Annotated in this window: 47 protein-coding genes and 1 pseudogene; 29 read left to right on the top strand and 19 right to left on the bottom strand. The window is 52.6% G+C overall.

The window, feature by feature from the left end; translation table 11 throughout:
* Positions 1-84 precede the first annotated feature (84 nt).
* The 12 genes from ACFE8Q_RS09765 (at position 85) to ACFE8Q_RS09710 (ending at position 11,418) form a co-directional block, all read left to right on the top strand.
* Positions 85-1,611 (top strand): sensor histidine kinase, encoded by a 1,527-nt coding sequence (locus tag ACFE8Q_RS09765; RefSeq protein ID WP_375445202.1) that lies wholly within the window; start codon positions 85-87, stop codon positions 1,609-1,611.
* Positions 1,601-2,263, top strand: coding sequence for a response regulator (locus tag ACFE8Q_RS09760; protein WP_375445950.1), 663 nt, complete (start codon positions 1,601-1,603; stop codon positions 2,261-2,263). The genes ACFE8Q_RS09765 and ACFE8Q_RS09760 overlap by 11 nt, the downstream gene beginning before the upstream one ends.
* A gap of 101 nt (positions 2,264-2,364) precedes the next feature.
* Positions 2,365-2,919, top strand: coding sequence for a hypothetical protein (locus ACFE8Q_RS09755; protein ID WP_375445201.1), 555 nt, complete (start codon positions 2,365-2,367; stop codon positions 2,917-2,919).
* Between the two features lie 124 nt (positions 2,920-3,043).
* On the top strand, positions 3,044-3,619 hold the full coding sequence (locus tag ACFE8Q_RS09750; RefSeq protein ID WP_375445200.1) for a hypothetical protein: 576 nt from the start codon (positions 3,044-3,046) through the stop codon (positions 3,617-3,619).
* A 141-nt stretch (positions 3,620-3,760) separates the two neighbouring features.
* Entirely contained in the window at positions 3,761-4,396 is a 636-nt protein-coding gene (locus tag ACFE8Q_RS09745; protein ID WP_375445199.1) for a peroxiredoxin, read from the top strand.
* Between the two features lie 121 nt (positions 4,397-4,517).
* The gene (locus ACFE8Q_RS09740) at positions 4,518-4,757 is read left to right on the top strand and encodes a hypothetical protein (protein WP_375445198.1); all 240 of its coding nucleotides are present in this window, start codon (positions 4,518-4,520) and stop codon (positions 4,755-4,757) included.
* A 128-nt stretch (positions 4,758-4,885) separates the two neighbouring features.
* Positions 4,886-5,668, top strand: a complete 783-nt coding sequence (locus ACFE8Q_RS09735; RefSeq protein ID WP_375445197.1) for a glycoside hydrolase family 25 protein — start codon at positions 4,886-4,888, stop codon at positions 5,666-5,668.
* Between the two features lie 12 nt (positions 5,669-5,680).
* A complete protein-coding gene (locus ACFE8Q_RS09730; RefSeq protein WP_375445196.1) occupies positions 5,681-6,529 on the top strand; it encodes an SMP-30/gluconolactonase/LRE family protein in 849 nt (282 codons plus the stop codon).
* Between the two features lie 43 nt (positions 6,530-6,572).
* Entirely contained in the window at positions 6,573-8,222 is a 1,650-nt protein-coding gene (pgi, locus tag ACFE8Q_RS09725; protein ID WP_375445195.1) for a glucose-6-phosphate isomerase, read from the top strand.
* Between the two features lie 87 nt (positions 8,223-8,309).
* On the top strand, positions 8,310-9,521 hold the full coding sequence (locus ACFE8Q_RS09720; protein WP_375445194.1) for a PorT family protein: 1,212 nt from the start codon (positions 8,310-8,312) through the stop codon (positions 9,519-9,521).
* 167 nt (positions 9,522-9,688) lie between these two features.
* Positions 9,689-10,714: a hypothetical protein gene (locus tag ACFE8Q_RS09715; protein WP_375445193.1), complete on the top strand. Its 1,026-nt coding sequence runs from the start codon at positions 9,689-9,691 to the stop codon at positions 10,712-10,714.
* A 137-nt stretch (positions 10,715-10,851) separates the two neighbouring features.
* Complete coding sequence (locus ACFE8Q_RS09710; protein WP_375445192.1) at positions 10,852-11,418, top strand: bifunctional precorrin-2 dehydrogenase/sirohydrochlorin ferrochelatase; 567 nt, start codon at positions 10,852-10,854, stop codon at positions 11,416-11,418.
* Positions 11,419-11,493: 75 nt separating this feature from the next.
* Here the strand turns inward: ACFE8Q_RS09710 and ACFE8Q_RS09705 are convergent, their stop codons facing one another.
* Positions 11,494-11,892 carry a LytR/AlgR family response regulator transcription factor gene (locus ACFE8Q_RS09705; protein ID WP_375445191.1) on the bottom strand — a complete coding sequence of 133 codons (399 nt, stop codon included), beginning with the start codon at positions 11,890-11,892 and terminating at the stop codon, positions 11,494-11,496.
* Positions 11,893-12,039: 147 nt separating this feature from the next.
* Positions 12,040-12,384 carry a hypothetical protein gene (locus ACFE8Q_RS09700; RefSeq protein ID WP_375445190.1) on the bottom strand — a complete coding sequence of 115 codons (345 nt, stop codon included), beginning with the start codon at positions 12,382-12,384 and terminating at the stop codon, positions 12,040-12,042.
* Between the two features lie 63 nt (positions 12,385-12,447).
* On the opposite strand from ACFE8Q_RS09700, the gene ACFE8Q_RS09695 reads away from it, so the two are divergent.
* The 6 genes from ACFE8Q_RS09695 to ACFE8Q_RS09670 all read left to right on the top strand — a co-directional run bounded on the left by ACFE8Q_RS09695 (position 12,448) and on the right by ACFE8Q_RS09670 (position 19,007).
* Complete coding sequence (locus ACFE8Q_RS09695; protein ID WP_375445189.1) at positions 12,448-12,909, top strand: OsmC family protein; 462 nt, start codon at positions 12,448-12,450, stop codon at positions 12,907-12,909.
* Between the two features lie 155 nt (positions 12,910-13,064).
* Complete coding sequence (locus tag ACFE8Q_RS09690) at positions 13,065-13,238, top strand: hypothetical protein (protein ID WP_375445188.1); 174 nt, start codon at positions 13,065-13,067, stop codon at positions 13,236-13,238.
* A 137-nt stretch (positions 13,239-13,375) separates the two neighbouring features.
* On the top strand, positions 13,376-15,364 hold the full coding sequence (glgB, locus tag ACFE8Q_RS09685; protein WP_375445187.1) for a 1,4-alpha-glucan branching protein GlgB: 1,989 nt from the start codon (positions 13,376-13,378) through the stop codon (positions 15,362-15,364).
* A 180-nt stretch (positions 15,365-15,544) separates the two neighbouring features.
* Positions 15,545-16,516, top strand: a complete 972-nt coding sequence (locus tag ACFE8Q_RS09680; protein WP_375445186.1) for an aldose 1-epimerase — start codon at positions 15,545-15,547, stop codon at positions 16,514-16,516.
* Between the two features lie 164 nt (positions 16,517-16,680).
* Complete coding sequence (locus tag ACFE8Q_RS09675; RefSeq protein WP_375445185.1) at positions 16,681-17,805, top strand: AI-2E family transporter; 1,125 nt, start codon at positions 16,681-16,683, stop codon at positions 17,803-17,805.
* Positions 17,806-17,864: 59 nt separating this feature from the next.
* The gene (locus tag ACFE8Q_RS09670; protein WP_375445184.1) at positions 17,865-19,007 is read left to right on the top strand and encodes an acyltransferase family protein; all 1,143 of its coding nucleotides are present in this window, start codon (positions 17,865-17,867) and stop codon (positions 19,005-19,007) included.
* A 181-nt stretch (positions 19,008-19,188) separates the two neighbouring features.
* Here ACFE8Q_RS09670 and ACFE8Q_RS09665 read toward each other — a convergent pair whose 3' ends face one another.
* The 5 genes from ACFE8Q_RS09665 to ACFE8Q_RS09645 form a co-directional block, all read right to left on the bottom strand.
* The gene (locus ACFE8Q_RS09665) at positions 19,189-21,510 is read right to left on the bottom strand and encodes a glycoside hydrolase family 65 protein (protein WP_375445183.1); all 2,322 of its coding nucleotides are present in this window, start codon (positions 21,508-21,510) and stop codon (positions 19,189-19,191) included.
* A gap of 50 nt (positions 21,511-21,560) precedes the next feature.
* Complete coding sequence (locus ACFE8Q_RS09660) at positions 21,561-22,169, bottom strand: hypothetical protein (protein WP_375445182.1); 609 nt, start codon at positions 22,167-22,169, stop codon at positions 21,561-21,563.
* Positions 22,170-22,222: 53 nt separating this feature from the next.
* Entirely contained in the window at positions 22,223-22,909 is a 687-nt protein-coding gene (gene pgmB, locus ACFE8Q_RS09655) for a beta-phosphoglucomutase (RefSeq protein ID WP_375445181.1), read from the bottom strand.
* A gap of 93 nt (positions 22,910-23,002) precedes the next feature.
* Entirely contained in the window at positions 23,003-23,878 is an 876-nt protein-coding gene (locus ACFE8Q_RS09650) for a PIG-L family deacetylase (RefSeq protein ID WP_375445180.1), read from the bottom strand.
* Positions 23,879-24,096: 218 nt separating this feature from the next.
* Positions 24,097-25,965, bottom strand: coding sequence for a glycoside hydrolase family 13 protein (locus ACFE8Q_RS09645; RefSeq protein ID WP_375445179.1), 1,869 nt, complete (start codon positions 25,963-25,965; stop codon positions 24,097-24,099).
* A 101-nt stretch (positions 25,966-26,066) separates the two neighbouring features.
* Between ACFE8Q_RS09645 and ACFE8Q_RS09640 the strand changes: the two genes are divergently transcribed.
* Positions 26,067-26,615 (top strand): YceI family protein, encoded by a 549-nt coding sequence (locus tag ACFE8Q_RS09640; protein ID WP_375445178.1) that lies wholly within the window; start codon positions 26,067-26,069, stop codon positions 26,613-26,615.
* A 120-nt stretch (positions 26,616-26,735) separates the two neighbouring features.
* On the opposite strand, the gene ACFE8Q_RS09635 is transcribed toward ACFE8Q_RS09640, so the two are convergent.
* From ACFE8Q_RS09635 to ACFE8Q_RS09620, 4 genes are all read right to left on the bottom strand, one after another.
* On the bottom strand, positions 26,736-27,128 hold the full coding sequence (locus ACFE8Q_RS09635; RefSeq protein WP_375445177.1) for a RidA family protein: 393 nt from the start codon (positions 27,126-27,128) through the stop codon (positions 26,736-26,738).
* A 79-nt stretch (positions 27,129-27,207) separates the two neighbouring features.
* Complete coding sequence (locus tag ACFE8Q_RS09630) at positions 27,208-28,188, bottom strand: helix-turn-helix transcriptional regulator (protein ID WP_375445176.1); 981 nt, start codon at positions 28,186-28,188, stop codon at positions 27,208-27,210.
* A gap of 108 nt (positions 28,189-28,296) precedes the next feature.
* Positions 28,297-30,435 carry a M3 family metallopeptidase gene (locus ACFE8Q_RS09625; protein ID WP_375445175.1) on the bottom strand — a complete coding sequence of 713 codons (2,139 nt, stop codon included), beginning with the start codon at positions 30,433-30,435 and terminating at the stop codon, positions 28,297-28,299.
* Between the two features lie 179 nt (positions 30,436-30,614).
* A complete protein-coding gene (locus ACFE8Q_RS09620) occupies positions 30,615-31,964 on the bottom strand; it encodes a GH1 family beta-glucosidase (RefSeq protein ID WP_375445174.1) in 1,350 nt (449 codons plus the stop codon).
* A 198-nt stretch (positions 31,965-32,162) separates the two neighbouring features.
* Here ACFE8Q_RS09620 and ACFE8Q_RS09615 point away from each other — a divergent pair, with 198 nt between their 5' ends.
* Entirely contained in the window at positions 32,163-32,888 is a 726-nt protein-coding gene (locus tag ACFE8Q_RS09615; RefSeq protein ID WP_375445173.1) for a carbon-nitrogen hydrolase family protein, read from the top strand.
* Between the two features lie 87 nt (positions 32,889-32,975).
* Positions 32,976-34,277, top strand: a complete 1,302-nt coding sequence (locus ACFE8Q_RS09610) for an alpha/beta hydrolase family protein (RefSeq protein ID WP_375445172.1) — start codon at positions 32,976-32,978, stop codon at positions 34,275-34,277.
* Between the two features lie 157 nt (positions 34,278-34,434).
* Here ACFE8Q_RS09610 and katG read toward each other — a convergent pair whose 3' ends face one another.
* From katG to nirB, 5 genes are all read right to left on the bottom strand, one after another.
* Positions 34,435-36,702, bottom strand: a complete 2,268-nt coding sequence (gene katG / locus ACFE8Q_RS09605; protein WP_375445171.1) for a catalase/peroxidase HPI — start codon at positions 36,700-36,702, stop codon at positions 34,435-34,437.
* Between the two features lie 92 nt (positions 36,703-36,794).
* The gene (locus ACFE8Q_RS09600) at positions 36,795-37,466 is read right to left on the bottom strand and encodes a response regulator (RefSeq protein ID WP_375445170.1); all 672 of its coding nucleotides are present in this window, start codon (positions 37,464-37,466) and stop codon (positions 36,795-36,797) included.
* Positions 37,467-37,468: 2 nt separating this feature from the next.
* Complete coding sequence (locus tag ACFE8Q_RS09595) at positions 37,469-38,947, bottom strand: ATP-binding protein (protein ID WP_375445169.1); 1,479 nt, start codon at positions 38,945-38,947, stop codon at positions 37,469-37,471.
* A gap of 83 nt (positions 38,948-39,030) precedes the next feature.
* A complete protein-coding gene (nirD, locus tag ACFE8Q_RS09590) occupies positions 39,031-39,384 on the bottom strand; it encodes a nitrite reductase small subunit NirD (RefSeq protein ID WP_375445168.1) in 354 nt (117 codons plus the stop codon).
* Between the two features lie 33 nt (positions 39,385-39,417).
* Positions 39,418-41,970, bottom strand: a complete 2,553-nt coding sequence (gene nirB / locus ACFE8Q_RS09585) for a nitrite reductase large subunit NirB (protein WP_375445167.1) — start codon at positions 41,968-41,970, stop codon at positions 39,418-39,420.
* Between the two features lie 280 nt (positions 41,971-42,250).
* On the opposite strand from nirB, the gene cobA reads away from it, so the two are divergent.
* The 8 genes from cobA (at position 42,251) to ACFE8Q_RS09545 (ending at position 54,209) form a co-directional block, all read left to right on the top strand.
* On the top strand, positions 42,251-43,009 hold the full coding sequence (gene cobA / locus ACFE8Q_RS09580) for a uroporphyrinogen-III C-methyltransferase (RefSeq protein WP_375445166.1): 759 nt from the start codon (positions 42,251-42,253) through the stop codon (positions 43,007-43,009).
* Positions 43,010-43,346: 337 nt separating this feature from the next.
* Positions 43,347-44,897, top strand: coding sequence for an alginate export family protein (locus tag ACFE8Q_RS09575; protein ID WP_375445165.1), 1,551 nt, complete (start codon positions 43,347-43,349; stop codon positions 44,895-44,897).
* Between the two features lie 14 nt (positions 44,898-44,911).
* Positions 44,912-46,114: a CmpA/NrtA family ABC transporter substrate-binding protein gene (locus ACFE8Q_RS09570; RefSeq protein WP_375445164.1), complete on the top strand. Its 1,203-nt coding sequence runs from the start codon at positions 44,912-44,914 to the stop codon at positions 46,112-46,114.
* A gap of 28 nt (positions 46,115-46,142) precedes the next feature.
* A complete protein-coding gene (ntrB, locus tag ACFE8Q_RS09565; protein WP_375445163.1) occupies positions 46,143-46,922 on the top strand; it encodes a nitrate ABC transporter permease in 780 nt (259 codons plus the stop codon).
* A gap of 89 nt (positions 46,923-47,011) precedes the next feature.
* Positions 47,012-47,863, top strand: coding sequence for an ABC transporter ATP-binding protein (locus ACFE8Q_RS09560; RefSeq protein WP_375445162.1), 852 nt, complete (start codon positions 47,012-47,014; stop codon positions 47,861-47,863).
* Between the two features lie 19 nt (positions 47,864-47,882).
* A complete protein-coding gene (locus ACFE8Q_RS09555) occupies positions 47,883-49,181 on the top strand; it encodes a NarK family nitrate/nitrite MFS transporter (RefSeq protein ID WP_375445161.1) in 1,299 nt (432 codons plus the stop codon).
* A 5-nt stretch (positions 49,182-49,186) separates the two neighbouring features.
* A complete protein-coding gene (locus tag ACFE8Q_RS09550; protein ID WP_375445160.1) occupies positions 49,187-52,753 on the top strand; it encodes a molybdopterin-dependent oxidoreductase in 3,567 nt (1,188 codons plus the stop codon).
* A 1-nt stretch (position 52,754) separates the two neighbouring features.
* Positions 52,755-54,209 (top strand): rubredoxin, encoded by a 1,455-nt coding sequence (locus ACFE8Q_RS09545; RefSeq protein ID WP_375445159.1) that lies wholly within the window; start codon positions 52,755-52,757, stop codon positions 54,207-54,209.
* A 499-nt stretch (positions 54,210-54,708) separates the two neighbouring features.
* Here the strand turns inward: ACFE8Q_RS09545 and ACFE8Q_RS09540 are convergent, their stop codons facing one another.
* The 3 genes and pseudogenes from ACFE8Q_RS09540 to ACFE8Q_RS09530 all read right to left on the bottom strand — a co-directional run bounded on the left by ACFE8Q_RS09540 (position 54,709) and on the right by ACFE8Q_RS09530 (position 56,629).
* The gene (locus ACFE8Q_RS09540) at positions 54,709-54,981 is read right to left on the bottom strand and encodes an integrase core domain-containing protein (protein ID WP_375445158.1); all 273 of its coding nucleotides are present in this window, start codon (positions 54,979-54,981) and stop codon (positions 54,709-54,711) included.
* Positions 54,982-54,993: 12 nt separating this feature from the next.
* Positions 54,994-55,299, bottom strand: coding sequence for a transposase (locus tag ACFE8Q_RS09535; protein WP_375445157.1), 306 nt, complete (start codon positions 55,297-55,299; stop codon positions 54,994-54,996).
* A 95-nt stretch (positions 55,300-55,394) separates the two neighbouring features.
* Positions 55,395-56,629 (bottom strand): annotated as a pseudogene (locus ACFE8Q_RS09530) (IS3 family transposase).
* Between the last annotated feature and the right edge of the window lie 1,042 nt (positions 56,630-57,671).

Genomic DNA, 57,671 nt, shown 5'->3' with positions numbered 1-57,671 from the left:
AAATGTGTAAAGTTTATTAGTTTTACTTGTATCAACGCGTCCAGCTATAAGCCAGTGCCCGTTCTACTCAACGACCATTCCGATTTGTCGCCTTCAAGCCCTTCGCAAGCGGAGCCTATTCGGCTTACCCGCCTGTATACCGCCACATTGCTTGGTTTGGCCCTGCTATTAACCATAGCTGAAGTCATTACACAGTGGCAAATTGATAAGTTCCAGGATGAATTGTGGTTGATTCGATACACGGCTACTCAACGGCATCAGAGCCAACAAATTGCGAAAAAAGCAATACAACTGGCCGATACCCGCGACTCGCTAACCTTTCGGTCTATTCAACATGACCTGGGTACGTTCTTCAGTGCCATTGAACAGTCGCACCTGGAAGGGCGGCGCGGTTTGGTCAGGGATTCAACGGGTCAACGGTCGACTCGGACCATAGAAAATAGTCGGGAAGTAAAGCAGCGATACGAAAATGTAAGACCTCATTTTGAAGCTCTTCAACGAAGTATTCGCCAACTACTTGCCCTGAGTGGCCCCAACGAGATGCGGACGCCCACCGCCCAGGCAAATCTCAATCTGCTGCTGGCCAACGAAACGCCTTTTCTGGAAAAAATAGATCTGGTGGTCCGGCAATACACGTCTGAGCTACGGCAAAAATTAACGCGCCTGCAACATGTTGAACTCTGGTTGCATTTACTGACCCTCTGCACGCTGGCCGCCATTGCCTTCTTCGTGTACCGCCCGGCAGCGCGTCGCCTGCGACAAACAATCGACCGACTGGTGGCCGCCGAGAAACGCACGACCGAGGTTAACAGAAAACTGACAAGCACCAACAAGTCGTTGAAAAAGGCACGCCAACAACTTTTCGATGCCACTAAGCTCCAGTTTCAGCAGCAGATTAACGAGCAAAAATCGCGCACCGCTTATCTGATGGCCGGTCAGGAGGAGGAACGCAAACGCCTGTCGAGAGAACTACACGATGGCTTGGGACAGATGCTGACGGCAATTAAACTTCAGGTTGAAGGGCTGGAAACCCGGTTAGCTAACGATGGTGTATCGAACGCAAACTTATCACCCTTAAAGACGTTAATTACTCATACTATTCAGGAAACCAGGTCCATTTCAAACAACCTGATGCCCAGTGTACTAAGTGATTTTGGGCTTATTCCCGGATTACGCATGCTGGTGGATAGTCATAACCGGCCAGATAATGAATCGGAAAACCTGCGGGTGACCCTACAGGCTGACGAGTGGTTATCTGATAGTGCCCATCGGCTGGATAAAAATATTGAAATTACCCTGTACCGGGTTTGCCAGGAAGCCGTAACGAACGCCATCCGGCATGGCAAAGCCACCAGGATTGACATTCAATTGTTTGAAAAAGATCAATACCTTCACTTAACCGTCACGGATAATGGTGTGGGTTTTAAAACCCAGCGGTTGGTAAAAGAGCCGCACGGGCAGGGGGTACACAATATCCATGAGCGTATTAAACTGCTTAATGGTATCTTTAAATTAACCTCAACGCCAGGAAAAGGCACTAAACTAAAGGTAAGTATTCCCTACCACTCTCAATTGATATCTCACGATTATGATCAAACTAATGCTGGTTGACGATCACGCCATTGTGCGTGACGGTGTTCGATTACTACTTGAACAAAACGATGGCCTCTCTATCATCGACGAGGCCAACGATGGCGAAGAAGCGCTGGAAAAGTTGAAAGCCCATCAGGCCAACAACACATTGCCCGATGTAGTCCTGCTCGATATTTCCCTGCCGGGTATGTCAGGCATTCAGGCGGCGCAACATATTACACGCCTGAACAAAAACATTCGGGTGCTGATGCTCTCGATGCATAACAACGAAGACTACATCCTGCGGGCGGTTGAAGCAGGCGCGATCGGCTATATCCTGAAAGATTCATCGAGCGATGAAATGATCAAGGCGATCAAGACGGTTGCAACGGGTGAAAAGTACTTCAGCTCGCCTGTAGCCACCATTATTCTAAACGGCTATATGCAGCAGATGCGCAAAGACCCGGCCAGTACGGCTGGTGGCGGCAAGGCGCGGCGCTCGAAATTGTCGAAGAAAGAAAAAGAAATTCTGAGCCACCTGATTGAGGGGCTGAGCAGCCGCCTGATTGCCGAAAAACTGCAACTCAGCGTTCGGACAGTCGACAACCACCGGGCCAATATGATGCGCCGGTTACAGGTCCGTAACGCCGCTGAACTGGTTCGGATGGCCGTTGAGGAGAAGCTAGTATAGCCTTTCTTCTAGTGTGCATTAACCAATAGTATACATACAAATGTTTATATTATAAAAAGCAGAGTGTAGATTTGTTGCTGTTAAACTACACTCTGCTTTTTATGACACGTACTATTACGTTTTTTGCGCTACTCATCGTGGCGTTTGTGCTTTCAAATTGTAAATCAGGCGATTCCGTTACGCCTAACCAAAACGCAGCCCAATTGCTCGCCCGTAAGTGGGACTTTGGTGAACTAGTTATTCAGACAGATGCTAAGGCATATAGTGTAATACAGCCAGCCAGTGTTGAAAACCAGCTTACGTTCCTGACAAATGGCACCTACACCTATGTAGATAACAGCGTAGCTAAATCGGGGAAATGGGTTTTAAGCAACGGCGATAAAACACTAACTACCACGGATGCCAAAGGGGCACAAAACACCCGGCAAATTACCGCACTAACTACTACAGCTTGCGAATTCAGATCAACAACTGTTGATGTTACCAAGAGCGACGATCCACTAAGCCCGAAATACACGCCTGAAGAGCAGTCTGTTTATTATACTGGTTTGCTCATTTTGTTCAGTCTCGATAAGCAAAACGGTGGTACGCTTGATCTTAGCAAGGAGCCCAAGCCGAAGACGATACAACTGGTAGTAAAAGGGAAAGCAATCTGATTACCACCTTCCAGGTACGTTCAAACTTAATTACAGATTAAACCGAAGCCCTCGGGTTCGGAAATGTTGGTGTTTCAATCGAACATTTCCGAACTTTAGGGCTTCATCTGTATTGACCTTCGCCATGCGCATTTCCTTCTCTCCCGCAACGATTCTTGTTGCAACCTGTCTTCTCTTCATAACAACATGTAGCTTTGGCCAATACGGCGGGGGATACGGTGGAGGTGGCTACGGGGGTGGCGGTTATGGCGGTGGTGGTATGGGGCGCGGCATGGGTGGTAACATGAGTAATGGAGCCAACTTCAAGCCAACGATGCCCAATATTGCGGGTGAAATGGCCGCTAAGGAAACAAAGTGGATGAAGGAAAACCTGGATCTCACCAAAGATCAGGCTAAGGCCATTAAGACACTCAACAACGACTACGGAAAAATTGAGCAGGAGGCCATTAAAGAAATCATGGGCAGCGACGGCGGGCGGTCGAACCCGGAAGCGGGTAAACAGGTTCGCGACGCCATGATGATGTATAACGAGGAAAAAGAAGACAAGTTCAAGACTATCCTGACGCCTGAGCAATGGACGTTGTACCAGACCAAAAAACCGGATATGCAGCGCGCAATCGGCGGTATTCGCCCGCCAGCCCCTCGCGGCATGCAGGTAAACAAAGACTCCACAACAACCGCCGAAGCACCTAAACAGTAGCCCGCCCGTTGCCGGAGAGGAACCCTTTCCGTTCATCGCGTTGTTACCGATCACACAGACGAACCGGCCAGTATGCCGGTTTTTCAGTTTATTTATTACCCTATTAAATATATCGAATAACAACACTAATCCGTTTAAGCCATGTCACTCCGATTAGGCGATATCGCCCCCGATTTTACGGCCAATACCACCGAAGGTCCAATTCATTTCCATGAGTGGCTGGGCAACTCATGGGGTATGATTTTCTCGCACCCGGCTGATTTCACGCCGGTCTGCACCACCGAACTAGGCCGCACCGCCCAGCTAAGCGACGAGTTTGCCAAGCGGGGCGTGAAGGTGATTGCCGTTAGCGTTGATCCGCTCGATCAGCATCACGAATGGGTGAAAGACATTAACGAAGTGAACAACACGACGGTTAATTTCCCGCTCATCGCCGACGAGAACCGCGAGGTAGCCACGCTCTACGATATGATTCACCCCAACGCCAGCGAAAAAGCAACGGTTCGGTCGGTGTTTATTATCGGGCCAGACAAGAAAGTGAAGCTGACACTAACGTACCCAGCCTCGACCGGTCGTAATTTCTTCGAAATTCTGCGCGTCATCGATTCGCTTCAACTGACGGCCAACTATTCGGTGGCAACGCCCGCCGACTGGCAGGAAGGCGAAGACGTAATTGTTACGCCCGCCGTACCGAACGATCAACTGGAAGCTAAGTTTCCAAAAGGCGTGACGTTTGTGAAGCCCTATCTCCGCAAAACACCCCAGCCCAACAAGTAAATGCGGGCGATTGTCCTTAAAAGTAGGCAGCGGCTCGCGATAGATGACCGCTGCCTACTTTTTTTCCAAACCTTTGGCGACCTGATTCGTTAGAAATACGTATCACAAAAAACTCAACGTCATGCCAAAGAATTTGAATCCGCAACACGATGAAGGGCCAGTAGCAGAGGCCATCGAGCAACAAACCGCCAAATTACCTTCCGACCTTTTCCTTTGGGGAGGTATTGGATCACTGGCAACAGCAGCGGCTTGCTTCGCCACCGGTAAGCGGCACGAAGCCCTGTTGATCGGTCAATGGGCCGCGCCGATCCTGATCCTCGGTTTGTATAACAAACTGGTGAAACTGGAAGGGTCTGACTAAGACAGTTTCAACTTTCAGGAGGACCGCCTGAAACCATAGTACTGCGTTTCAGAAAATGGCAGCGGTGACGTCTTCGGGCGTCACCGCTGCCATTTTTGTATGTTTGCACTTCAACTCGCTCACCGCCTATGAAGTCACTGGTTCTGCTCCGGTTCATCTATCAGAAATACAACCGATTGATCTGGCTGGGAGTGGTCACGCTAGTGCTGGGTTTTGTAATCTGGCGATTGACCCGGCCGACCGATGTGATGCAATGGCGTTTTGTAGACGGCTACGGCATAAAATTCCCTACCCGATTCACAGTACACGGATTCGATGTGTCGCGGCATAACAACCGCATCAACTGGGACCGGGTGGCGGCCATGAACGACGGCGGTGTCCGTATGCAGTTTGTCTTTATGAAAGCAACGGAAGGAGCTACCCTGGCCGACCCGACTTTTGCCAAAAACTGGAAAGAGGCCAAACGGGTGGGCCTGCGACGCGGCGCTTACCATTTTTATCACCCCACCCGCGACCCACTGAAACAGGCCGCTAACTTCAGCAAACGGGTAACACTCGCCTCCGGTGACTTACATCCGGTACTCGATTTTGAGGTCACCAACGGCGTGGCAGACGATAAAATTATTGCCGATCTTCACCTGTTTCTCGACGCGCTGGAGGCTACGTATAACGTCCGTCCCATCATTTATACGAACCCAAGCCTCTATAAACGGTTCATCAAAGATAATTTCGATGTATATCCCCTCTGGATCGCCGATTATTCCAAAACAAATCTGAACCGCTACGACCCGGATAAACTCTATATCTGGCAGCATAACAAGAGCGGTTGGGTAAACGGAATTCGGGGCTTCGTAGACCTGAACACCTTTGTCATGGACCCCGACCGGATGGTGGAACTCTGCATCGATTAACCTACAATGAGCATGCAGATCAACTCTTTTTTCGCAGGAAATCTGCAACTGGGTGAAGGTATATTTTTCGACCAGCACCACGACCACGTCTGGTGGGTCGACATTCTGGAGCAGCGCGTTTACCGGTCGAGTACCGATGGAAGTGCGTTGCAGGTTTGGCAAACGCCAGAGCTTGTGGGCTTTGTGTTGCCTCATCCAGATGGCGAGCGCTACTGGCTTGGCTTAAAATCAGGGCCACACACCGCCTACCTACGCGATCTTGAACCGCCTGACATTCAACGCATTGGAACTGTAGATAGCACATTGCCGCAGATTCGGGTGAATGATGGCAGTTTGTCGGCAGATGGTCAGTCGCTGTATGTTACCACGATGGATATGGACGTGAAGCATCCGCTGGGCCGGTTGCTCTGCTACGACCCGCAGGGCAGGGTTACCGAACTGTCGACCAACTTTGTAATCAGCAATGGCCCTGCGGTCGCCACTCACGAACCGGTTGTGTATGTAGCCGAGTCGGAAGGCCATGCTGGTCGGCCAAAGGGCGTGTATCGGGTATCCCTCCATGCAGCCACACCTACTGAATCGCTGCTGATCGAATGGCCATACGAGGGGTCGCCGGATGGCGTGTCGATGGATGCGTCAGGTACGTTATGGGTGGGTACGTATGGCGACCACTATATCCGGCAGTTTAGCCAGCAGGGACAGTTAATTCGTACCATTGAGCTACCGGCCATGAATGTGACGAAGGTGGCTTCTGTGGGCAATCAGCTCTACGTAACCTCGGCGGCAGAGGGTGTCTCCGACGAACTTCGGCGCCAGTTTCCCATGACCGGCCACGTGCTGGTCCTTGATAGCGTAGAATAAACCTCGATATTCGCACAGCTTTTTAATCGATTACAACCAAACCATGCTGACCAATCACTCTTTTCTGGCTCTTCCCGCCTACGCCCAGTTAAAAGCTCATTTCGATGCCACAGAGTCGACGCATATGCGCGACCTGTTTGCCGAAAACCCGGATCGCTTTACCCAGTTTTCGCTCCACTTCGAGGATATGCTGGTCGATTTTTCGAAGAACCGGGTTACCACCGAAACCATGAATCTGCTTCGGCAACTGGCCGACCAGGCGGGTATCACCGATGCGATTGGCAAGCTGTTCTCGGGCGACAAGATCAACGGAACAGAAGGCCGGGCGGTGTTGCACACGGCCCTGCGCAACCGGTCGAACACACCGATTCTGGTAGATGGAGAAGACGTGATGCCGGGCATCAACGCGGTGCTCGATCACATGCGCGACTTTTCGGATCAACTGGGCGCAGGTACGTGGAAAGGCCATACCGGCGAAGCCATTACCGACATCGTTAATATCGGCATCGGTGGGTCAGATCTAGGTCCGGTAATGGTTACCGAGGCACTGAAGCCCTACGCCCGGCCTACCCTGCGCGTCCATTTCGTGTCGAACGTAGATGGCGTTCATATCTACGAAACACTGCAACAGGTACGTCCCGAGACCACCCTGTTTATGATTGCCTCGAAGACGTTTACCACCCAGGAGACCATGACCAACGCCAACTCGGCCCGGCAGTGGTTCCTTGATAATGGCGGAACGACGGAGGGCATTGCCCGGCATTTTGTGGCGATCTCAACGAATGAGAAAGCGGTAACAGCCTTCGGCATTGATGCGGCCAATATGTTTGGTTTCTGGGATTGGGTTGGCGGACGTTACTCGCTCTGGTCGGCCATTGGCCTATCAATTGCCTGCTACATCGGTTTCGACAATTTTGCGGAACTGCTGGCGGGTGGTCATGCCATGGATGAGCACTTCCGCGATACGCCGCTGGAACAGAATATTCCGGTGACACTGGCTTTACTGGGCATTTGGTACAATAATTTCTTCGGTGCTCAGTCGCAGGCTATTTTGCCTTACGATCAATATATGCACCGGTTCGCGGCTTATTTTCAGCAGGGCGATATGGAAAGTAATGGCAAATCGGTTGATCGAAACGGTGAGCCTACAGAGTATCAGACGGGGCCAATTATCTGGGGCGAACCCGGCACAAATGGTCAACATGCCTTTTACCAGCTTATTCATCAGGGCACGAAGCTGATTCCCTGCGATTTCATTGCTCCCGCCATCAGTCACCGACCATTGGGTAACCATCACATGTTGCTGTTATCGAACTTTTTTGCGCAGACAGAAGCCCTGATGAACGGCAAAACGGAGGAAGAAGCAGACAACGAACTTAGAGACGCGGGTAAATCTGCGGAAGAAATTTCGCAGATCGCACCATTTAAGGCGTTTTCGGGTAACCGACCCACCAATTCGTTTCTCCTTAAATCAATCACGCCCAGATCATTAGGCAGCCTTATTGCCATGTATGAGCATAAGATTTTTACGCAGGGTATTATCTGGAATATCTTCAGTTTCGACCAGTGGGGCGTAGAGCTTGGGAAGCAGTTGGCTAGTAGGATTTTACCTGAGTTAGAGGACAATACACCCGTCACCAGCCACGACAGCTCGACAAATGGTTTGATCAACATGTACAAGCAACTGCGGTAGCAAAAAAACAATCTAACAAATCTATAGGTTAAGGAGGCGTGATTCACATCACGCCTTTTTTAGTGTCCAACAATAAACGTTATGAAAATGAACAAGGTACTTCTAGCTGTCGGCTTACTGTCGGCAGGCATGGCATTTGGCCAAAGCGGGACGACCAGACCATCGTCTACAACAATGAATACGTCGAACTACAATACGACGAACACGACCAACGAAAACAGCCGGAATGCTACGATGGGAACGAATAGCAGCACCAACCGGCCAACCTCAACAACGGGTAGCTCGTATAACAGTAGTGGGTCAACTACCGGCACAGGTAGCAGCATGGGCACCTCAGGTATGTCGACGGGTTCATACAGCAATTCATCGGCTACGGGTAGCAATGGCAGCATGAGCACGGGCACGTCTGGCTCGTACAACAACGGTTCGTCTACGTCGGGCAACTCGGGTTATGGTTCTTCTTCATCGACCCCATCAACCAATAGCGGCAGCTACAACAGCATGGGCACCTCAGGTACGTCGACAACGACGCCTTCGACCACTGGCAGCTACAACAGCAATGGCATGGGTACGTCGTCTACTACTGGCAGCTACAACACGAACAGCGTAGGAACTGGTACGTCAGCAACCACGCCGTCGACGACCGACTACAATACGAATTCGAACACAGGTACGTCGGTAACAACCAACAGCACGTATTCAACTGAAACAACGGCTCGCCCGGCCCGGACGAACGATTACAAGAATTTCGCCTACGGCATTTATGTTGGTGTGAATACGACCAAGTTTAAAGGCGAAGCACTGGATGCCAATGGCAGCGCGACGGCATTGACTGGCCGGTTGGGCTATCAGGCTGGTTTCTTCGTTCGTGGTGGTGGCCGTCTGTACGGACAGATTGGTGCTGAGTATTTTGCGTCAAGCTCAAACTACTTCACGGCTGGTCAGGGTCAGTCGGCGGCTAGCATTCGTGATCAGATCAACATCAAATACATTCAGGTTCCAGTGTACGTCGGTTATAAACTGACCGAATCTGATCGGGGTATTTCGGCGGTTCGCGTACAGCTTGGCGTTGAATATGCCAATCAGATTGGCTCGACGGCCAACCAGTTCGGTAACCTGAATGATTTTCAGGTGAAGTCAGGTACGTTCAACGGCCTGGGTCAGTTAGGCTTCGATGCGGGTCCGCTTTTCCTAGATCTGACGTATCATTATGGGTTCTCTAACGCCATTCAGCAGAATGCAGGATTCGCCGGTTCACAACGCCGCATTCTGAGTGCCAGCCTAGGCTTTAAATTCTAGAATGCAGTCTGGAGTAGTGTAACCGTTGATTAAGGTAACGGTTTATGAGGGTCACCCATGACAGGGTGACCCTTACTATTTCTATAGACTCAATAGATAAATCAACAAACAATCTGGTAAATGCCCGGTTGTAAAAGTGATTAAAGTTTACAAACTCAACTAACGTTATGAAAAAGCAAGTACGGGTCATTGCGCTGGCAGCCTTCTCTCTGGGGGTAAGCCTGCTCGGTGCCACAACGTCTATGGCACAACGCTACGACGACAACCGCGTCGATGATCGGCGGCGGATAGACGATCAGTATGACAACCGCGACAGTCGCCGGGATGACCGCCTCGACACACGGGAGCGTGAACTGCGCGATCGGGAACGGCAGCTAAGAGACCGTGAGCGGGACCTTCGCCGGGATGATAGCCGCCGGGGAAATGACGTAGACGAACGAATCGACAGCCGACGCGATTTCCGAAGCCGCCAACTTGCCGATCCTCGCTACGACAATGATTTTCGCGACCGGAATTCGGGGCGGCAATATGGTATTGAAGACCTAAGCAAAGCATATGACGAAGGATTCGACGACGGCCAGAAGTCATCGGAGAAACGGACAAAGCAAGAGCACCGGGAGAATTACAAAAACTTCACGCTCGGTCTCTACGGCGGAGCCAATTCAACTCGCTTCCAGGGTGAATCGCTTGATGCCAACGGGAACGCTACGGGCCTTGCGGGCCGGTTGGGTTACCAGCTTGGCTTTTTCGTGCGTGGTGGCGGTCGGTTCTACGGGCAGATCGGCGCTGAATACCTGACATCAAGCTCTGAATTTTATAGCACGGTTAGCACGCCCGGCAGCGGTACTACCGTTACCGTCAATGGTATTATTAGCAACGTGGATCAGCAATATCTGCACGTACCTGCTTATGTAGGCGTTAAACTAGCCCAGTCGGAGCGTGGCGTTTCGGGTATCCGCCTTCAGGTGGGGGCTGAGTTTGCTACGCCGCTGGGCGGCAGAAACGCTACATTGAACATCGACCGGTCGAGCTTCAACGACGCTACATTGAACGGCCTGGCCAACATTGGTTTCGACGCTGGCCCGCTGTTTATCGACTTTGTGTACCATCACGGTTTCCAGAACGTACTTCGCGACAACACGTCGAATTCGCAACGCCGCATTCTGGGTGTAAACGTAGGGGTTAAGTTCTAAAAGGAGTTTCAAGCAGGTCCAAAGTTCAGGGTCTATCGGTCAAAGTTGCTCTGCCCAGACGCACATAGTAAATCTGGCAGACTAACTTTGACCGGTAGACCCTGAACTTTGAACCTGCTTTTTTTATTCCTTTTACCATGAATACGCTCTTCCCCATTTTCGTTAAACTCGACCAGCTCCAGACCCTGATTGTTGGGGGTGGGTACGTTGGTTTGGAGAAACTCACGGCTGTGCTGGCTAACTCGCCCGATGCGCCCGTGACCCTGGTTGCTCCTGACATTCGGGCAGAGATCCACGAATTAGCGGCCCATCATCCGGCGGTTACACTTGTACGGGACAGCTACCAGCCTGCTTTTCTGACCGATAAAGACCTTGTCATTGTGGGCACCAATGATAAGCAGGTGAACAGGCAGGTGCAGGCCGATTGCAAGGCTCGTAAAATTCTGGTCAATGTGGCCGACACACCTGCCCTTTGCGACTTCTATCTAAGTTCGGTCGTAAAAAAAGGCGACCTGAAGATCGCCATTTCGACAAATGGAAAGTCGCCCACGTTCGCCAAACGATTGCGGGAGGTGCTGGAGGAGATGCTGCCCGACTCGCTACAGGAGACTCTTGATAACCTGACTGCTATTCGCAAACAACTTACCGGTGATTTTCAGGCAAAAATGGACCGCCTGAATGAAATCACGAAGGTGTTGAAGTAAGTTTCAGGTGTCAAGTGCTCCGCTGACCGACGAGATGGTTGGTCAGCGGAGCACTTGACACCTGAAACTTACTTCCTAATTCATCTGTGCGTAGGTGTCGACCATTTTTTTAATGGTTGTCCAGCGGCGACGGGAGATGGGGAGGCGTTCGCCGGTTGTCAGTTGCACGTAGGCACCTGTCTGATCGCGTTCGACGCCAACGATGTAACGGGCATTGACCAGGCAGTTGCGATGCAGCCGGAAGAAGAAATGAGTAGGGAGTTTGGGTTCGTAAAACTTAAGGGTACGTGGCATCAACATTCGTTTTCCGTCTTTCCAGTTCAACCAGGTGTAGTTCGTTTCAGACTGAAGGTAAACCAGATTGGCGACAGAGAAAGACTGTTGGCCACACTCGCGCTGATAGAGGCGAAGCGAAGGCCATTCGTCAAAACCGACACGATTAGCGGTAAGGGCAGATGGTACAGGAGAAGCCATATTAGTTATCGGTAACAGGAGTTGGTTAAATAGATGTATCAAATCTATAATTAACTATAACCGAAAGCTACTCGGGCGTCACTCGTTGTAGGCTATTGATAACGTGTGGTATGCAAACGTGCCTTTTTTGTATGCCAAAAGCAGGATCTAAAAAGGGAGCCAATTTGGAAGGGTAGGTGATTTATGGCCGAGCACCACAAAGTAGATCAACCCGGCCAGCAGGCAGTAGCCAATGGCCAGCCATTTTTTCTTTTGCGTGAATAGAACGAAGTTGTGGTGGTAATCATACACCATCGACGCCGTGAGGCCGGCAATCATCATAAAGAACGACAGGATGCCCAGATCGGCCCTATAGAAGCGTAGACCGGCCAGTACAGGGGCTCCCGCGGTGACATAAAGCAGCCAGCAACCAAAACCCGCCCGGTAGAGATACACACTCAAACGAGGGTCGTTTTTTAGGTCGAATAAGTCGTTGGAAACTTTTTCGGACATGCGCTTTGTCTGTTTAATAAATTGAAGATACGTTCTTTTTACGATTGTGTCAAAACCGTTACCATGAACTCTACCGACGCTACCCCTGTAGCCCCCCTTTATAACACCATGACGGTCGATCTTGTCCGCGTGGATGATGCCTTTCATTTTGCCGCTACCGGCGTCGCCAACGTCACCCTTGATATCGACGGTTCGACGGATATTGGTGGGCATAACGCTGGCGCACGGCCAATGGAGATGCTTCTGATGGGGTTGGCCGGTTGCAGCGCCATTGACGTCATCGTGATTCTGAATAAACAGAAACAGGTCATCGATGATTTCAACATCCAGGTACGTGGTCAGCGTGAAGCCGGTGCCACGCCTGCTCCGTTCAAAACAATCCACCTTGAATATCGACTTAAAGGTAGTCTCGACGAAGCCAAAGTGCGCCGGGCTATTGACCTGTCGATGGATAAATACTGCTCGGCGACGGCTCAGCTTCGCCCCACAGCCGATATTACCTGGTCGCTGGTGCTGGAGAATTGAGTTAGCGTCTAAAGTTCAAGGTCTAAGGGGTCAACGTTGCTTCGCAGATTGGCAGCGCAACGTTGACCCTTTAGACCTTGAACTTTAGACGCTAACTCAACAGATTTTGGTCTGAAATTTGTAGCTTACTGGCTGAAACAAACCTAGTTACTACCATGAAAAACCTACTGATGGGCCTGGCCCTGGTTGCTACACTTTCGTCGGCTGCTTTTGCGGGCGATACCGTTAAAGAAAAGAAAGCCAGGAAAGCCAAGACCGAAAACTGCGAGAAAAAATGTGAGAAAGGGGCCGGTGGACCATCCTGCTGCATGAAAAAAGCGCAGGTCTAGTTCGTTTCCAGGCTACTCTAAGGGGCCCACTATGTAGTTTGCTTTTAACGGCAAATTATGTAGTGGGCCTTTTGTGTTGGTTTTCATTAACTTTCAACGCCCGTACGAGTTCCTTTTCTAAGCACATTAATCTACCTATGGCCAAGCGCAAAACTACCGCAGCGGCGGAGAGTACCCCTACCCTTCCTGAATCGACACCAGTTGAACAGCCAATTCAAACCCCAACGGGTGCCTATTCCCGGTTTACCGACCTTGATGTTCACCTCTTTCGTGAAGGTACCCACTCCAGGCTCTACGAAAAATTTGGCTCGCACGTAGTCACGCATCAGGGTGTACAGGGCACCTATTTCGCCGTCTGGGCCCCTTCAGCCAAGTACGTATCGGTCATTGGCAACTTCAACGGCTGGGACCGGGGCAGCGCTTCGATGAATGTTCGTTGGGATTCTTCGGGAATCTGGGAAACATTTATTCCCAACATCGGCAGCGGCGAAACATACAAGTATTTCATCGTGCATGAAGGCGGTCGCGAGATGGAAAAAGGTGATCCGTATGCGCACCTCTGGGAAGTGCCCCCCCTCACGGCCTCGCGCGTGTGGGATACATACTATGAATGGGACGACCACGAGTGGATGTCGACCAGAGCCGAGAAAAATGCCCTCAACAAACCGGTTTCGACTTATGAGGTGCACATGGCCTCGTGGAAACGAGACCCCTCGAACCCCGAACGGGAATTGACCTACGGCGAAATTGCCGATGCACTGGTGCCTTACGTTCAGGATATGGGCTTCACCCATGTTGAGTTCATGCCCGTGATGCAGTACCCGTACGCCCCTTCATGGGGCTACCAGGTGACTGGCTACTTCGCCCCAAGCAGCCGGTTTGGCCACCCACAGGATTTCATGCGGATGGTAGAACGGCTGCATCAGGCGGGCATTGGTGTCATTCTCGACTGGGTACCGGCTCACTTTCCCGGAGACGCCCACGGCCTCTATGAATTCGATGGGTCACATCTGTATGAACACCCGGACCCACGCAAAGGGTATCACCCCGACTGGAAATCATACATTTTCAACTACGGGCGGCCTGAGGTACGTTCATTTCTGCTCAGCAACGCCATGTTCTGGCTCGATCGGTGCCATGCTGATGGCCTCCGGGTCGATGCGGTAGCGTCGATGCTCTACCTCGATTACTCGCGCAATGCGGGTGAATGGGAGCCCAACGTCTATGGCGGTCGCGAGAACCTGGATGCGGTTGCGCTGTTCAAGCAAATCAACGAAGCGGTTTACCGCGAATTCCCGGACATTCAGATGATTGCGGAAGAATCGACCGCTTTTCCGGGTGTGTCGCGGCCAATTTACACAGGTGGCTTGGGCTTTGGTATGAAGTGGATGATGGGCTGGATGAATGATACCCTCCGTTATTTCGAGCGGGAGCCGATCGTCCGCAAGTATCATCAAAATGAACTGACATTCAGTACGATATACGGATTTTCGGAGAATTACGTATTGCCTCTGTCGCATGATGAGGTCGTGTATGGCAAGAAATCGCTGGTGGGGAAAATGCCGGGCGACGAATGGCAGCGGTTTGCCAACCTGCGTCTGCTGTATACGTATATGTTTACCCATTTTGGCACAAAACTGCTATTTATGGGCGGCGAATTCGGGCAAACCTCGGAATGGAACTTTGAGCAGAGTCTTGACTGGCATCTGCTTGAATTTGAACCTCATAAAGGCATGGCTGCCTGCGTGAAGGCACTCAACCAGTTGTATCGCACCGAACCGGCCATGTATGAGCGTAGTTTCAGCCCCGACGGTTTTCAGTGGATCGACACGACCGATCATCAGAACAGCGTAGTCACGTACATGCGGCGCGGCGAAAAGCCGGAAGAAACGTTGATCGTTGCCCTGAACATGACGCCCGTTCCGCGCCCCGGTTACCGGATGGGCGTGCCCTCGAAAGGGTTCTACGGCGAAATTTTCAACTCCGACAAACCTGACTTTTACGGGAGCGGCCAACTGAATGCAGCGCCCATCCAGACGGAAGACACGCCCATGCACGGACAGCCCTATTCAATCCCCGTTACCCTGCCCCCACTGGCTGGCGTTGTGCTGAAATGGATTGAGTAACACCCGACTTCAGCTTGATTAAATCAACGTGGCGACCGGAAACCGGTCGCCACGTTGTCTTTTTGCCTGGTCAAAAAAGGCCACCGGATAACCGGTTGGTAGGGACATCCGTGGTAAGTTTTATAAACAACCGGCTTACTTTGGCGCTTTTGTAAGCAGCTATCGCTCAAAATTACCAGTATGTTCACCATTGAAACTCGCCCACTGGGGCCAATTGAAGGCACAAAACCGTTTACAGACTACATCCTCGCCAACAAGGATACAGGCGAATGGGCTACTATTCTCCCCGAGTTTGGCGGTATTCTTCGTCAACTGGTGTTACGGAAAGGCGAAACGCGCTATACCCTCATTAACAGCCCCGGATCGGCTCAGGCGCTGCTGGCCGACGAAACATACGCCAGTGCGCTGCTTTATCCGTTTCCCAGCCGGGTTTTTCAGGGAATATACCGTTTCGAGGGCCAGGCTTACGCCCTGCCGATGAACGAAACGATGCGGAATAATGCGCTCCACGGCTTTGTTCATCCGCGCCCGTTTCGGGTAACCCGGCAGGAAACAACACCCCGCCACGCCCTGCTGGCCATCGTGTATGAGTACGCGGGCGACGTACCTGGCTATCCATTCCCGTTTTCGCTCACGGTTACCTATGTGCTTTCGGCCAGCGGGTTGACCCTTGCTTTTGAGGCCCTCAACACGGGCACAACCCGCAGCCCGGCTGCGTTTGGCTGGCACCCTTATTTCACACTCAACAATGCCACTACCGACGACCTGACCCTTACGCTTCCCACGCAAACGGTTATTACGCTCGACGAACATATGATTGCCAACGGCACCCAACCAGCCCCCCCCGACCGCCTGGGTACGTTCAGCCTGAACAAGGTGGAACTAGACACACCCTGGGTAGCGACGTTCAGCGATGGAAACGGCAAAAAGCAGGCGAAAACGGTGCTGGCATGGCCTTCAGAAGCGGTTTCGCTCGAAATAACCCAAAGTGATTCCCTCGGTTATGTAGTGGTGTATACGCCCTCGCGCCGCGACAGCATCGCAGTTGAACCCCAAACGGCGAATGTCAATGCGTTTAACAGCGGGGAAGGGCTCACGATTCTGAACCCCGGCGATACGCTCAGCGGCAGCATTGGGGTGCAGTTGGTATAATTGATACAGTCAACGACAACGCTCTATTGATAGCCAACCCGTTAACACAAAGGAGCGATGCGAGACTGAACGGCTATTTTTAATGACTGGATCGACTCATTTGGACTCAATGTTGCGTGCGACCTACCCATAGCCGTACATTGCGTCTGAACAAGTCCTGACACATGCCTTCTGACTCCGCCCGCCCGCATTACCACCAGTTTTCGCATTCGTTGCTCTCGCTGGCCATCATAACACTGGCTATCTATCTGGGGCAGGATATCCTTGTTCCCCTGGCGATGGCGGGGTTACTGGCAGTTTTTTTGCAGCCCGTCGAGAGTTGGCTCATTCGGCGGGGTATTCACAAGGTCATTGCGATCACGCTGGCGTTGCTGCTGGCCATCATTATTCTGACCGGCGTGGGCGTATTACTCTCCATTCAGCTAGCCGACTTTGCCGACGACCTGCCAAAGCTCCGTGACCATCTGACCGAACTGTACGGGCGCGTTCGGCACTGGGTACGTTCAGAGTATCACGTTAGCTACCGGCAGCAGGACCAGTACATCAAGAAAGCGCAGGCCCAGACACTGGATGGTTTGCAGGGTTCCGACGCTGTCGGCATCATTACCGGACCGCTGGGTACGTTGATCCTTATCCCGATCTACGTATTTCTGCTGCTCTATTACCGGTCAATGCTGCTGCATTTTATCGTCGTACTCTTTCCCAAACGACATACCGACCGGGTTCGCGAGGTTTTGTCGGAAGTAAAGGCAGTCATTCAGAGCTACGTAGTTGGCCTGCTCATCGAGACGGCCTGTGTGGCGGCGCTCAACTCAATTGGACTGATGTTTTTGGGTGTACAGTACGCCATTTTGCTGGGTATTATGGCCGCTCTACTCAACCTGGTTCCTTACATTGGCGGACTTGTGGCCACGTTTCTTACCGTTCTGATCACGATGAGCTACCAGTCTGACATCTCGGTTCTGCTGGGTGTTGTGGGCATCTTTCTGCTGGTGCAATTCATTGATAATAACCTGCTGGTACCCTTCATCGTTGCCTCCAAGGTGCGTATCAATGCCCTTGTTTCTATCGTGGGCGTGTTGATTGGCGGTGCTTTAGCCGGCGTATCGGGCATGTTTTTATCCATTCCAGCCATTGCTATTCTGAAGATCATTTTCGACCGGGTAGATAGCCTACAGGCGTGGGGCGTATTGCTCGGCGACCAGACACCGGAGCAGGAAGGCAGTAAGCTATTTCGCCTGGCGAAACGCAAAAAACGGGTAGCACCTGCGGAAACGGACAGTATATAACGCGGATCTCAGTCCGCATTTTTGCTCTAAAATGCGGACTGAGATCCGCGTTACATTACGTGAATTCACTAGCATCACCGCATCAACAACTGCACGGACTTGATCATTTACGGTCGTTGGCTATCGTACTGGTCTTTTTCTTTCATTACCAGCTATCCTTTTTCGGCCACCCCGACTGGGTACCAACTGTATCAAAATTTGGCTGGACGGGCGTCGACCTTTTTTTCGTATTAAGCGGTTTTTTAATCTCGTCTCAACTGTTTGACCAGGCAAAAAGCGGGAAACGAATTTCGTGGGAATCATACGGCGTAAAGCGTTTTTTCCGGATCGTCCCTGTCTACCTGGTTGTGGTCGCTGCTTATTTCTTCTTTCCGGTTTTCCGCGAGAAAGAAGCACTACCGCCTCTTTGGAAATTTCTGACGTTCACCCAAAACCTTGGGCTTAATTTACGGGACACAGGTACGTTCTCACACGCCTGGTCGCTCTGCGTGGAAGCTCATTTTTATCTGCTAATTCCGCTCTTTATTGGCCTCATCACGTACGCAAAAAGTTTCAATAAAGCGTACTGGCTGATCGCATTACTTTTTGCTGGTGGTTTTATGATCAGAAGTTATAGCTGGACTACGTTTTACCTACCCGTCAAAGAGACATCAGCCTCGTTTATTACCTGGTATAAATATGTGTATTATCCAACCTATAATCGGCTGGATGGCCTCTTGGTAGGCGTCACGATTGCGGGCATATCACGCTTTCTACCAGCTAGTTGGATGAGGATATCCCACTCTGGCAATCGGCTAATTGGTGCTGGATTATTGCTTCTGGCAGGCGCGTATTTTTTATGTGAAGATGAACAGTCCTATGCGGCTTCAGTAGCCGGATTCCCGTTGATTGCTGTAGGCTACGGACTAGTAGTAGCAGGAGCGATTAGTCCATCCAGCATACTATTTCGCTGGCATTCGCGAGTGACCAGTATTATCGCGCGAATTTCCTATTCAATTTATCTGACTCACAAAGGCATGATTCATGTCACTCAATTTTTACTGGGCAAATTAACTATTGACACGAACACTAATTTCACGTTGGCCTGTTGTATAGTTGCCTGTGTGGCAGCAGCAACTATACTGACATTTTTTGTTGAGCAACCAATTATAAACATGGTTAAAAATCGGGCAAGTACGGGGCAAAAAATGCGTACTACTTAATTTAATATGGTAGATTAATTAGGCAAATCTGGATGTTTTTTTTCAAACAGATAAGTTAGTAGTGTTTATTGACTTGTTTGTTGCTGTAGGCTTCGCTAATCGTGCCCTGAGCCGGGGGCACCGAGCTTGTCGAAGGGCACGATTAGCGAAGCCTACAGCAACAAACAAGTCAATAAACAACCTACACTACGTCGACGGCGGCAACTTCCTGTTTGCCGTTGGCGGCGATCATTACGGCTTCACCACGTACCTGAATAGCGATTGATCGGTCCGAGAAATTTTCGACTGCGACTGTCTGCTGGGTTGTCGTTATCTGAAGTAACGCACCCCGGAACCGAATTTTGAACGCAAACGATGTCCAGCCGTCGGGACAATAGGGTGCGAGTACCAACTGATCGTTTTCTACGCGCATGCCGCCGAAGCCTTTCACCACGGCCAGCCACGTGCCGGCCATGCTCGTGATGTGGCAGCCGTCTTCGGTGTCGTTGTTGTAATCGTCGAGGTCGAGGCGGGCGGTGCGGAGATACATCTCGTATGCCTTTTCCTTCATGCCCAGTTTCGACGCCTGAATGCTATGCACGCAGGGCGACAACGACGATTCATGAACGGTCATCGGCTCATAAAAGTCGAAGTTGCGTTTCAACGTATCGGTATCGAACTCATCTTCAAAGAAGTAAAGCCCCTGCAACACGTCGGCCTGTTTGATGAAGCACGAACGCAGAATCCGGTCCCACGACCAGTTCTGGTTCAGAGGCCGTTGCCCTTTCGGAATGTCAGACACGGGCATGATCTCTTTGTCGAGGAAATCGCTTTGCTGCAAAAATACCTGCCGTGTTTCGTCGAACGGGTAGTGCATGTTATCGACGATATGCTTCGCTTTGGCGATCTCTTTTTCTTCGCGGAAATGGATGCGGTCGGCCAGTTCGGCGTACGCATCCGGGTTCAGGCGTTTCACCGTTTCTACGGCCTGCATGGTGTAGCGGAGCGTCCAGGCGGCGATGTAGTTGGTGTACCAGTTGTTGTTGACGTTGTTTTCGTATTCGTTCGGGCCCGTCACGCCCAGCATCACATACTGCCCTTTCGCCTCCGACCAGTTGACGCGCTGACTCCAGAACCGGCTGATCGCCACCAGTACTTCCAGTCCGTATTCGGCCAGGTACGTCTCGTCGCCGGTGTAGCGTACGTAATCGTAGATGGCGTAGGCGATGGCCCCGTTGCGGTGAATTTCCTCGAAGGTAATTTCCCACTCGTTATGGCACTCTTCACCGTTCATCGTCACCATCGGATACAGTGCAGCCCCCGCCCGGAATCCCAGTTTCTGCCCGTTTTCGATGGCTTTCTCAAGCTGTTTATACCGGTATATCAGCAGGTTGCGGGCTACTTTCTGATCGGCCGTGGCGAGGTAGAACGGCAGGCAGTACGCTTCGGTATCCCAGTAGGTCGACCCGCCGTATTTTTCGCCGGTAAAGCCTTTCGGGCCAATGTTAAGGCGCTCATCTTCACCCGTATAAGTCTGGTTCAACTGAAAAATATTGAACCGGATTCCCTGCTGTGCCGCAATATCTCCGTCGATGATGATGTCGTTCATCTTCCATTTATCGGCCCAGGCCTGCTGCTGTTCAAACAGCATTTTGTCGAAGCCTTTACGCGTTACGCGCTGCATATACTGATGCGCCTCCTTCAGCAAAACATCCGGGTCGTAATTGAGCGACGACAGGTTCACGGCGTATTTATAGATCACCGTTTCCTGCCCTTTCTGACAGTCGAGCGTAATGCGGTTGGCCACGTATTTTTCGTACTTGATCGGCTGCGACTGGTAATCATGCTTAACGCCATTCTGCTCTACTTCCACGCACATGCCCGTCACGACATGGAAGCCGGTCTTGCGGGTACGTAGTTCGATGTAGGCTTCACCGTAGGCTGTTTCTTTACGAACCTCATCCCAGAACGTCTCGTCGTAATTGGCGTCTTTATTGCGAATGGCCCCGTCGATATAGGGCGTGATAGTGATTTTGGCGTCGAAATTCAGCGGCGTAATGCTGTAGCGAATGGCGCCGGCCTCGTCGTCAACAATCGAACAGAACCGTTTTGCGCTTACTTTCAGCTCTTTGCCACTCTTCAGTTTAGCCACAAACTGACGGTCTAGGTAGCCTTCCTGCATGTTGAGCACACGGCGAAAATCACGTACCTCGCAGGTATTCAGATCGAGGGTTTCGTACTCAACATCAATGTCGATACCAATCCAGTTGGCGGCATTCAGCACCTTGGCGAAGTAGTCCGGGTAGCCGTTTTTCCACCAGCCCACACGGGTTTTGTCGGGGTAATAGACGCCCGCCACGTAGTTGCCGGGGAGGGTTTTGCCCGTAAATTTTTCTTCGAAATTCCCCCGTCCACCCAGTCGGCCATTACCCAGGCTCATCAGGCTTTCGGTTATTTCATTATGCTGGGCGTGAAAACCGTCTTCAACTACGCACCAGGGATCATTGGTAAGATACTGTTTCATAGGGATTTAGGATTGGGGATTGGCAAACCGATTCCCAATCCAACATTAGTTCATAGGTTATAAATGCGCTTGCAGGTTTCAAGCACGTAGGTTAGTGCGCTGAAGAGTTCGTCTAATTGATTACTATCATACCTATCGCGGTAGACCGTTAATGCTTTATCTTCCAAATAGCCGATCTCCCATAGATCACCGTTTGAAACAATACCAAACACCGGTTTTGTATCCTTGTTCAGTTGCTGAATGGTGTACATTTCCAATGCACATTGTGCCCATCCAAGTGTAAAATCATCCCTTTTTGCCTCCACAACGGCTACATAAGGGGTATCGAACACGACTTTGCCTAACTCTGATTTTCGGGCAAAGATGAAGTCCGGTATACCATTTAGCTCTTCATTCAATGAGATAGGCTTATGGCTCCAGATGGCAAACGTTTGCCTGAAAGGCTTCCAAACGGCGCGTAGTATTGGGAAAATAATTGCCTCACAAATAGCAGCTTCAGAAACGTCATATGCAATTTCAGCTTTCGTAAAGGTCAACTCTTCATGTAACGCCTGAGGTGCAGACACATGCGGTTTATCTATTGACAGATCAGCTTCCTGATATCGTATTTGATACGCTTTTAATACGTCGCCTAATGTAGAGAATGTTCTGAATCCCATAATCGTATCTGTGTTTCAGCAAAGATAGACTTTCCAAATACCACATTGCCTTGCTAATACCCTAATCCCTGCGCCTTGTCAACGGCGGCGAGCAGTTCGGCCACAGTGATATGCTCAAGCGACGGCACAACCAGGTCGGCCTCGGTCAATACGTCGGGCGAACCAATGCCGAGGGCGAACATCCCGCCCCGCCTGGCCGCTTCGATTCCGGCGACAGCATCTTCAAAAACGATACACTCTTCCGGCAAAATGTTCAGTTCAGCGGCACCCTTCAGGAACACTTCAGGGTCAGGTTTGCTATGCGTAATCTTCGACCCGTCGATGATGGCGTCGAAAATATGCGACAGGCCAACGCGTTCCAGAATAAGCGGGGCATTTTTAGAGACTGAGCCAAGGGCAATTTTGATTGGATGACCCTGTTCACCAGCCTGCTTTATCTGTGCCAGAAACGCGTTTACACCGGGCAGAATATCGTCAGATGTCATCTCATTGACGAGGTCGAGATACCATTGATTTTTCTCGGTAGCCAGTTCCTGTTTCCGCTCATCGGTGAGTGTAACACCACCCAGGGCTAGAATTCGGTCAAGCGAATCCATCCGGCTCACGCCTTTCAGGGTCTCGTTGAATTCATGGGTGAAATCAAATCCCAGCGAATTGGCCATGCGCCGCCAGGCCTGGTAATGAAACACGGCGGTGTCGACCAGCACGCCATCGAGGTCAAATAAAAAGGCTTTTATCATAGGAGAAATGTCATTAAGTGGTCATTAGGTGGTCATTGATTGTCATTTGTTGTTTTTACGGAATGACAATCAATGACCACCTAATGACAGTCCTCAAAATCCACTCATTTTGAGCGCGGTGAACAGTTTTTTGATGGTTTCGAGGCCGTTGGGGCCATTTTGGGCAAAATAATAGAACACTTCCACGTCGCCCCGATGCATGGCCACGTTCATATCGCCCGATTGCGATTTGTGTTCGGCTTTCACCCAGTCGGCTACGATCTGATAGCTGTGCTTACCGCCTTCACCGAACGTGTGCGACACATCCACTTCATAGACGGGCGCACTCGCCAGCACTTTTGTTTCGGGGTAACCGGGCAGTTCAGAGAAGGAGAAAGTAGTGGCCCGGCTAATGGTTCGACCACCCAGCACAATCGGCTTTTTACCGGCCAACCGCGCTACTGCTCTCAGTGCGAGCACAGTAGTTGCTTTGTGGTGGGCGTGTTGCTCCACGGATGGCACCAGACAGATGACCAGATCGTATCGGCCCTTTGCCAGCACTTCATCGAGTTGTCGCTCAACCAGGTCTTTATTCCAGCGTCGGCCACTCAGGTAGGGCGATGGATCGGTGGAATACAAATCATCGACCTGATCAAAGAAGTAGAAGTTGGTGATACCCATGACCTCCCCCGCTTTCATCAGTTCTTTCTTTCGAATAGCCGGCAAAACCCGCCGACCGACGGCCGAATCGAGCAGGTTCATGCCGTAATATTTCGACGCCACCATGCCATTATACCCGCCAGAGGCGTCGGTGACAAGGGCCAGGTCGGCCGAACCACCCAGTTCGCGCACGAGCTTGAACACCGTGACGGGAAACATGGTCTCATCGTCGGGATGGGCCGTAACGATCAGTGTTTTAAGCGATTGAGCACGTACCTGAACACACGCCAGCATCAGAAAAATCAATACTATTCCTCGAATCGACCGCATTATTCACCTATTGATTAGGCCACAAAGGTACGCACCGAAACCAACTGCTCAGTGGCCGTCACCTAACAGTATCACGTAAAGGCGGTCTGTTTACGCAGGGTAGTCGTATCCGGTAGTGGGTCTGGTGAGCAGGAAACGCAGCTACGATTCCTGCTCACCAGACCCACCACCGGGCTGAAGGCAGAGAACTTAAGCCCGGTTCTGAAACCCCTAAAAGTTTATCGTTGCAGTTCCAGCACCAGCGCCGTTTTGGCGGGCAGTTGAACCAACTTCAGGTCGGTGATTACCTCGCCGGTCAGTACGTTTCTGGCTTTGGTGAAACCCTGGGTACGTTCGCTGAAACGAGCCATATCCAGCCCAACCGGCTTGTCGGTCTGGTTGGTGGCCACCATCACGGCTGCCTTGTCGGTGTAGCGGAAATACACGTAGGTGCCATTCTGAGGCAGGTACTGCATGAGTTTACCGGAATGCAGGGCAGGTGTGTTTTTGCGGTAATTGGCCAGCGTTTTCACGAACTCGAAGGCGTCGTTTTCGGCTTTGCTGCGGCCCGCCGCCGTAAATTTGTTCTCCTTATCGCCCTCAAAGCCTCCCGGAAAATCGCGCCGTACTTCAGCATCCGACGGGTTCTTGAAGTTCTTCATCAGAATCTCCGTGCCATAGTACAGATGCGGAATGCCGCGCGTGGTGAGCAGCCAGGTCAGGCCCATTTTGTAGTTGTTGAGATCCTCTTTCACCACCGACAGAAAACGGTCGGTATCGTGGTTGTCGAGGAAGGTGACCAGCTTCATGGGGTCTTCGTAGACGGCATCCTGCGCCAGCGCCTGCTGCACGCGATTGGCACCGCTGTCCCAGCCTTCGCCTTCATTCAGCGCGGCGTTGATGGCCGAATACAGCACAAAATCCAGCCCGCCCGTCTGGTTCGATTTGAAGGGGAAGTTTATCCTGTTCCGGGTGTAGTACGCCTGATCTACGCTGTTGTTCACCCACGACTCGCCAAAGGTGTACATCTTCGGGTATTCGGCTTGCAGGGCGGCATTACAGCGGTTCATAAACGGCTGATCGTTATACATGTAGGTATCGATCCGCCAGGCATCTACGGCAAACTCTTCGGTATTCCAAATAGCACTCTGAATCAGGTAGTTGGCTACGTAAGGGTTGCTCTGATTCAGGTCGGGCAGGAAGGGAACAAACCAGCCGTCGAGCGTTACTTTCCGGTCAATGGCCGACGAATGGGGATCGGTGACAGGCTGATATTTATACGACGTATTGGTGTAGTTGGGCCACTGATGCAGCCAGTCTTTACTGGGCATATCTTTCAGCAACCAATGGTTGATACCCACATGGTTATACACCGCGTCCTGCACCACCCGCATGCCTGTCGCGTGTACTTTCCGGTTCAACTCTTTATAGGCTTCGTTACCGCCCAGCCGCTTATCGACCGTGTAATGATCGGTAAAGCCGTAGCCATGATAGGCCGACCGCATCACGCCGCCTTCGTTGGTTTGCGGCTGATTGTTTTCGATAACGGGCGTCATCCAGAGTGCAGTAACGCCCAGTTCTTTCAGGTAATCGAGGTGATTGCCAACGCCTTTCAAGTCGCCGCCATGCCGTAGAAACGGGCTATTGCGGTCGGCTTCTTTATCGGCCAGATCGGCAAATTTATCATTGGCAGGATCGGCATTGCTGAAGCGATCGGGCATGAGCAGGTAAATAAAATCGGCAGAGGTGAGCCCCTGCCCTTTCGGCTGATTATCACGGGCTTTCAACTGGTAGGCGCGGGTGATGGTTTGGCTCCCGCTTTTACCCACAATCTGCAACGTACCTGCTTTGGCCGTTGGCGCAATAGTCAGGTCCAGAAAGGCGTAGTTTTTGTTTTCGACTTTCGACGACTTCACCAGTTTCACACCGGGATAGTTGATCGAGTACGTTAATGAACCGGCATTGGGGCCGTAGACAAGCAGTTGCAGGTTGGGGCTTTTCATGCCTACCCACCAGTTAGTAGGGTCAACTCGCTGAATCTGTGGCGTCTGTGCGGCGGCTATTCGCCAGCAGAATAGAACTATTAGAAGGAAAAATGGCTTTTTCATGGCCAAAAGTAAACAATGACATTAAAAACTTGAGCCATCCGAACGTTTAATATTAATTGTATGTATGGACATTAAATACACATACAAACAATACCTTAACTATGGAAGCGCAAGCAACTACCGCCACCACCTGGGTGATCGACCCAATGCACTCAGAAGTTCAGTTCAAAGTGAAGCACCTCATGGTATCTACCGTGACGGGTTCATTCAGCAAATTTGATGGTCAACTGGTTATGGCCGGTGACGATTTTCAGGATGCCGATATTACCTTCTCGGCCGATATCGACAGCATCAGCACGGGCAATGAGCAACGCGATGGCCATTTGAAATCAGGCGAATTCTTCGATGCAGAGCAGTTTCCCCAACTGACGTTCAAGTCGACGGGTATGACGAAGACTGGCGATGACACGTACAACCTCACCGGCGATCTGACGCTACACGGCGTTACCAAACCAGTGACCCTGAAAGCGGAATATGGTGGTCAGATGCAGGATTTTTACGGCCAAACCAAAGCTGGTTTCGAAGTAACGGGCATCATCAAGCGGAAAGAATTCGGCCTTACCTGGGATGGCGTTACCGAAGCGGGTGGCGTGGTTGTGAGCGACGACGTCCGGCTGGTGATGAACATTCAGGTGACAAAGCAGGCGTAAATCGCATACGGGCGTTACGAATAATACCGCCCCTCGCTTACCGTCACCCATATAGCTTACAAACACAAACGAGCCGGACTAGTCCGGCTCGTTTGTGTTTGTAAGTCAACTCCTTACTACCTACTTCACTACGGTGGCTTCCAGCTCAACAGTTGCAGTCTGGAACAGACCTTTCACCTCGATCATGGTGGTAGCCTGCTTGATACCATGCTTGGCCGTAAAGCCCTGGTAGACATCGATACAGGTCGTAAAAAACTCGGCGGTCGAGGTGGTAAACACGTTCAGGCGTACAATATTTTTGCATTCATAGCCAGCCTCGCTGATCAGGTGCTCCACATTCTGAATGGTCTTCAGCAACTGAGTCCGCATATCAGCCTCACTAACCTGCCCATTTTCGTCGATGGCTACCTGCCCGGAGCAGTAGAGTGTGCCTTCGGGCTGTTTAACGTCAACGGCCTGCGCTGAATTGGTGTACTCACCCCATTTCCAGGGATCAACTGTTCGCTTTTCCATTTTCTTTCTGTGTTTGAATTAACAAGTATGTTTGTCGGTTGACGCTACAAAAATTGAGGTCGCCACTGACAGCCTTATGTCATACCCTGTTCGGTAACACAAAAAAAGTATACGCCCGTTGGGCCAGATTGCTCAGTTGCTGCTGTAGTTCGGGTGGTTCGAGAATGGTAATAGCACCTGCGTAGGGCAAAAGCCAGGCGGCCAGATACGGAAAGGAGCCAATAAAGAACGTCATCTCCAGTTCGCCGGTTGGTAATGCCTTTTCATAGGCCCAGCCATACTGGTGTTTGGTATCGTGCAGGCGTTGCGCCTGTTCGGTCCACACGCTGGCTGGCTGCAAGCGAACAACGACCTTCTCTTTTCCCCGCCGGGCGGCCTCATCAACCCAGTACTGCTGAAGCGTTTCCGACCGGGCAGTAAAAACCTCCCCGCTGATTGACAACTGCGTGATACGATCCAGCCGGAAATTCCGAAACGCCTGACGTAGGCGGCAGAAGCCTATAACGTGCCATTGCTGACTCAGATACAGACCAATCGGCTCCACATCGCGTATGGTGACCTCATTGGCGTTGGCAGCCCAGTAACTTATCTGAACAACCCGTTGCAGCGTCATGGCGGTAACGAGTTGCTGGTATACGTTGGGGTGATTCGGTTGGTCTCCATGCCCTAACACCTGAATGTGAGGCGACAGGATTTCGAGCTGATCCCGGTCCGTCCGTCGTAGAGCGGCCCGCAACTTGTCCATCGCCGAGCTGGTGAATTGGGCCGTAGACGTGTCAGTTAAGCCCGTTGCCAGCTTCTCGGCGGTGAGTAGCGCCATTGCTTCCTCGCGCGTAAACAGAATCGGAGGTAACCGATAGCCCTCCACCAGCGTGTACCCTTTCCCTTCCACGGTCACTACCGGAACGCCCGCCTGTTCGAGGGTGCGGATGTCTCGGTAAATGGTACGGGTGCTGACCGAAAAACGACGGGCTAATTCAGTACCCGACAGGAGACGTTTCGATTGCAGAATGGTCAGCAGGGTTACCAGCCGGGAAAGGCGGTTTGTTTCGTGCTCCATTAGCGACGGGGCGTCTTGGTCTTATCCGGCATACGATTTTTCAGAACAGTCTCTATTAAATAGCCCGGCCAGGCAATCCGGCGGGGCTATTCAGTGGTAGCAACGTACCTAGAGTGTTAAGCCACTACGGCGTAGCATGGCTTGCGGTGATGGTTCGCGACCCCGGAATTTCTTATACAATTCCATCGGTTTTTCGCTTCCCCCCTTCTCCAGCACGTTCTGCCGGAATTTCCGGGCTACTTCTTTAGCACCCAATCCGCCATTTTGCTGGAAATACTCGAACGCATCGGCGTCCAGCACTTCGCTCCATTTGTAGCTGTAATAACCAGCCGAATACCCACCGGCAAAAATGTGGGAGAACGCCGTACTGAACGAGGTTCCTTTCACACGCGGGAACAGGTTCACCAGCGAATCGGCATGGCTTTCTACATCGGTTACCGATTCGCCGGTGGGCTTCCGGTCGTGGAAGTACATATCGGTGAGGCCAAAGCGAAGCTGGCGCAGGTTGGCAATACCCGCCATGAAATTCTGGCTGGCGCGAATTTTTTCCACCAGCGTTTGCGGAATCACCTCGCCGGTTTTGTAATGTTTCGCGAACAGATTGAGTGCTTCGGACGTGTAGCACCAGTTTTCCATCACCTGCGAAGGCAATTCCACAAAGTCGCGGGGTACGCTGGTGCCGCTCAGGCTTTCGTACTTTCCGTTGGCCAGCATACCGTGCAGGGCGTGGCCAAACTCGTGGAAGAGCGTTGTTACCTCATAAAACGTCAGCAGCGATGGCCGGGTATCAGTAGGGCGGGTGAAGTTGCAGACGTTTACGATATGGGGCCGCAGGTTAACGCCGTTAACGATCTTCTGGCCCTGTACATCGTTCATCCAGGCACCACCGCGTTTGCCTGCTCTGGGGAAGTAATCGCCGTAGAACACCGCCAGGAATTTACCCGTCTGGTCGAACACTTCGTAGGCTTTCACTTCCGGGTTATACACCTGAATGGTGCTGTTCTCTTTGAAAGTGATGCCGTACAGCTTATTGGCCACGGTAAAGACGCCTTCCAGCACGTTCTCCAGTTTGAAATAAGGCCGCAGCATTTCATCGTCGAGGTCTAGCTGTTGCTTCTTCAACTTTTCGGCGTAGTAGCTATAATCCCACTGTTCGATCCGGTCGCCGTTGAAGCCGTTGGCCTGGGCAAACGCCGTTAGTTCATTTAATTGCCGCTCGGCAGCAGGGCGGGCATATTGCACCAGTTCATCCAGAAACGACTGCACCTTCTGGCTCGACCCGGCCATACTTTCTTCGAGCACAAAATCGGCGTGGGTCTTGTAGCCCAGCAGGTTAGCCCGATCGTAGCGCAGTTGGACCATGCGCTTGATGTTTTCCTGATTGTCGTTTTTATCACCGTGAAAACCCCGACCATTATAGGCCCGGTAAAGCTTTTCGCGCAGGCTACGGTTGTCGGCGTACTGCATAAACGGGCCGTAGCTTGGTGCCTGCAACGTGAAGGCCCAGCCAGTCAGCTTTTTCTCCTGCGCCACTTTTTTGGCCGATTCTTTGGCAAAATCGGGCAGGCCGCTCAGGTCGCGTTCATCGGCAACGTCCATCACGTACTCGTTGGTTTCGTTGAGTACGTTCTCGCCAAACTGAATAGAAAGCTGAGACAGTTCTTTGTCGATCGCCCGCAGTTTAGTCTTATCGGCGTCGTTCAGGTTGGCTCCGTTCCGGGCAAAGCGCTTGTATGTTTTCTCCAATAGCATCTTGCTTTCGGTGTCCAGTTTCAGGCCCGCCCGCTTCTCATACACGCTTTTTATCCGCGCAAACAGCTTGTTGTTCAGGGTAATATCGTTGCCGTACTCCGTCAGCATGGGCGACACTTCCTTTACGATCTTCTGCAATTCGGGGGTGGTCTCGGCCGCATTCAGGTTGAACAGCACCGAGGTAGCCCGGCTCAATTGATCACCGCTCCGTTCGAGGGCGACAATGGTATTGGCAAACGTGGGATTGGCTTTGCTGTTGGCAATGGCGTCGATCTCTTTTCGCCCCGCTTTAATGCCTTCAGCAATGGCGGGTAGGTAATGCTCATTTTTTATGAGCGGAAACGGGGCCGTTTCGTGCAGTGTCTGAAACGGCTTCAGCAATGGGTTATCTGTTATCATAGTGGTTGGTGTCGACCTGGCCGGAGCAGTCGATTGGGCTACTGCCGCGCCTGCCCACATCGAAGCAATGGCAAGGCCAATGAGTTGTACTGTCATATACATAACGCAGGTGAAAAGTAAACTCAAAAGTAATAACGTACCACGGACGGGTATAGGACACGTTTATTTTTTTGACAGGATTTACAGGATTTGTTTTTGCTTCTGAGAAACTAGAGCAAAAACAAATCCTGTAAATCCTGTCAAAAAAATAAACGTGTTCTACACTCCCGCAGACGTTAGTCTGTCAGAAAATGGCGGAACCAGTGGCCGGATTGTTTGATGATACGTTGCTGCGTTCGGTGGTCTACATGGACGAGGCCAAATCGGGGGCGGTAGCCTTCGGCCCATTCGAAATTATCGAGCAGCGTCCAGACGAAATAGCCGGCTATGTCGACGCCATCGGTCTGCGCCTGACGTACCTGTTGCAGGCATTGCAGGTGATACGCCGTGCGGGCAGTGTCGATCACCTGCCCGTGCTCCACCTGGTCGAAGAAGGCCGCGCCACTTTCGGCCACAATCCATTTATGCGCGCCATCGTACAGGCTAAACTGACGCAGGATATGCAACATGCTGTTTGGGTGAACCTCCCAGCCCATTTCCGTAATCGCCTCGACACCACGGCGGTTGGGCGATACATCGCGCCCCCACAGGTAAGGCACCAGCATCGACTGTTCAACCACGACGCGGAAGTAATGCTGTAGGCCAATCAGGTCGAAATCAAAAGCCAGCCGTTCGCGGTCGCCGGGTTTGGCGAAGCGTTTGTCAATTGTTTTCAGAAAGGGCAGTTCCTGAACCGGGTAGCCCAGGCCAAGGGTCGGCTCGATAAACAGCCGGTTGAGCAGGGCATTGGCGCGTTGTGCCGCCTGTACGTCCCGCTTCATCGGGCTGATCGGTTCAACGGGCGAACAGGAAAATGTAGTGCCGATCACCGCGCCAGGTACGTTGTCACGGATGATCCGGCCCCCATCAGCCTGGGCTAATGCCGCATGGTGAATCACCGCCGGAATGCTCGTAAAACTCCGGCGACCGGGCGCATGCATCCCCACCAGATAACCGAGAATGGTAAAGGCCGACGGTTCATTAAGCACGAACCAGTGTTTCACTTTATGGCCAAACGTTCTGACAATCAGTGTAACATAATCGGCAAACCAGGTTAGCACGTCGCGGTTTGCCCAGCCGCCCCTGTCTTCCAGGGCCTGCGGTAGGTCCCAGTGAAATAGCGTTACCCAGGGCGTTTGTCCCTGCCGGATGCATTCGTCGATAACCCGGTCGTAGAAAGCCAGCCCCGCTTCATTGACACGGCCCGTACCCAGCGGCAGGACCCGCGACCAGGAGATAGAGAAGCGGAACGCATCGAACCCCATTTCTTTGTTCAGGGCAATGTCGGTGGCGTAACGATTGTAAAAATCGCAGGCCATCAGGGCATTTTCGCCGGTCTTGATGGCGCCGCGTTTTTGCGAAAACGTGTCCCATACAGAGGCACCCCGACCATCAGAAATTGTAGCTCCTTCGATTTGAAACGCCGCCGTGGCCGTTCCCCAGATAAAATCGGCCCCAAAATCGGCGCGGTGCAGGAATGAAGTCAATGGAAAATCAGATCAATATTTGGCAAGTTCGTTACGTAATGCCAACTAATATCGACTCTGGTAATTAAGAAACTGTTAAGCCGAGGACGCGGCATTCCCAAACTAGCGGGCCAATAAGCCAGCGTGGTATTTTGCGACTTCATAAGCCACATCTGTAATTTTTCCAATTACGCACACCATACTATAACAACTGCCCTTATGACGATTTGTGTAGCGCAGACCGAAGCCCTTGCAGGTGATATTTCCGCCAATATCCAGCGACATACTTTTTATATAAACCAGGCCGTTGCCGAAGGAGCCAACCTGATTATTTTCCCTGAACTGTCGATAACAGGCTATGAACCGACATTGGCGGCCGACCTCGCCACCGAACTCGATGACGCCCGGTTCAACGTTTTCCAGCAACTCAGCGACGCCAGCCAGATCGTGATCGGTGTGGGTGCGCCCATAAAACAGGGAACAGGCATCTGGATTGGGCTGATCCTGTTCCAACCTCAGCAGGAAAGACGCCTGTATGCCAAACACTACCTACATCCCGACGAAGAACCTTTCTTTGTCAGCGGCGAAAGCTTTGCCTCGTTATCCGTTGCTAACCAGCAGGTTGCCTTCGCCATTTGTTATGAGCTATTCGTTCCTGAACATACAACAGCGGCCTGTTCCTGCGGTGCAGGTGTTTACATCGCCAGCGTAGCCAAATCGGTTGGTGGGATCGATAAAGCACTCGACACGTTAGCTACAAAGGCCCGCGACCAGTCTATGACCGTACTGATGGCCAACTGCATAGGCATGGCCGACGGGCAGGAATGCGCGGGTCGGTCTTCGATTTGGAACGATAAAGGCGCATTGCTTGGCCAGCTTGACACCAGCAGTGAGGGCGTGTTACTGATCGACACGAATACACAGCAGGTAGTTACCAGACAGTGAAATAATGCCCTACTTTGCAACGCGAAGGTCATACTGCCCGACTCCATGAGTCTGCTCTGTAAACTCCCTATAACCCCCTACCTATTTATGCAATTCCGTTACCGATTCATTCCCCTGCTTTTCATGGGAATCTTACTTTTTTCGTCTGGCACCCAGGCACAATCTACTAAGGATCAGTTCGTCGTTGGCGATTTACTGCCCGATGCGCCCGACCTGGCAGCACGCGGCACTTACAGCGTGGGGGTACGTTCACTGACGTTAACTCACCCCAATCAACTGGATGTACTGCATGTTAAAGATGGCCAAACACCCCGTTATGATCGTCCGCTGGCCGTAGAGGTGTGGTATCCGGCCCAGATTCCGGCGGGGAAAGCCGAGTTGGTTACCTACGATCAGGTCATGGGCAGTTCCAACGATCCCAAGCGCCCCTTGATTCCGTTCACCTTTACCGGACGCGCCCTGCGCGACGCCAAACCGGAGGCTGGTTCGGGAGCTTACCCCCTCGTGATTGTCTCGCACGGCTACCTTGGCTCCCGTTTTTTATTGACGTACCTGACCGAAAACCTGGCGTCGAAAGGGTACGTTGTCGTGGCCATCGATCATACCGAATCTACGTTTCGCGATGCGGGTGGTTTTGCCAGCACCTTACTCAATCGGGCGCTCGATGACCTGTTTGTGCTGAATGAAATGGCTCGTCTGGGCGAAAAAGGCGGCAAAACATTTCTGGCGGGTCTGCTCGACGCCAACAACACCGGGTTGATCGGCTACTCGATGGGCGGTTATGGGGCACTCAACGCCATTGGGGCGGGCTACAGTGCTCAGGCGTCGAAAATATTCACGCAGTTATCTGGTGGCAGTACGGCGCTGGATACCCGGCTCACAGCCGCACCTGAATACAAAGCTTCGCAGGACCCGCGCATCAAAGTGGTGGTGGCGTTTGCGCCCTGGGGCATGGAACGCGGTTTTTGGGACGCCGAGGGCCTGGCTGGCTTAACCAGACCAACGCTGTTTGTGGCGGGCAGTAAAGACGACGTTTCGGGTTACGAAAAAGGAATAAAAGCGATTTACGAAGGTGCCGTCAACGCAAATCGCTACCTGCTGACCTACGTAAATGCCCGGCATAACGTAGCCCCTAACCCACCGCCTGCCGAATCGATGAAGCCCGGCCTGCATTTCGATGAATATATGCGCTATGCCGAACCAGCCTGGAACGAACGTCGGATCAATAACATCAACCAGCATTTCGTAACGGCCTTTCTAGGCATTTACCTCAAAGGAATGGACTACGCGAAGTACCTCGACTTACCTGAAAATGCCAATGACAGTCCGTGGACAGGCTTCAAACCCCGCTCATCGGTAGGTTTGGAAATGCGCCACGCCAAGCCATAACCGATTTAAGAGTTGGCTATTAGGCATAGAGTGACTGATACCCACTGTCGAGTCCGCATAGAGGAAAATAGTAAAAGGTGGCCCGTTACCAGACCACCTTTTACCACTAAATACTCCTTTATCAGTTATGCCTGGCATTTTCCAGACAATGCTCTACTCAGGCCAGATCGAAGCGGCCGAGATTCATTACTTTAGTCCAGGCGGCGATGAAGTCCCGCACAAATTTTTCCTGCGAATCGCTGCACCCGTACACTTCGGCGATAGCGCGGAGTTCTGAGTTAGAGCCGAATATCAGATCGACACGGGTGCCGGTCCACTTGGGCTCGCCCGTTTTGCGGTCACTGCCCATAAACACGCTTTGCGCATCTGAGGTAGCCCGCCAGGTAGTGCCCAAATCAAGCAGGTTAACGAAATAGTCGGTGGTCAGTGCTTCTGGACGAGTAGTGAACACGCCATGTTTCGAGTGGTCGAAATTTGTGTTCAACACCCGCATACCGCCCACCAGCACCGTCAACTGAGGAATCGTCAGCGTGAGCAGTTGAGCTTTGTCGATCAGCATGTTCTCGGCAGCCGACTTGTGCTTAGGGTTCAGGTAATTACGGAATCCGTCGGCACCTGGCTCCATAGCATCGAATGATTTCACATCCGTTTGCTCCTGCGACGCGTCGGCACGACCCGGCGTGAAGGGCACCGTTACCTCATGGCCGGCATTTTTAGCCGCCTGCTCCACACCCGCGCAACCACCCAACACGATCAGGTCAGCGAGTGAAATCTTTGTACCATCGGTCTGAGCACTGTTGAACTCGGCTTGAATGGTTTCAAGTGTCTTCAGTACAGTAGCCAGTTGGGTTGGGTTGTTGACCTCCCAATCCTTCTGCGGGGCCAGCCGAACACGCCCCCCGTTGGCACCACCCCGTTTGTCGGAGTTGCGGTAGGTCGACGCCGAAGCCCAGGCGGTAGATACCAGTTGAGATACCGACAGGCCAGCGGCCAGAATCGTGGCTTTCAGCGAAGCAACAGCCTGGTCGTCAACCAATTTGTGGGTAACAGCAGGAATAGGATCTTGCCAGATCAGTTCTTCGGTGGGCACTTCAGGGCCAAGATAACGCTCAATTGGCCCCATATCGCGGTGCGTTAGCTTGAACCAGGCCCGGGCAAACGCATCGGCGAACTGATCGGGATTTTCGTGGAAACGCTTTGAAATCACCTCGTAGGCCGGGTCAACTTTCAACGCCAGATCGGTCGTCAGCATAAACGGTGCGTGACGTTTCGCTGGATCGTGTGCATCGGGTACCGTGCCTGCGCCTGCTCCATCTTTGGGCTGCCACTGATGCGCACCACCCGGCCCCTTCGTTACTTCCCAATCGAAGCCGAAGAGGTTGTCGAAGTACTCATTACCCCATTTGGTTGGCGTGGTAGTCCAGGCACCTTCCAGGCCGCTGGTAATTGTATGAGCGCCATGTCCGGGGCCATATGAGTTTTTCCAGCCCAGGCTTTGCTCTTCAATGCTCGAGCCAGCGGGTTCAGAACCAACGTATTGGCCTGGATCGGCGGCTCCGTGGGTTTTTCCGAAGGTATGGCCACCCGCAATCAGGGCAACCGTTTCTTCGTCATTCATGGCCATGCGACCAAATGTCTCACGAATGTCATAAGCGGCACCCAGCGGATCAGGAATGCCTTTCGGCCCTTCCGGATTCACATAGATAAGACCCATGTGCGAGGCACCCAGCGGTTGCTCAAGGATGCGCTTGCCATTACTGCCGGCATAGCGCACATCGTCGCCCAGCCACTTGGTCTCAGACCCCCAATACACATCTTCTTCCGGCTCCCAGACGTCTTCACGCCCGCCCCCAAAACCAAATGTTTTCAGGCCCATCGATTCAAGGGCGCAGTTGCCGGTAAGCACCATCAGGTCGGCCCACGATAACTTCCGACCGTACTTTTGTTTAATCGGCCATAGCAGCAAACGCGCTTTGTCGAGGTTGGCATTGTCGGGCCAGCTATTGAGCGGGGCAAAACGGAGCGTACCTGCGCCCGCACCACCCCGACCATCGCCGATGCGGTACGTACCTGCGCTATGCCAGGCCATCCGAATAAAGAACGGGCCGTAGTGACCGTAGTCGGCAGGCCACCACTCCTGCGAAGTCGTCATCAAGTCGACGATATCCTGCTTTACGGCGGCCAGATCGAGTGTCTTGAATTCCTCAGCATAATTGAAAGTCTCGTCCATCGGATCAGACAGCGACGAATGCTGACGGAGGATGTTCAGTTTCAACTGGTTGGGCCACCAATCCTGGTTTCTTGTGCCGCCGCCAGCGCTCTTGTTTAGCGCCCCGCTCGTAAACGGGCACTTGCCTACGGTGTTGACTTTACTCTCGTCATTAACGTCCCATACGGTAGTATCCGGGCTTACGTTATTTGCCATGTTTAGTAGTGATTTTTTGGTTGACGAACCAAAAATAGACTAATCCCAAGGATAGTTTTTATCTATTGTTTTTATATGGGTATAAGTAAAATCTATCTAACTTTTTCCTCAAAAGCCAGCCGAATCAAATCGGTCGTGTTTTTAACACCCGCCTTCCGAATAATACTGGCCCGCTGATTGGCAACAGTATTCGGGCTTATTCCGAACTGCTCAGCAATCCGGGAACTGCTCATTCCCTTCATTAAGCAGGTTAAGATCTGGGCTTCCCTGGCAGTGATTTTTTTCCAGAGCGAGGACGTACCTGACGCAGGTGATGTTGCTGTTGGTTCAGGTACGTTCGTACGTTTAACCAGGTGCTGGATAATGACCGACGAAGCACTCGGCGGGTAATACAAATCGCCCGTTACAACTGTCCGAACGGCCTTCAATATTTCCTCCTGACTGGTATCTTTCAGTAGATAACCAGCCGCGCCATATTCCACTGCTTTCAGAATATAGTCTGGATTATTATGCATACTGAACATCAGTGTTCGGACAGCGGGGTACTGGTGCGAAATGATTTTCAGGGCATCGATGCCCGACATACGAGGCATGGTTATGTCCAGTAACAACACATCCGGCTGAACCTGAGCCAGCGCATCTATCGCTTCATCGCCGTCGGCAGCCTCGCCCACGATCTGGATATCGGTCTCATCTTCCAACAACATCCGAATCCCTTTTCTTACCACTGAGTGGTCATCGGCAACAAGAATTCGTATCGGCATGGTTATTTCCTGGCTACGTGAATACTAACTTTTACCTGGGTTCCTTTTCCGGGAGCCGACTCAATACGCAGTTCCCCGTTGAGCAAACGTGCCCGCGTTTCCATATTAGCGATCCCGTTGTTGGTCCGCACGCGACCGGCTGATTGGGAAACGGTTTCTGCGTCGAACCCTTTTCCATTATCGGCCACCGTCAGAATGAGTTTCCGGCTGGTTTGCCTGAGCACAACCTTTATTTGCCGGGCACCAGCGTATTTTATGGCATTATGCAGGGCCTCCTGCGCAATTCGGTATAATCCGGTTTCTATGGATGGACTCAGCCGCATACCGTCCCGGTCTCCGTCAAAAACAACGTCGATACCCGACGACCGGGCCGTTTGATCGACCAGCAACCCTAAGGTAGCCCCTAAACCGAAATCGCTCAGGCTCGATGGCATCAGATTATAAGAAATCTGCCGGGTTGTCTGAATAACATCATAGATCAGATCGCATAACTCGGCAAACCGGAGCCGCTGTTTTTCATCCAGAACGGCGGTTGATTTGAGCTTTTCCGCGTGTAGTTTCAGGCCGGTTAACATTTGCCCGATGCCGTCGTGAAGCTCACGGGCAAAGCGTTTACGCTCCTCTTCCTGACCTTCGAGTAACGCCGCCGAACGAACCGTTTCCTCGGAAAGCTGCAACTGATATTTCTCTTCGGTGGCCCGTAGTAACTCTGCCTGTGTATCAATCAGTTTACGGTTCGACTCGGCTAACTCCTGATTTGTGGTTTCTAATTCCTGATTGGCAATTCCCAGTTGACTGTTCGCCAGTTGCAGGGCCTGCTCAGAACTGTAGAGCCGACGAATGATGAGCCGGGTGTAGTTGACCACCGGTCGGAAAATAAAAAAGCCTTCAACCACTAAGGTCAACAGGGTAGCAATAGCCAGCAGCCACTCGATGCGCTCCAGCGTTTGAACCTGTTGAAAGCTTTCCGTATCGAACTGGAAAACAATGTTGTTCATCTGCTGAAGAAACGGAAACTCATTCTTCAGAATAACCTCGAGCGCCCGCTGCTTCTCGCTACCCGTAGACCTGGGATTATTAATGAGGCCAAAGCTGCGATACGTCGATTGAAAGTAGGGTTCAATCCGGGTAAACATACTATCCAGCCGGGCACTTTTACGCACCGTATAGCCCTTTTCCATCCGCAGGGTGCCGTTACGGAGTTGAATATGCGTCTGCCCCCACGATTGGACCAGCGAATCGAAGGAGACGGTATCGGCCGCCCGTAGTCCCGTTGTTCGCAGTACAGCCAGTTTAGTTAATCGCTGACTTAGCATGCGCTGCCGACCAGCCACGTTGACAACCCGGCTATCATCATAATGCGTGCTGATCGTGCGCCGGATAAACAGGAGCCCACTGACAGACAGCACGGCAATGACCGTGAGGGCAATGAGGTAAAATCGGGTTAAGCGGCGAGCTACCTGCTGATCAAGTTCATTCATAGCGTAGACCAGACCGGGGGCCTGGACGTCAGTTCACTACCTGAGATTGACTGAAGTCCAGGCCGGGTCAGATGAGTCGGTGGTTAGATGCCGACGTACAGAATACCATCCGCCACCCGCACCGGGAACGTACCTATACGATACGCATCGTCGTTCAGGCACTGACCCGTTTTAAGCGAAAACGTTCGTTTATGAAACGGACAGGCCACTTTAGGCTCGTCGCCCTGGCTACCGATCATACCCCTTCCAAGGGCCATCTGCTGGCGATGGGGACATTCATTATCGGTTGCGTACCATTCGCCCCGACGAGAAAAATTAAACACCGCGATCTGCCGACCGTCGATCAACACGGTGGCTCCACCATCTTCGGGAACATCGTCTACGCGGCAGGCGGCATGCCACGTGTGTTTATCTGTAAGTACTGTTAGCGTTTCCATTGGCTTGAGAAGGTTGTTTTCAGTGATCATTGCTTAGGCCCACTCTTTGGCGCGAATCTGATCACGCATAGGCTCAAAGGCCACGTTGGGGTCTTTCAGGTCGGGCGCATTGACGAAGTGCGTAAAGCGCTTGCGGAGGTCGGGATTCTCGACCACTTCTTTCCACTCACAGGCATAGGTATCGACGATGAGCTGCATCTCACGTTCCAGGTCCTCGTTGATACCCAGCACGTCATCGAGCACTACGGCCTTCAGGTACGTTATGCCGCCTTCCATTTTGTTCAGCCAGGTGGCAGTCCGCGTGAGCGGGTCAGCGGTTTTGACGTAGAACATCAGGAACCGATCCAGCAGTTTGATACATGTTTCCCTGTCGACATCCGATGCCAGCAACTGGGCATGCTGGGGTTTGGTACCGCCATTGCCACACACATACACGTTCCAGCCTTTCTCGGTGGCGATGATCCCGAAATCTTTGCTCTGGGCCTCGGCACATTCGCGTGTGCAACCCGATACGCCCGACTTAAGCTTATGGGGCGATCGAAGTCCTTTGTAGCGGTTCTCCAGTTCAATGGCAAACGTGACGGAATCCTGAACACCAAACCGGCACCAGGTTGTGCCAACGCAGCTTTTCACCGTTCGGAGTGATTTGCCATACGCATGGCCACTTTCAAAACCGGCGGCAATCAGTTCCTCCCAGATGGCGGGTAGATCACCGACGTGTGCACCAAACAGGTCAATGCGTTGCCCGCCGGTGATCTTGGTGTAGAGGTTATATTTCTTCGCTACCTGCCCCAGCACAATCAGCCTGTCGGGGGTTATTTCGCCCCCGGCCACGCGGGGTACCACCGAATAGGTGCCTCCCCGCTGAATGTTGGCCAGGAACCGGTCGTTCGAGTCCTGGATGGGTGCCCGGTCTTTAGCCAGAATATTCTCGTTCCAGAGGCTGGCCAGAATAGACGCGGTAACGGGCTTGCATACTTCGCAGCCGTCGCCACGCCCCAGTTCATTCAGCACATCGGTATACGTTTTCAGCCCGTTGATCTTCACCAGGTCGAACAGCTCCTGCCGGGTGTGGTCGAAATGTTCGCAGATGATATTTCGGACATACACACCTTTCGCTTTCAGTACGCCCTGAATCAGGTCTTTTACCATGGGCGTACAACCGCCGCAACCGGTGCAGGCTTTGGTCGCTTTCTTCAGCGCCTCGACAGTATCGTGCCCATTTTCACCGATTTCGTGGCAGAGTTGCGCTTTCGTGATGGCCTCGCAGGAACAGATTAGCGCCTCGTCGGGCAGGCTCATGATGCCGGCCCCGGCTTCTTCGCCGCCGCGTGAGCCCAGGATAATGTCTTCGGGGTCGGGCGGCAGGATGGTTTTGTTCTTGCAGGTCTGCAACAGCATATTGTACTGGTCGGCGTCGCCCACCAGAATCCCGCCCAGCAGTTCTTTGCCATCCGCCGAAATGTTGATCCGCTTATACACGCCTTTGGCCTTGTTCTCATACACGATGGTACGGCAGGCAGGCGTGCGGCCGTCTGACTCACTGGCAAACGGATCGCCGAAACTGGCCACGTCCGTCCCGATCAGCTTCAGCTTGGTCGACATATCATAGGGCTTGAACTCCCTGATTTCGCCAATCAGTTGCGAGGCAACGACTTCAGCCATTTCATAGCCCGGTGCCACCAGCCCATATATCATATGATGGGCAACGGCACATTCGCCAATGGCGAAAATCGCCGGGTCTGACGTTTGCAACGAATTGTTGACCAGAATACCCCCGCGCGGATGCGTATCGAGCCCGGCCGATTTGGCCAGTTCATCGCGTGGCCGGATACCGGCCGAAATCACCAGCATATCGACGTCTACCGATGAGCCATCGGCAAACAGCATGCCGGTGATGCAGTCGTTGCCGGTAATTTCCTGGGTACTTTTTGACAGGTGAATCGTCAGGCCCAGCGATTCCAGTTGCCGTTGCAGGATACCAGAGCCAGCGTCGTCGATCTGCCGGGGCATCAGGCGGGGGGCAAACTCAATCACGTGGGCTTCGTCCATGCCCAGATCAAGCAGGGCTTTGGCCGCTTCGAGCCCCAGCAACCCGCCCCCCAGTATGGCTCCGCGCGACCGCCCCGGCCCGGAACGTACCTGGCGGGCATAGGACTGAATGAGGTCGAGATCTTCGATGGTGCGGTACACGAAGACCCCTTCTTTTTCAACACCCGCAACCGGCGGCACAAACGCCCCGGAGCCGGTAGCCATAATCAGGTAGTCATACGGCACTACGATTCCGTGGTGTGACCGAACCTCTTTTTGCTTCCGATCAATAGCAACGACGGGGTCGGTCAGGTACAGCTTTATGCCATTTTCCGCATACCAGTTTAGCGGGGCCAGGGCCAAGTCATCGGCCGTTTTACCCGAAAAATACGCGCTCAGATGAACGCGATCGTAGGCAGCACGCGGTTCTTCCCCAAAAACCGTCACGGTGAATCGTTGCCCCGACTTTTCTTTAGCTACCAGTTTTTCGCAGAACTTATAGCCAACCATTCCATTGCCAATCACGACAATGTGGGTACTCGTGTTTGTGTTCATAGTTAGTAGTAACTATATCGTTATGAAACCCCTGTTTTATTATTGTACTAATACAAGAAATTAGCCTTAACATCCCCCTTTAAGGCAGGTCAAATTTAGACTGTATTTTTTAGATTTATCTATGTTAAATTCTCTTTACAGATTAAAAATGAAGATATTATTTTGGAAACAGCTTGTTTTGTAAAATAGCTGCTATAGTTTTGACAAGAAATCCAGCATAGTTGATTTCTACTATAAATAGTACATTACCACTATTTGACCAGCAAGAACGAACGGTAAGATGCAGCCAAGACTAACACTCGTAGGGGCGGGTCCCGGAGACGGTGAACTAATCACATTGAAAGGGATCAGGGCGCTTCGACAAGCCGATGTGGTGTTGTACGACGACCTGGCCAATGCGTCGTTACTGGAGTTCGCCCCGGCGGGTGCGTTAACAACGTATGTGGGCAAACGGGCAGGCAAAGCGTCGTTGACGCAGCCAGAAATCAACGCCTTAATTGTCCGGCTGGCTATGGAAAGAGGGCATATCGTTCGCCTGAAAGGCGGTGACCCTTATGTGTTCGGGCGTGGTTTCGAGGAATATAATCATGCCCGTCAGTACGGTATTCACTGCGAGATCGTACCGGGCGTGTCAAGTAGCATTGCGGTGCCGGCTTCGCAGGGAATTCCGGTCACCTGCCGGGGCATCAGCGAAAGCTTCTGGGTCATTACGGGCACCACGCGTACCGGTGAGCTTTCCGGCGACCTGCGGCTGGCGGTTCAGTCAAAAGCAACGGTTGTGGTGCTGATGGGCCTCAATAAAGTAGAGGAGATATGTGCACTCTATTGCCAGGCCGGACGCGGTCATTTGCCAATGGCAGTTGTACAGAACGGAACGCGTGCCGATGAGCAGTGCGTGGTTGGTCAGGTATGGACTATTCCGCAGATGATCGCAGAACAGGGCGTGGGGGCGCCCGCTGTGCTGATCATTGGTGAGGTCGTTGCGTTGCATCCGGCCTACCTGGCAGAATGCCTGCGCAGCGTGTCTGTTGCCTGCTGACACCCCACCCCAACCCCTCCCTAACGGTGGTCCGGAATTCCGGGAGGGGTTGGGGTGGGGTAAAAAAAAGCCGATCCGGTGTGGGGGCACCTTTGGATCGGCTAAAACAAGGGTTATTTATGCGAAAAACACAAACATGTCAAAGAAAATGAAAAAATTCAGGTAAAGCAAATCAGCGTCTTCACGCTCCCGGCCGCGCACTAGCCAGCCGTTTCTCTTCGCTCTGCGTCAGAGCCATCGCTTTCGATCTGTTCGTCACGCACTTACCCAACTCTGGGTAGGGTTGCTCTCTAGTGCTTTCACCATTCGTTTTCTTCACCCACTACGACTCCATTCCATGACTTATACGTTTAAAGCGGCAGTGGTCGCCGGTGTTATCCTGCTGGCTACTCAATCAAACGCAATCGCTCAGTTCTCACTCCTTGGCCAGGTACGTACCCGGACCGAGTTTCGCGACGGCGTTGGCAACCTGGCCCCGAAAGACGCACCCGCGGCCTTCTTTACCTCGCAACGTACCCGGCTTACGTTCGGCTACAAATGGGATCGCGTGCAATTCCAAACGGCGATTCAGGATATCAGGGTGTGGGGCCAGGATGCGGCCACGATCAACAACGCAGATGGTAACCGGCTGATGGTCCACGAGGCATGGGCCGAAATTACCCTCGCCAACAGCGCCGACACAACCATAAACTTCAAACCCATCCAGAACCTGTCGCTGAAAATTGGCCGCCAGGAGATGATCTACGATGATTCGCGCCTGATCGGCAATCTGGACTGGCTGCAACAGGGGCGCCGGTTCGAGGCGGCCATTCTGAAGGGGCAGCACATGGGCTGGGCGTTCGATCTGGGCGCTGGGTTCAACCAGAACACCGATGCCTTCGGTACGGTAGGCGATAACTATACACCCGGCAATGCGCCCGCATTGGCCCTGTCGACTCAGAACGTAACGCTCGCCATACCCGCCGGTTTTCTGCCTACGGTTGGCAAGGGGGGCGCACCGGTACTGGCTACGCCGCTCAGCACGAACGGACAAAACCAGCAGTTCAAATCGTTTCAACTGGCGTACCTGACGCGCAAGTTCAACCAGACAAAGTTTTCGGCGCTGGTCTTTAAAGACGACTTTCAGAAATACCGTGGCGACAGCATCGGTAGCCCCACGCAGGGGTACGTCTATGGCCGACGGTACGACGTGGCTGGTCTGAACTCGCGCGTCACCTACGGAGCCATGCTGACGGGTCAGTTGGGGAATGCCTCTTCCCGGTTTGGTAAAGTGCAGTGGCAAGCCTTTGCGTATGGGCAGAGCGGCAAAGACCGCGACGGGCTGACCCTTAAAAACGCGTATCACTACGGGGCAAACCTGATGATTCAGAAAGGGTTACTAAGTTTTGGACCCGGCTACGAAATCCTGTCGGGCAACAACGCCACCACGATCCAGGCCGGTGAAACCAGCCGGTTTGACCCACTCTACGGCACACCCCACAAGTTTCGGGGGTCAATGGATTACTTCTACGCCGGCACCGGCTCGCCAGCGGGTGGCTTGCAGGATGCCTTCGTGAAAGTAAAGTACACGGGTAATCGCCTCACCACCGGCCTCGATGTTCACTACCTCTCCCTGGCCGCTTCTACCTACAATAAAATGAGCGATGCCCCCGCAGGTACGTTGCTGGGCACCAAACTCGGTGTGGAGTACGACTTTCTGGCCAACTACACCCTGAACAAATTCACCAGTCTGGAATTCGGCTACTCGGTCATGAACGGCACCAATAACCTGGAATATGCCAAGCAGGGCACCATGGACCAGAAAAGTAAGATTGGTACCTGGGCCTACCTGATGATCAATATCCGCCCCGATTTCTTCTACACCAAACCCGTTGCCATTAAACAGTAAACCTGACAGTAGTCATGAAAAAGATCTATATACTGCTTACGACACTGGCCTGCCTGGCCATTCCGGTGCTGACAATGCGGCTGAAACCAGCCTCAGAACCAATCAAACTGGGATTCATTCCCTTAACAGACTGTGCGCCGCTGGTGGTAGCCAAAGAAATGGGGCTGTTCCAGAAACATGGCGTCGAGGTGATCCTGACCAAGGAATCCTCATGGGCCAACATTCGCGATAAAGTCCTGAACGGCGAGCTTGACGGCGCCCATTGCTTATTCTCGATGCCACTATCGGTCTACACCGGCGTTGGTGGCAAAGCTGGCTCCGAAATGAAAATTGCGATGGTGCTGAACAACAATGGCCAGGCCATTACGCTATCTAAAGATTTTTGCGGGCTGGTTGGCTTCAAGGAGACCGGCAAAGTGGCGGCGGCCGTCAAAAATGTACAGAGTCGCAAAGAGGTAACGTTTGCGATGACGTTTCCGGGCGGCACGCACGATATGTGGCTCCGTAACTGGCTGTCGGCGGCGGGCGTAAACCAGAAATCGGTCGGTATCATCACCATTCCACCGCCGCAGATGGTGGCCAACATGCGGGTCGACAACATGGAAGGCTTCAGCGTGGGCGAACCCTGGAACAGCGTGGCGGCGGCGCAAAACATTGGCTTTACCGAAATAGCCTCGCAGGACATCTGGAAACATCATCCCGAAAAAGCACTGGTCGTCAACAGCGGCTTTTCGACCGCCCGGCGCGACGACCTTAAAAAAGTGATGGCCGCCATTCTGGAAGCCTGCCAGTGGCTGGATAACATGGGCAATCGCAAAAAAGCCGCCGCCTGGCTGACCAAGCCGTATTACGTGAACGCGCCGTTGGCCGCCATTGAATCCCGCCTGCTGGGTTCCAACGACCTGGGCTGCGAACTGGGCGTCCAGAAATACAAGGACGATTACATGACATTCCACAACAAAGGGTTTGTCAATATGCCCCGCAAGGCACACGCCATGTGGTTCATGGCCCAGTACATGCGTTTCGGGATGATCAAAACGGCCCCTGATTATAAGGGAATTGCCGAAAAACTCATCCTCGATGACCTCTACGCCGAAGTGGCTAAGTCGATGAACATCCCGTTGCCTGCCGATGAGATGAAAGCGTTTAAAACGACCTATGACGTAGTCTTTGACCCCAACAATATTGGCGCGTACCTGGCAAGTGCCAAAAAATAAGTGCCGACACCAATCAACTCGTAAGATCATGAACCGATTACTGACGTACCAGACCTATTTACCGGCGCTCTACTTCCTGGCCAGCATGAGCATCCTGCTTGGCATCTGGGCGCTCATCTCTGCGGTAACCCATAACGATATTCCAACCCCTGGCATGACTTGGGTGGTATTCAGAGAGATGCTGGCAACGCCCTTTTACGATTATGGCCCGAACGACAAAGGAATTGGCAACCAATTGGTTAGCTCACTGGGTCGTGTTTTTACGGGGTTCACGCTGGGTACGTTGGTAGCCGTTCCGCTGGGTTTACTGATGGGTGCCTCCCCCATTGGCATGCGCCTGCTAAATCCGATTGTGCAGATTTTGCGGCCTGTTTCGCCATTAGCCTGGTTTCCGCTGGGTCTGCTGGCTTTCAAAGCCGCGGCAGGGGCTACGATCTTCATCATTTTCATTACCAGTGTCTGGCCCACGCTCATCAACACGGCTTTTGGCGTGTCGAGCATTCCGCAGGATCATAAGAACGTAGCCACGGCGTTTGGCTTTTCAAACTGGCGCTATGTCCGTAAAGTGGTCATTCCCTACGCCTTACCGCACATTATCACGGGTCTTCGCCTGAGCATGGGGGTAGCCTGGCTGGTCATTGTAGCGGGCGAAATGCTGTCGGGCGGTATGGGTATCGGCTTCTTTGTCTGGGATAGCTGGAATGCCCTCAGCCTGGAAAAGATCCTGTGTGCTATTCTGATTATCGGCACCGTGGGCCTGCTACTCGACAAAGGGTTCGATGCCCTGCAAAAGCAGTTTGCCTACTAATTATAAAGCGGCACTGTGTCATAAAAATCCCGTGACTGGGTACGTTCAGTCACGGGATCAGTAGCCAACCTCTTCACTGATAAAAAGCCATGAACAATACCATGCTCCCCCAACTGGTCGACTCGGCCAATGAGTATCACAAAATACCGCACGCGACCAGCATCGACGTGCGTGATCTGACGATTTCGTTCAAGACACCTAAAGGGGTGTACACGGCGGTCAAAGACATCAATTTACAGGTTGCCAAGGGCGAAATCGTGAGTATCATCGGCCATTCGGGCTGTGGCAAATCAACCCTGATGAACGCCATTTCGGGCATGGTAAAGCCCAGCAAAGGCGAAGTTGTTGCCAATGGAAAAGTAGTTAAAGGGCCGGGACCCGACCGCGGCATTGTATTCCAGAACTACTCGCTGCTGCCCTGGCTGTCGGTGTACAAAAACATTTTTGAGGCGGTGGATTCGGTGATGACCGATAAAACGCGGGCCGAAAAACTGGCCATTGTTGAGGCTAACCTGGAAATGGTGAATCTGTGGGCGCATAAAGACAAGCTGCCGGGCCAATTATCGGGCGGCATGAAACAGCGCGTCGCCATTGCCAGGGCCTTTGCCATAAACCCCAGTATTCTGCTACTCGACGAGCCATTCGGGGCGCTGGATGCCCTCACAAAGGGGGCGATGCATATCGAACTGCTGAAACTCTGGAACCTGGACAACCGCAACAAGACCATCGTTATGGTGACTCATGATATTGAAGAGGCCATCTTCCTGAGCGACCGCGTGGTGGTGATGAACAATGGTCCCGAAGCGACTATCCGCGAGATCGTGGACGTACCCATTGACCGGCCCCGCCACAAAAAAGCGATTGCCCACGACCCGGTCTACATGGACATCCATGACCGCCTGTTGAGCCTGTTGTTCGACAAACTATCCATTGAAGACTAACGCCAGTAGCCAACAACCAATGCAACCGCACAAACCACTCGACACCCTGAACGTCTTCAGCATTAAAGGCATTCAGATGCGCACGTTCCACATCACGTGGTTCACCTTTTTTGTCTGTTTTTTTGGCTGGTTCGGTCTGGCGCCGCTGATGCCCGTTATCCGCACCGATCTGGGCCTGACCAAACCGCAGGTTGGCAACATCATCATTGCGGCGGTGTCGGCCACCATTTTTGCGCGGCTGCTGGTTGGCAAATTGTGCGATACATGGGGACCTCGCAAAACCTATACGGCACTGCTTGTCATCGGGGCACTTCCCGTCATGCTCGTCGGGTTGGCCCACGACTACACCACGTTCCTGCTATTCCGCCTGGCTATCGGTACCATTGGCGCGTCGTTCGTGATCACGCAGTTTCATACGTCTATGATGTTTGCTCCCAACATCAAGGGAACGGCCAACGCCGTGGCTGGTGGCTGGGGCAATCTGGGCGGTGGCATCACTCAACTGGCCATGCCCCTCATCATGGCGGCCATTGTTGGCTTTGGCTACACAAAACCTGAAGCGTGGCGGCTGGCCATGATTGTGCCGGGTGTACTGATGCTGGTGATGGCGGTTGTGTACTACCGCTACACGACCGATACGCCCGCCGGCAATTACCAGAGCGGCATGCGGCGTTCTGCACAGGCCGCCGAGAAAGTGAGTTTCTGGACTGCCTGCGCCGATATCCGCGTATGGGCGCTGGCGCTGGCCTATGCCTGCTGCTTCGGGCTTGAAATCACGTTCGATGGTGTGGCGGCGCTGTACTTTTTCGACAACTTCAAGATGGCCGAAACAGAGGCGGGTTTCTGGGCGATGCTGTTTGGTGGCATGAACATTTTCGCCCGTGCCCTGGGTGGTATCGTGGCCGATAAAGTAGGCAACAAATACGGCCTGCGCGGTAAGGGTATATTGCTGGCTGGTCTGCTGGTGCTGGAAGGGGCCGGTGTTATCCTGTTTGCGCAATCGGGTAACCTGCCAATGGCGATTGTCACGATGATCACCTTCGCCCTGTTCCTGAAAATGTCGAACGGCAGCACCTACGCGATTGTGCCGTTTGTGAATCCTAAAGCGGTAGGCACCATTTCCGGGGTTGTGGGGGCTGGCGGCAACATCGGCGGTATGCTGATGGGCTTCCTCTTCAAATCACAGTCGATCAGCTACAACCAGGCTTTTCTCTACATCGGCTGCCTGGTGGCGGTGGCAGGATTGGCATTATTTCTGGTCAACTTCGGCAAAGCCACGGTCGTTGAACCGGCAGAAACCACGCTGCAAACCGCCTGAACGAGATGACTCACCAAACTACCTGTTGTTATTGTGGCGTTGGCTGTGGGATACTGGTCAAACAGGAGAAGAACGGGCGATTGAGCCTGGAAGGTGATCCGCAACATCCATCGAACAAGGGCATGCTCTGCTCGAAGGGGATGAATTTACACTACACCGTCATGGACCAGTCAGACCGGCTGCTGTACCCACAGATGCGGCTCAACCGGTCGATGCCCATGCAGCGGGTAAGCTGGGACTCGGCGCTGGAACGTACCTCGGCCGTCTTCAGGACGCTGATCCAGAAATACGGCCCCGATTCGGTTGCCTTCTACGTGTCGGGGCAGTGCCTGACGGAAGAATATTACCTGGTCAATAAGCTCATCAAAGGCTTCATTGGCTCCAACAACATCGATACCAATTCCCGGCTGTGCATGAGTTCGGCGGTGGTTGGCTACAAACTGTCGCTGGGCGAAGATTCGGTACCGGTCTGCTACGATGATATCGGAGAGGCCGACCTGTTTTTAGTGGCGGGGGCTAATCCGGCCTGGTGCCATCCCATTCTCTGGCGGCGGATTGAAGCCCACAAAGCGGCCAATCCGAACGTCAAAATCATTTGCGTCGACCCACGCCGGACGGATACGGCCCGCTCGTCGGATCTGCATCTACCCATCCGGCCCGGCACCGACATTGTCCTCAATAACGCCATCGGCCGGGTACTTATCGAGCGCAACTACATTGACAATGAATTTATTAGCAACCACGCAGACGGTTTCCGGGCCTTTCGCGATCAGGTGATGCAGCGCTCCGTGGCCGAAGCCGCCGACCTGTGCGGCATCCCGGCCGAAGGCATTTATACCGCCGCAGAGTGGATTGGCCGCTCGAAAGGTTTCCTCTCGCTGTGGACAATGGGCCTGAATCAGTCGGCGATCGGCGTGAACAAGAACCTGTCGCTCATTAACCTGCACCTGATCACCGGACGCATTGGCACACCCGGCAACGGCCCGTTCTCACTGACGGGTCAGCCCAATGCAATGGGCGGCCGCGAAACCGGTGGCCTGGCCAACCTGCTTCCTGCGCACCGCGACGTAACGAATGCCTTACACCGGGCCGAGGTCGAAGCGTTCTGGAATAGCCCCGTCAGTATTGCCCCGAAACCCGGCCTGACAGCAACCGAAATGGTCGACGCCCTGGCCGACGGTAGCCTGAAAGCCATCTGGATTATCAATACGAATCCGCTGGTGAGTATGCCCGATGCGAACCTGGTCGAGAAAGCGCTGACAAACGCCCGCTTTGTGGTGGTGCAGGACGTATCGAATCGGGCCGATACGGTTCAGTTTGCCGATGTGGTGCTGCCCGCGGCGGCCTGGCTCGAAAAAGAAGGCACCATGACCAACGCCGAGCGCCGGATAACGTACCTGCCCAAAGTGCTCGACGCGCCCGGCGAAGCGCTGCCCGACGCCGAAATCATCTGGCGATTTGCCCAAAAAATGGGCTTTGGCGAGGCCTTCACCTACAGCAACACGTCGGAGGTATATCAGGAGTACACCCGACTAACGGCCGGCACAAGTATCGACATAACGGGTGTCAGTTATGAACTGCTGACGCAGAAACGGACCATTCAGTGGCCGTATGCAGCAGAGACCCCACCCCAACCCCTCCCCGTAAGGGAGGGGCTAAATCAGTCAGGAGCGAAAGCCCCTCCCTTACGGGGAGGGGTTGGGGTGGGGTCTGCCCGGCTCTTTACTGATCACTGCTTCTACACGGCCAACCAACGGGCGCAAATCCACGCCGTTCCCGACGAAAATACGTCCGAACCGACCGATGACGACTTCCCGCTGGTGCTAACGACTGGCCGGGTACGTGATCAGTGGCACACGATGACCAAAACCGGCCGCGTGGCCAAACTGACGCAGCATAGCCCGCAACCGTTTCTGCAAATCCACCCTGCCGATGCGCAGGTGCGGGGCATTCAGGAAGGGCAACTGGTGCAGGTACGTGGTCGACGGGGCGAGGTACGTGTGAAAGCGCAACTAACCGACGAGGTACGTCCGGGTCTGTGCTTTTTGCCCATGCACTGGGGTAAACGCCTGAACAGCAACCTGAACCGGGCCAACAATCTGACCAGCGCCCTGGTTGATCCACGGTCGAAAGAACCTGATTTTAAATTCTCGGCGGTTGAAGTCGAACGGTATCGGAAGCCCATCGAGAAAATCGTCGTTATCGGGGCAGGCTCTGCCGGTCTGGGCTTTGTCAATGCGTACAGGGCCTTGAACAGTGACGATGAGATTCACGTTTTTTCCAAAGAGATCCACCCGTTCTACAACCGGGTGCTGCTGCCTGATTACCTCAGCGGTGCGCAAACGTGGGCGCAACTCGTCAAGCTGCGCGAAGACCAGTTTGAGGCAGCCAACATTATTGTTCATAAAGGCGTCGGTATCGCCCATATCGACCGGCAGGCCAACGTGCTAACCGACACCAATGGCATCGAACATGGGTACGACAAACTGATTCTCAGTACGGGAAGCCGGGCTTTCATGCCCAGAAGCGTTCCGAAAATACCCGGCATTTTCACCATGCGCTCGCGACTGGATGCCGACTCGCTCCTGCCTTTTCTCGACCAGGATTCGCCGCAGGCGGTGGTCATTGGCGGGGGCTTGCTGGGTCTGGAACTGGCCGCTTCATTGCGCCAGATCGGCGTTCGGGTGGCGTTGATTCACCGGTCGGGCCGGTTTATGGAACGTCAGCTCGACCCCCTGGCCAGTGAACTGCTTTATATGGAGTTGATAGACCGGGGCATCGAGGTGTATTTCAACGAAGAGGTACAGACCTTTGTCGGCACCGACCGGCTGGAAAGTGTACGGCTGAAATCGGGCCGCAAATTAGCCTGTCAGGTGGCTGTGCTGGCCATCGGAACGGAACCCAACATTGAGCTGGCCCGCGCCGCCGGGCTGAGCTGTAACCGGGGCGTGGTAGTGAACGATTATCTGCAAACGTCGGACCCCGCCATCTTTGCGGCGGGCGAAATTGCGCAATGGCAGGGCCAGATGTGGGGCATTACGCTGGCCGCTGAACAACAGGCCGAGATCGCGGCCAGTTTTCTGGCGGGTGACATTTCGCAGCCTTACCGGGGTAGCCTGTCGATGAATATTCTGAAAATGGACGGACTACACTTATGCAGTATTGGCATCAGCGAAGTGCCGGCCGGGCAGTCTGGCTACGAAGAAATCGTCTTCATCGACAAAGCGAAACGGTACTACAAAAAGTGTATTGTATACGGTGATAAGCTGGTGGGAGCCATTCTGGTTGGGGACAAAAATGAATTTGCGGAGTTCCGCGACCTCATTGCCAACGGCATTGAACTCTCTGACAAACGCCTCCAGTTGTTACGGGCCAGCAAGAGAGTAGATCCCGTGGCGGGCAAACTGGTCTGCTCCTGCAATACCGTTGGGCAGGGCAATCTGGAGCAGGCCATCAAAGCCGGTTGTACCGACTTTCATCAACTTTGCCAGCAAACCGGAGCAGGAACGGGCTGCGGTTCCTGTCGGCCGGAGGTACGCAGTATTCTTGAAAAAATGAGTGAACTGGTGTAGGATGCGTGATTATTATACCCTGAAAGTCAATTTACCCGCGGGCATTGTGTCGCCAGGTACGTTGCAAACCATATTGTCACTGGCCTACGGAGCAAAAGTTCGTCAGGTACGGTTTGGTGCGCGCCAGCAATTGCTGATGACCGTGCATTATGAAGAGGTTCGGTTTCTGGAAAAAGACCTGAAGAAAAAGCAGATCGCCTACGAACTCAATACAGACGAATACCCCAATATAATCAGCTCCTACTGTGGCGAAGAAGTATTTCGGACGGGTGCCTGGCTCGGTGAAAGCGAGTACCATACTGTGCTGGATCAGTTTGATTATCAGCCCAAATTGAAGGTAAATCTGTCGGATGCGAATCAGAGTTTTACGCCGTTTTTTACCGGGAACCTCAATTTCATCAGTTCGCCGGAAGCCCACTTCTGGCACCTGTATATTCGCCCGAGACGAAGCAATCGGCTCATCCACTGGCCCGACCTGATTTATACCAACGACATTGGACGACTGGCCAAAGCGGTGGAGCATGCCCTGTCTTTTCAGGAATCGATCGACGAAGAATTGTTGTATAAAACCGTCACCGCTGATCAGTCGTTCATCACCCAGCCCAGCACGCACGAGCTGGAACTGCCCGTATTCTCGCTTCCCTATTACGAGGGCTTCAATCGATACGGTCAGCGGTCGTGGCTTGGTCTGTACCGGCGCGATGAACAGTTCTCCGTTTCGTTTTTGCTCGACCTGTGCGCACTATGTCTGAAAACGCGTATTGGGGAATTGTGCACAACGCCCTGGAAGTCGCTGATTATTAAGGGGATCGAAGAAAAAGACCGACCTGCCTGGTCCTGTATACTAGGGAAGCATAACATCAATGTGCGGCACGCTGCCAATGAACTGGCGTGGCAGACAGAGGATTATGCCGAAGATGGCGCACGGCTCAAGGCGTCTATAACGCGTTACTTTGAACAGAATGACACTCGAACCTTTGGGCTGTGTTTTGGCGTACAGACGGTACCAAAATCCGAAGTATTCGGCTCCGTACTGGTGCGAAAACGACCGCTAATCCGAGTTGGAAAGCTGGCTCTGTTCAGTGTGTATGATCTGTACCATACCGAAAATTTCAACCCAAACAGCCGGACTTATCTTCGGGTCGACCGTGGGTTATTAAAAATCCAGTTGCCCGTTCAGGTCGACCGGTTATGCCGAAAATTCAACGCCCGTCGTACTGGAGAAACCGCAGAGACAGTTGCCTCCATTGGTCAGGAAGCCGAGTCTACATCAAGTCCCAGCCTGTTGGTTTATCAATGTCCACACTGCCTTACCGTTTATGATAGCCGGTATGGAGATTTGTTGCGAGGTATCCCGGCCGGAACTTCATTTGGCTCACTGCCAGATAGTTACGTATGCCCAACCTGCGACACTCCCAGTGTTGATTTCACTCAGGTAGAGGTAGAACTCGCCTGATCAGCTACCCACACTTGATTAGGTCGATCAATGGCTAAATCAACGATCAGATTAGGATAATTGTACAACCAGTGTTAGAGAAGGTGGTCTTTAGCTTCTTGCCAGGTCGCTGCCGAATCGGCAGCGACCTGGCAACTCAAAAAGAGCGTTACGACCCAGTTCCAACTGGTGTTGACGCAGGCAGGGCTACAGCTTATGAAATAACTTACGGGTGCCCAACCGGGGTAGCAAGGCCCGCAGGCGAATTACCTCGCCCGGCACCAGCTCTTCCTGCAGGGCGTGCCGAGCCTACGGGCAAAAAAGGCATAGAACGATACATCTTAAAAAAGCACTCGTCATTTTCGACGGATGACCTGACAATCACTGTCTCGTCCTGAAATAGGTTTACAGGTTGTCCGATCCTGAAAAAAGGTTGTCAGTTTTGGGCTTTAGAATGTATACTCAAAATTAATCCTGATAGAGAGTTGACACTGGCATCAAAACAGTACAATTAGCCGAACTACCCCTGCTCCCCAACGGGTTTTGCCGTCTTGTAAACTTTGGGTTTCCAATGCTTTTTCAAGGGCTGATCCGACTCGTGAGCCACCGCCGGCACTAGATAGCCACAACTCATGTGGGGGCGCAGATGATTATAGTTGTAAACGCTTTTGACCACTGCCTTCTGAGCTTCTTCAAAAGTAGTGAAGACTTGATTGAGTCGAAAATCGGTTTTCAGAATGCCGTTCACTCGTTCAGCAATCGCATTCTCGTAAGGGTCACCGTTCTGGGTCATACTAATGGCGATCTAAGCATCTTTCAACTTGAGAACATACTCAAAGCTACAATATTGGGTACCTCGATCAGAATGATGGATCAGTTCCTGTCCTCTTTGCCAATAACTGGTTAAGGCCATATCCAAAGCTTTTAGACTACCTTCAGCCGTTAAAAAACGGTGCAGACAGTAACCCACAATCAACTTTGAGTAAGCGTCGGTTCTCAACGAGAGATAGCCAAATCCTGGTCCTATATACAAATAGGTAATGTCGCTCACCCACACTTGCTTAGGAGCAGTTATAGGCCTTTCAATCAACAAGTTAGGATACTTGTGCATACGATGATTAGAATCAGTAGTCTGGGGTGTTTGGCGAGGCTGCCGTAGCACAAGACTATGGTGCTCCCCAGTTACTGGACAGGATTTTGGCGTTTTCAAACTTGCTGAACTACGCTCGAAAGTTGTACTTTTTCTTCCCCTTCTGTTCTTCTCTCGTACCATATCACAGGAGGTTGATAGCCTATGGATTGGTGCTTACGCTCGTGATTGTAGAAGTGGAAGTACTCGGTTAGTTCCTGATGCAGGCTGCGCCCGTCAGCGTAGGCCCGTAGATAAAGATGCCGCAGCGGCGGACCATTCATACTTAATGGTCCCGCACCGGCGGACCGGCCAAAATCGCTCGATGAAAATATTGTCCAGCGCCCGACCTTTTGAGTCCATACTGATAGATATCTCTTTGGTTATCAGTAGTTTAAGAAAGTCATAACTGGTAAACTGACTTCCCTGGTCAGTATTAAAAATCTGAGGCCTACCCCACCTTAGCAAGGCTTCTTCCAGGGCATCGACACAGAAATCAGTCCCGGCGGGGAACCGCAGTAGCGTATTGCTCAATCGCCAACTCAGAATGAACCGGCTAAACCAATCAATAATAGCACAGAGATACAAAAACCATTAGCCATGGGTACATAAGTGATATCGGTCGACCAGACATAATTAGGGCGATCCACTACCAGCCCTTTTAGTAAGTAGTGATAAATCGTATGGCCCTGTTGGGGCTTGGACAGGTTGGGTTTTGGCCCAACAGCCTCTAGCCCCATTAAGCGCATTAACCGACGTACCGCAGCGGCGGACCGTCCGCTTGATATTGATCGGGTTATCTGGCGTGGTCAACTCGTGATACATCCGTCTGACACCCATTTCGGGACGGGCTGTAAACAGCTGGTCGATGCGCTCCATCAAAGCCAAATTTTCCGGTGATTCCCCACTGGTTGATAGTAGTAGCTGGAACGAGCCAGATCTAAGAGGGCACATTGTTGAGCGATGGAGAAGTGCTTATCGGTAGGGTCGATAAGAGCCTGCCGGTCAAGAGTCAGTTGGTCCGTAATTTTTTTTTGAGCCAGTCGTTCTCCACTTTCAGTTGCCCTATTTGCTGAAATAGAGGTGCTTCGATCTCTTCGCGTTGTTGCTCGGAGAGGGCGGGTTTGGGCGAAGCACTCTCGAAGAGGGCGGGGAATTTGTCGAGCGCCTGTTTCTTCCAGTCGGTGATCTACTGGGCGTGAATGCCGAATTCGCTGGCGAGTTGGGGCAACGTTTTGAGCCCTTTCAGGGCTTCTAAAACAACTTTGGTTTTGAAGGCCGCATCGTGTACGCGACGGATTGACTTGGTCATGTTTGGACATTTTGTAGATAGGTGCTTGAGAGTTCAAGTTATACTACCTGTCCAGTTTTTGGGGACCATTATAGAGGACCCCGCAAAGCTAACCAACCAAGCACACAACCGAATAAGCCGAGAAAGGCCCAAGCTGTCGAGCCGAGGCTGTTAGCGGTGGCACTCAGGTACGTTCCTTGTCGGCCAAAACGCGTTTGTCGACGTGCTGTCAACGGTCGATTAACCTGTCCAACCACACGTGATATGCCAGTAAAAACGCGCTGTCGAACGAATGGTAGCTGTCGCCAGGTACGTAGCAAATCTACAAAGAACGTTCATTATTAATTCGTTGTACTGTCAGCCGTAACATAAAACGCCCACTGACATGAACGGGCCACCCAACACCTCAAGGGGCTGATGGCCACAAGATAAAACACATTCAGGTACGTTGCCACTGGCTTTACACCCTTTGGCTGTTGGGCTGCCACACTTGACTACCCGACAGTTTCCTGTCACAGGTAAGTGGACCCCGCAGAGCCAACCAACAACGCACAAGACCAAGCAAGCCGCCAAAGGCGGAGAATGTCCGCCGAGGCTGTCGAGCGATGCACTCAGACGGTCCGCCGCCGCGGTACGTTGCCTTGCCGGCCCAAACGCATTTGTCAACGTGCTGTCCAGCGGTGACCGACTTGTCGCCAGGTACGTTGCACACCAACCGAAACGCGCTGCCAAACGGACATTGACCTGTCGCACAAGACGCGAAACAACCACAAAAGCACGTTCATGATCAGTTAGTTATCCTGTCGCACAATACGTGAAACACCCGCCTACATGAACGAATCACCCAACACCCCAAAGGGCTGATGGCCATAAGATAGCTAACGGCAAGTAATGTCGCCACTGGCTTTACACCCTTTGTCTGTTGGGCTGCCACACTTGACTACCCGACAGTTTCCTGTCACAGGTAAGTGGACCCCGTAGAGCTGATAAACAAAGCACACAACCAAGCAAGCCGAGAGAAGCCGTGAACTGTCTAGCCGAGGCTGTCGGTCGTGACCACTCA

Origin of the sequence: uncultured Fibrella sp. (assembly GCF_964250085.1) — a bacterium.
GTDB lineage: Bacteria > Bacteroidota > Bacteroidia > Cytophagales > Spirosomataceae > Fibrella.
This window is presented reverse-complemented; position numbering and strand designations above follow the sequence as displayed.

Bases quoted from the DNA above. Each gene is read 5' to 3' on its own strand.
- ACFE8Q_RS09760 (WP_375445950.1), top strand. From the start codon at position 1,601: ATGCTGGTTGACGATCACGCCATTGTGCGTGACGGTGTTCGATTACTA.
- ACFE8Q_RS09755 (WP_375445201.1), top strand. From the start codon at position 2,365: ATGACACGTACTATTACGTTTTTTGCGCTACTCATCGTGGCGTTTGTG.
- ACFE8Q_RS09750 (WP_375445200.1), top strand. From the start codon at position 3,044: ATGCGCATTTCCTTCTCTCCCGCAACGATTCTTGTTGCAACCTGTCTT.
- ACFE8Q_RS09745 (WP_375445199.1), top strand. From the start codon at position 3,761: ATGTCACTCCGATTAGGCGATATCGCCCCCGATTTTACGGCCAATACC.
- ACFE8Q_RS09740 (WP_375445198.1), top strand. From the start codon at position 4,518: ATGCCAAAGAATTTGAATCCGCAACACGATGAAGGGCCAGTAGCAGAG.
- ACFE8Q_RS09735 (WP_375445197.1), top strand. From the start codon at position 4,886: ATGAAGTCACTGGTTCTGCTCCGGTTCATCTATCAGAAATACAACCGA.
- ACFE8Q_RS09730 (WP_375445196.1), top strand. From the start codon at position 5,681: ATGCAGATCAACTCTTTTTTCGCAGGAAATCTGCAACTGGGTGAAGGT.
- pgi (WP_375445195.1), top strand. From the start codon at position 6,573: ATGCTGACCAATCACTCTTTTCTGGCTCTTCCCGCCTACGCCCAGTTA.
- ACFE8Q_RS09720 (WP_375445194.1), top strand. From the start codon at position 8,310: ATGAACAAGGTACTTCTAGCTGTCGGCTTACTGTCGGCAGGCATGGCA.
- ACFE8Q_RS09715 (WP_375445193.1), top strand. From the start codon at position 9,689: ATGAAAAAGCAAGTACGGGTCATTGCGCTGGCAGCCTTCTCTCTGGGG.
- ACFE8Q_RS09710 (WP_375445192.1), top strand. From the start codon at position 10,852: ATGAATACGCTCTTCCCCATTTTCGTTAAACTCGACCAGCTCCAGACC.
- ACFE8Q_RS09705 (WP_375445191.1), bottom strand. From the start codon at position 11,892: ATGGCTTCTCCTGTACCATCTGCCCTTACCGCTAATCGTGTCGGTTTT.
- ACFE8Q_RS09700 (WP_375445190.1), bottom strand. From the start codon at position 12,384: ATGTCCGAAAAAGTTTCCAACGACTTATTCGACCTAAAAAACGACCCT.
- ACFE8Q_RS09695 (WP_375445189.1), top strand. From the start codon at position 12,448: ATGAACTCTACCGACGCTACCCCTGTAGCCCCCCTTTATAACACCATG.
- ACFE8Q_RS09690 (WP_375445188.1), top strand. From the start codon at position 13,065: ATGAAAAACCTACTGATGGGCCTGGCCCTGGTTGCTACACTTTCGTCG.
- glgB (WP_375445187.1), top strand. From the start codon at position 13,376: ATGGCCAAGCGCAAAACTACCGCAGCGGCGGAGAGTACCCCTACCCTT.
- ACFE8Q_RS09680 (WP_375445186.1), top strand. From the start codon at position 15,545: ATGTTCACCATTGAAACTCGCCCACTGGGGCCAATTGAAGGCACAAAA.
- ACFE8Q_RS09675 (WP_375445185.1), top strand. From the start codon at position 16,681: ATGCCTTCTGACTCCGCCCGCCCGCATTACCACCAGTTTTCGCATTCG.
- ACFE8Q_RS09665 (WP_375445183.1), bottom strand. From the start codon at position 21,510: ATGAAACAGTATCTTACCAATGATCCCTGGTGCGTAGTTGAAGACGGT.
- ACFE8Q_RS09660 (WP_375445182.1), bottom strand. From the start codon at position 22,169: ATGGGATTCAGAACATTCTCTACATTAGGCGACGTATTAAAAGCGTAT.
- pgmB (WP_375445181.1), bottom strand. From the start codon at position 22,909: ATGATAAAAGCCTTTTTATTTGACCTCGATGGCGTGCTGGTCGACACC.
- ACFE8Q_RS09650 (WP_375445180.1), bottom strand. From the start codon at position 23,878: ATGCGGTCGATTCGAGGAATAGTATTGATTTTTCTGATGCTGGCGTGT.
- ACFE8Q_RS09645 (WP_375445179.1), bottom strand. From the start codon at position 25,965: ATGAAAAAGCCATTTTTCCTTCTAATAGTTCTATTCTGCTGGCGAATA.
- ACFE8Q_RS09640 (WP_375445178.1), top strand. From the start codon at position 26,067: ATGGAAGCGCAAGCAACTACCGCCACCACCTGGGTGATCGACCCAATG.
- ACFE8Q_RS09635 (WP_375445177.1), bottom strand. From the start codon at position 27,128: ATGGAAAAGCGAACAGTTGATCCCTGGAAATGGGGTGAGTACACCAAT.
- ACFE8Q_RS09630 (WP_375445176.1), bottom strand. From the start codon at position 28,188: ATGGAGCACGAAACAAACCGCCTTTCCCGGCTGGTAACCCTGCTGACC.
- ACFE8Q_RS09625 (WP_375445175.1), bottom strand. From the start codon at position 30,435: ATGACAGTACAACTCATTGGCCTTGCCATTGCTTCGATGTGGGCAGGC.
- ACFE8Q_RS09615 (WP_375445173.1), top strand. From the start codon at position 32,163: ATGACGATTTGTGTAGCGCAGACCGAAGCCCTTGCAGGTGATATTTCC.
- ACFE8Q_RS09610 (WP_375445172.1), top strand. From the start codon at position 32,976: ATGCAATTCCGTTACCGATTCATTCCCCTGCTTTTCATGGGAATCTTA.
- katG (WP_375445171.1), bottom strand. From the start codon at position 36,702: ATGGCAAATAACGTAAGCCCGGATACTACCGTATGGGACGTTAATGAC.
- ACFE8Q_RS09600 (WP_375445170.1), bottom strand. From the start codon at position 37,466: ATGCCGATACGAATTCTTGTTGCCGATGACCACTCAGTGGTAAGAAAA.
- ACFE8Q_RS09595 (WP_375445169.1), bottom strand. From the start codon at position 38,947: ATGAATGAACTTGATCAGCAGGTAGCTCGCCGCTTAACCCGATTTTAC.
- nirD (WP_375445168.1), bottom strand. From the start codon at position 39,384: ATGGAAACGCTAACAGTACTTACAGATAAACACACGTGGCATGCCGCC.
- nirB (WP_375445167.1), bottom strand. From the start codon at position 41,970: ATGAACACAAACACGAGTACCCACATTGTCGTGATTGGCAATGGAATG.
- cobA (WP_375445166.1), top strand. From the start codon at position 42,251: ATGCAGCCAAGACTAACACTCGTAGGGGCGGGTCCCGGAGACGGTGAA.
- ACFE8Q_RS09575 (WP_375445165.1), top strand. From the start codon at position 43,347: ATGACTTATACGTTTAAAGCGGCAGTGGTCGCCGGTGTTATCCTGCTG.
- ACFE8Q_RS09570 (WP_375445164.1), top strand. From the start codon at position 44,912: ATGAAAAAGATCTATATACTGCTTACGACACTGGCCTGCCTGGCCATT.
- ntrB (WP_375445163.1), top strand. From the start codon at position 46,143: ATGAACCGATTACTGACGTACCAGACCTATTTACCGGCGCTCTACTTC.
- ACFE8Q_RS09560 (WP_375445162.1), top strand. From the start codon at position 47,012: ATGAACAATACCATGCTCCCCCAACTGGTCGACTCGGCCAATGAGTAT.
- ACFE8Q_RS09555 (WP_375445161.1), top strand. From the start codon at position 47,883: ATGCAACCGCACAAACCACTCGACACCCTGAACGTCTTCAGCATTAAA.
- ACFE8Q_RS09550 (WP_375445160.1), top strand. From the start codon at position 49,187: ATGACTCACCAAACTACCTGTTGTTATTGTGGCGTTGGCTGTGGGATA.
- ACFE8Q_RS09545 (WP_375445159.1), top strand. From the start codon at position 52,755: ATGCGTGATTATTATACCCTGAAAGTCAATTTACCCGCGGGCATTGTG.
- ACFE8Q_RS09540 (WP_375445158.1), bottom strand. From the start codon at position 54,981: ATGACCCAGAACGGTGACCCTTACGAGAATGCGATTGCTGAACGAGTG.
- ACFE8Q_RS09535 (WP_375445157.1), bottom strand. From the start codon at position 55,299: ATGCACAAGTATCCTAACTTGTTGATTGAAAGGCCTATAACTGCTCCT.